Consider the following 57,671-nt stretch of genomic DNA (forward strand, 5'->3'; position numbering starts at 1 on the left):
TGGAGTGAGATTTATCCTCAACTTTGTATATTTTTCAGTGAAATTATGGAAAAATACACAAAGTAAGAAAATGGGTTAAAGGTGGTTTACACAGTTTAATTTATGGTCCCAATTTAAATAAAATAGTTGGGATTTCTCTAGCTCTTTTTGGGCTTTATATAAAAAAAGAGTTTAGTTCATATACCAATATAAAATCAAAGGTATATAAAATAGAGAAATAACAGTTGAGATAAATAGTGCAACACTCATCACTTGTGGTTTTACATTTAGCAAAGTTGCTACTGTTACAGTATTTCCTGCAAGTGGCACAATAGAAAACAAAAACATAACAGTATAAAGCCCATCATTTAAAAAGCCAATATAGTTTTTGTCTATAAAAATAAAAGCCAAAATAACAACTGGCCATAAAATAAATTTTATAAACATAGCATAAGAGATAAATTTTATATCAAAAGCTCCATTTGTTCGCATATGTTCAAGTCCCATTCCAACTATCATCATACCTAAAACTGTATATGCTCCTTTTAGATATTCATTGTAGTTTGCAAAAACTTCTGGAAGTTTAATTTCAAGTAAATTGCAGATAATTCCTAAGATAAAAGCATATAAAACTGGAAGTTTTAGCACTTTTTTAAGGCTTTGTTTTGCACTAAAATTCCCTTTTGCTGTTATATAATAACCAACAGAGTTTTGATATAAAAGTGAAGCTAAAACAGTGAAGATAAAAACATCTACCATACTTTGCTCTAAAAATAAAATTGCTAGAGGAATACCTATATTTCCAGTATTTCCTGTTGAAGTGCTAAAAGCCAAAAGATTTGCCGTGTTATCGCTATAAATTTTTTTGAAATATGCCAAAAGTATGAAGCTCAAAATTGAGCTAAACAAAAAGAAAAATATAGGTAAAAAAAGTATTGAAGCAGTAAGTTTTACATTTAGTGCAGCATTAAAAATGATTAAAGGAGATAGAAGATATAGCAAGATTTTTGCTACTGTTTCTTTGTCGCATTTTAAAAAATAAGTGCTTAGAAATCCTAAAATAATACTTATATATAAAGGTATTATTTTTCCTAAAAGTGTAAAAAAGATAGACACAAAAAACCTTTAAAAATTTTAAATATGGAAAGGATTATAACTATTTTAAGAGCAATAAGCCCTTAAAATTAGTGTCTTGTTTGAATGTTTTTTGAGTTAATAGTAGCAATTAATTTTTTTAAGTTTTCTACTTTTTCTTCTTCTTCGTGGATATTATCCTGACTATGTAAAGTAAAAATATCCATTTTTGTATCAAGATAGTTTGTAGTAAAAATACCGTCTTTGAAATCTTGATCTCTTACAATTTCTCTATGAAGTGGGATATTTGTAGGGAAACCTTCGATATAGAACTCATCTAAAGCTCTTTTTGCTTTTTTAACAGCTCCTTCCCAGTCAATTGCCCAAACAATTAGTTTTCCTACCATTGAATCATAATTTGGTGGAACTTTGTATCCTGTATAAAGTGCAGAGTCAAGTCTAACACCTGGACCTCCTGGAGTTAAGTATTTTTCAACTGTTCCTACAGATGGCATAAATCCTTTTAGTGGATTTTCAGCATTTATTCTAAACTCAATTGAGTAACCTCTAAAGTTTATCTCTTCTTGTAAGAAAATCATCTTGCTACCCTCAGCAATTTGAATCATTCTTTGGATAATATCAACTCCCGTGATAGTTTCAGTTACAGGATGCTCAACTTGAACTCTTGTATTCATCTCGATAAAATAGATGTTATCATCTGGATCAAGTAAAAATTCAACTGTTCCTACACTTTCATAACCTAGTTTGAACATAGCTTTTGTAGCAATTCTATATAGCTCTTTTCTAGCTTCATTGTTTAAAAGTGGAGATGGTGCAATTTCGATAACTTTTTGGTGTCTTCTTTGAATAGAACAATCTCTTTCACCTAAATGTAGAACATTTCCATATTTATCAGCAATAATTTGAATTTCAATATGTCTTGGATTTTCAACATATTTTTCAATAAATGCTTCACCTCTTCCAAAATATTTTTTAGCTTCATTTGAGGCACTTTCAAATAGTTCTTTGAAGTCTTTCTCTTCTCTTACTATTCTCATTCCTCTTCCACCACCACCAAATGCAGCTTTGATAATTACAGGAAAACCAATCTCACGAGCTATTTTTGCACCCTCTTCAATATCAATAATTGGCTCATCAGTACCCTCAAGAACAGGAACTCCAACTTTTTTCATAGCTACTTTACTAGCCATTTTATCACCAAAAAGTTCTATATGCTCTGGTTTTGGACCAATAAAAATAATACCATTTTCTTCACAAGCTCTTGCAAAATCAGCATTTTCACTTAAAAAACCATATCCTGGGTGAATTGCATCACAATCAGATTTTTTTGCAATAGAGATGATTTTTTCATAATCTAGGTATGCTTGAACAACATCTCCTAAAATAGGGTAGCACTCATCTGCTTTTTTTACCCAAATACCATCTACATCAACTTCAGAGAAAATAGCAACACTTTGAATTTCAAGCTCTTTACAAGCTCTTATAATTCTTAGTGCAATCTCTCCTCTATTTGCAATAAGTACTTTATTAATCTTTTTCATATACTCACCTTTTAAAAAATTATTATCGAAATTTTAGAGTATTTTTTAGATTTATTCTTCTTAATTATTGTTAATTTTATAGTTGGATATTGCTAAAAATATTATTGTTAATATTAAATAATAATAAAGTTTAGAAAAGCCTACAAATATATAATTTTGAAGAAGATTAGATAAATTAGAAAAGTATCAAAAAGTATTGGTGGAGATGTGCGGGATCGAACCGCAGTCTTAAAACAGATCATAGAAGCGTCTACATGTTTAGCAAAGTTGAAAAATTTCGCTTAATACCAACTCAACTTCCAAAGGCAAGTAAAAAGCTAAGATTTGAAAATTTCTCTTTAAAATCAAATCAACCTTTTAAAGATAATCTATCTGTTGTGAACCTACATTTGTCTACCTAGATAGAATTAGTAGTGTAAGTCTCCGTTAGACTCAAGCCCTAGAGCGAGTCAAAAGTAAGTTAAACTTACGCAGCTTTAGCGTAAGCTGGAGCGTAATTTGTGTTATTTGCGTCTAAAAAAAATGAACCGCGTAACGGCATGTTCAGGCCGACATGCAACTAAAACTCACTGCTCTAATCGATACCAAGTCATCCCCATGAATTGTAGTGCAATGATATATGAAAAATTATTAAAAGAAACTTCAATCATTTATTTTATATATTAAAGTGTATAATATAGAAATAATTATTTATGGAGAAGATTTATGGCTAAAAAGGGTATTTTAATTATTGGTGCTGGTGGAGTAAGTAGGGTTGCTACGACAAAATGTGCAATGAATATTGATACTTTTGAAAAAATTACTTTGGCATCAAGAACATTAAGTAGATGTGATGAAATTGCAAATGATATTTTAAAAAATCAAGGTGTAAAAATAGATACAGCTCATGTAGATGCAGATAGTGTTGATGAGCTTGTTAAATTAATAGAAAAAGTAAATCCAAAAATGGTTTTAAATGTTGCTTTGCCTTATCAAGATTTGACAATTATGGATGCTTGTACAAAATGTAAAGTTGATTATGTGGATACTGCAAATTATGAGCACCCAGATGAAGCAAAATTTGAGTATAAAGAGCAGTGGGCAAGAGATAACCAGTTTAAAGAAGCAGGTGTTATGGCACTTCTTGGAAGTGGATTTGACCCAGGTGTAACAGGTGTATTTTGTGCTTATGCACAGCAAAATCTTTTTGATGAGATTCACTATATAGATATTATGGATTGTAATGCTGGAGATCATGGATACGCTTTTGCTACAAATTTTAATCCAGAAATAAATCTTAGAGAAGTAAGTGCAAATGGAAGATATTGGCAAAGAGATGATAAAGGTGTTGGGCAATGGATAGAGACAAAACCACTAGAAATAAGAGTTGATCATGATTATCCAGAAATTGGTGTAAAAGCATCATATTTACTATATCACGAAGAGCTAGAGAGCTTATCAAAAAATATCAAAGGCTTAAAAAGAATTAGATTTTTTATGACTTTTGGAGATAGCTATATACAACATATGAACTGCTTACAAAATGTTGGAATGCTAGGAATTGAACCAGTAATGCATAAAGGAGTTGAGATTATTCCAATAGAGTTTCTAAAAACTCTACTTCCAGATCCTGCAAGTTTAGGACCAAGAACAGTTGGTAAAACAAATATTGGTTGTATAATTGAGGGAATTAAAGATGGAAAACCAAGAAAAGTATATATCTATAATATTTGTGATCACCAAGAAGCATATAAAGAAACAGGTGCACAAGCAGTAAGTTATACAACAGGAGTTCCAGCGATGATTGGAAGTAAGTTGTTATACAAAGGTATCTGGAAAAACACAGGTGTATTTAATATAGAAGAGTTTGATGCACAACCGTTTATGGATGAACTTAACACTCAAGGTTTACCTTGGAAAATCCTTGAACTATAAAATAAAAGTAAAAGATTAATTCTTTTTTCCAAAAACTTCGTTTACAAAAAGACAAGAATTTAGTCATTTACTATTAGTAAACTCCTAAATTCTTACTTTTCAAGCCTTGTTTTTGAAAAAAATCTCTTAATCTTTTTAAGAATAAAATTTTTTTATTTTAAATTCTTAATTTTGAAAAAACATTTTAAACTTTCTATCTGTTTTTATTGAAAAATAGATAAAAACTTTAAATATTTAGGAAAAAATATGGAAAATAAAATATATAAAACTCTTGAAGAGCTTCCAAGTCCAGCATTTGTTTGTGAAGAAGAGCTGCTTGAAAAAAATTTGAAACTTCTAAAATATGTGCAAGATGAAGCAGGAGTTAAAATTCTTTTAGCCCTAAAAGGTTTTGCTATGCACTCAACTTTTGATTTATGCAAAAAATATTTACAAGGGTGTTGTGCTTCTGGACTTCACGAAGCTATTTTAGCTAAAGAAAAGTTTGGAAAAGAGGTACACACTTATAGTCCAGCTTTTAAAGATGAAGAGATAGATGAAATTATAAATCTTTCTCACCACTTAGTTTTTAACTCAATAAACCAAGTAAATAGATACAAAGATAAAGCTTTTGGAAAAGTTTCAATGGGACTTAGAATAAATCCAGAATATTCAAGTGTTGAGGTTGATTTGTATAATCCTTGTGCACCATTTTCAAGAATGGGAACAACAAAAGCAAACTTCGATGAGAGTGTATTACAATATTTAGAAGGTTTACATTTTCATGCACTTTGTGAGCAAAATGTAGATGCACTTGAGGGTGCTTTGAGTAAATTTGAAGAGAATTTTTCAAAATATTTTTCAAAATTAAAATGGGTTAATTTTGGTGGTGGACATCATATAACAAGAGCTGATTATGATGTAGAAGGTTTAATAAAACTTTTAAAAGCTTTTAAATCTAGGTATCCACATTTGGAGGTTTATATGGAACCAGGTGAAGCTATTGGATGGCAAACTGGTTTTTTAACAGCAACAGTTTTAGATGTTTTTGAAAATGGTATGAATTTAGCAATTTTAGATACAAGTGCAGAAGCACATATGCCAGATACTCTTGCAATGCCTTATCGTGCAGCAATTAGAGGTGCTGGAATGCCAAATGAGAAAAAATATACATATAGATTGGGTGGAAACACTTGTTTATCAGGTGATATAATAGGTGATTACTCTTTTAATGAGCCACTAAAAGTAGGGGATAAAATCATCTTAGAAGATATGATTCACTATACAATGGTAAAAACAACAACATTTAACGGGATTAAATTACCAGCAATTGTTTTAAAAACAAAGGAAAATAGTTATAAAATAGTTAAAGAATTTGGTTATAATGATTACCAAATGAGACTTTCATAAATATTAGGAGATAAAAATGGGGCACGATAGAAGTTTATTAAAGCATACTTTTGAAGATAAAGTTGTAATAGATACTGAAGAAAATATAGAGCATGGAAAGGACAAAAAGAGAAAAAGAAAAGATTTAGAAGAGAAAATAGAAGATGGAGAACAAAAAGTTCAAGTTTGGGTTAAAAAAGATACTTTGGAGTATCAAAAGGAACTAACTCTTTTACAAATTGAACTTTTAAAACTTCAAAATTATGTAAAAGAGAAAGGTTTAAAAGTTTTAATAATTTTTGAAGGAAGAGATGCTGCTGGAAAAGGTGGAACTATAAAAAGAGTAACAGAACATCTAAACCCAAGGGGAGCTAGAATTGTTGCTTTAGAAAAACCAAATGAAGATGAGAGAACACAATGGTATTTTCAAAGATATATTAACCATTTACCAAGTGCAGGAGAGATGGTTTTATTTGATAGATCTTGGTACAATAGAGGTGGAGTTGAGCCTGTTATGGGCTTTTGTACAAAAGAACAACATATGCAATTTTTAAGAGATGTTCCTAATTTTGAAAAAATGTTGGTTGAAGCAGGAATTATTTTATTTAAATTTTATTTTTCTGTTTCAAAAAAAGAGCAAGAAAAAAGATTTAAAAAAAGAGAGACGGATTTATTAAAACAGTACAAACTTTCTCCAATAGATCAAGAATCACAAAAAATGTGGGATCAATATACAGCAGCTAAATACTCTATGCTAATGGCTTCTCACACACCAACAGCTCCTTGGACAATTGTAAAAAGTGATAATAAGAAAAAAGCTAGATTAAATTGTATGAAATACATTTTAAATAGTATTAATTATAGTAAAAAATCAAAAGATGAGTCTTTGTTTAAAATAGATAAAAAAATAATTATAAATGGTTCTGTTGAGATTGAGAATATGGAACAAAAACATCAAGCCTCAAGGGTAGAAAAAGGCGACATATGAATTTGAATGAGTTTGATAAAACAGCTACAGTTGGGCTTTATGTTTCAAGAGAAGAACACTCAACTTTTGGTAAAAAGTTTATTGCAAGATTTCAACATGATAAAAAAAGATATGTTAAAGTTTTGGGATACTCAAAAAAAGATAATTTGACTTTACAAAAAGCTGTTAAATTATTTGAGGATTTTAAAACAAAAGTTACAAATGTATCTGAAAATAATTTTGTAAAAGAAGAAGTAAAAGCTCAAAATACAAAAATAATTCATAAAAATAATTTAAAATTAGATGAAAATTTAAAAGCATTGCAAGATGAAAATTTGTATTTAAAAACTCTTTTAAAAGATTACAAAAAACTAAGCCAAGATGTTTTAGAAGAGGGAATTCAAAAAATATATGATTTACAAAGTTTAAAACCTTATCAAATAGAGCTTATTAAACTTCAAGATTGGTTGGAAAAAGAGAATAAAAGAATGATTATTATCTTTGAAGGAAGAGATGCTTCAGGAAAAGGTGGAGCTATTAGAAGAATTACAAGATATATGAATAATAAGCATTATAGAGTTGTAGCTCTTGGAAAACCTACTGAAACTCAAAGAAATCAGTGGTTTTTACAAAGATATATAGAACATTTTCCAACAGGTGGAGAAGTAGTTTTATTTGATAGAAGCTGGTATAATCGTGCTATGGTTGAGCCAATTTTTGGTTTTTGTACACCAGAAGAGCATGAAATTTTTATGGAAGATATTGTAAATTTTGAACAAGATTTAGTAAGACAAGGAATGATTTTAATTAAACTATATTTTTCTGTTTCAAAAGAGGAGCAAAAAAGAAGATTTGATAGAAGAATTCACGACCCTTTAAGACAATGGAAATTTTCAGAAGTTGATATGCAAGCTCAAGATTTATGGGATGAATTTTCTGAGAAAAAATATGAGATGTTAAGAAGAACAACTTCAAGATCTGCTCCTTGGCATATAATAAGAAGTGATGATAAACATCTAGCAAGATTAGAAGCTTTAAAAATCATTTTAAATTCTGTTGATTATGATGGAAGAAATTATAGTTTAAATTTTGAAGCAAATGAAAGTATAAATATCTCTGTTCAAAGGGAACTTCTACAAATGAGAAAAACAAAAGATTATTAATCTTTTGTTTTTTATTTTAAATCTACAAAAAACACTTTAAAGAAAAGCCTTATTAAAATTTAGATAAAATATTTGCTAAAATTAAAAATCGGAGTAAATTTGATGGAATTTAAAGCAAATAGAGTTGATGAAGCAAATGTTGAGATAAAAGCAACACTTTCAAAAGAGTTAATAGAAAAAAACTTAGATAAAGTTGCAACACAAGCAGCTAAAACTATGAATGTTCAAGGGTTTAGAAAAGGAAAAGTTCCTGTTGCAGTTGTAAAACAGAGATATGCAGATAAGTTACTTGAGGATGCACAAGGTGAAGCTATTAGAAAAGTTTTAAATGAAGGTTTAAAATTACTTGAACTTAAAAATGAGGATTTAATAGGAGAGCCTAGTATCTCTAAATTCGATAAAAAAGAAGATGGAAGTGTAGAGTTAGAAATTTCAGTTGCTTGTAAACCAAGTATTGAATTAGGTGATTATAAAGCACTAGTTCCTGAAGTAAAAACTATTGAAGTGGGAATTGAAAAAATAGATGCAAGATTAACTGAAATTGCAAGTCAATCAGCACCATTAGAAAAAATTGCTAGAAAAAGAGCTGCAAAAGATGGTGATTATGCTGTAATTGATTTTGAAGGTTTTGTTGATGGTGTGGCATTTGAGGGTGGAAAAGCTGAAAAATATCCATTACAATTAGGTTCAAACTCTTTTATTCCAGGATTTGAAGAGCAAGTTATTGGTATGAAATACGAAGAGCAAAAAGATGTTGTTGTTACTTTTCCAAAAGAGTACCAAGCAAAAGATTTAGCTGGTAAAGAGGCTGTATTTAAAGTAACTTTACACGAAATTCAAGAAAGAGTTGCAGCTGAATTAAATGATGAGTTTGCACAAAAAATGTTACCAAATGAAAAAGATGTAACTTTAGATACTTTAAGGGAAAAAATTAAAGAGCAAATGATAGCAGGTGAAAAAGCTACTTATTATAGAGATGAGCTAAAACCAGTTTTCTTAGAAACTTTAGTTGAAAAAATAAACTTTGCTTTACCAAAAACTGTAGTTGAACAAGAAGTTAATTTTGCATTAAATAATAAAATCAGATCTATGAGTGAAGATGAAATTAATGAGTTAAAAAATGATGCTTCTAAAGTTGAATCTATTAGAGAAGAGTTAAAAACAGATGCCACAAACTCTGTAAAAGCTACATTTATTATTGATGCTTTAGCAAAAGCTGAAAGTGTAGAAGTAAGCGATCAAGAAGTTTCTCAATTATTATATTTTGAAGCACTTCAAATGGGACAAAATCCACAAAATGTATTAAAACAATATCAAGAAGCTGGATATTTACCTGCAATTAAAATGTCAATTATTGAAGAGAAAGTTATCTCTAAACTATTTGATGAGAAATTAGCAAAATAATTTTAGGAAAAATAATATGAGTTATATACCATATGTAGTTGAAAAAACTGGTCGAGGAGAGAGAAGTTACGATATTTATTCAAGACTTCTAAAAGATAGAATTATCATGTTAAGTGGTGAAATCAATGATGCTGTTGCTTCAACTGTAGTTGCTCAGCTTCTATTTTTAGAAGCTGAAGATCCTGAAAAAGATATATATTTATATATAAACTCTCCAGGTGGAGTTGTAACTTCTGGTATGTCAATTTTTGATACTATGAACTATATTAAACCTGATGTTTGCACTATTTGTATCGGTCAAGCTGCTTCTATGGGTGCATTTTTGTTAAGTTCTGGAGCAAAAGGTAAGAGATACTCACTTCCAAACTCAAGAATTATGATTCACCAACCTTTAGGTGGTGCTAGAGGACAAGCAACAGATATTCAAATTCAAGCTAAAGAGATTCAAAGATTAAAAGATACTTTAAATAGTATTTTAGCTTCTCAAACTGGACAAAAATTTGAAACTATTGAGAAAGATACAGATAGAGATAATTTTATGAGTGCAGATGAAGCTTGTAAATATGGTCTTATTGATGAAGTGATTGTAAAACACAAATAAAGAATAGAAGATGATTAGAGAAATAATTACATATCCAAATAAATTGCTTAGAACAAAATCAAGTGATGTTGAAAAGTTTGATATTGAACTTCATACTTTACTTGATGATATGTATGAAACTATGATTGAAGCAAAAGGAGTTGGACTTGCAGCTATTCAAGTTGCAATTCCACTTAATATTTTAATTATAAATATTCCAAATGAAGAAGATATTCAAGATAAGAATGAGTTAATTGAGGCAATAAATCCAAAAATAACTCATAAAGATGGAGTTCAAGTTTATCAAGAAGGGTGTTTAAGTGTACCTGGATATTATGAAGATGTAACTAGAGCAAATCATATTATTGTTGAATATTATAATAGATTTGGAGAGAAACAAACTATGGAAACAGAAGGCTTTTTAGCTGTTGCTTGGCAACATGAAATGGAACATTTAGAAGGTCATGTTTTTATAGAAAATCTATCTTTTACAAAAAGACAAAAGTTTGAAAAAGAGTGGAAAAGAAAATTAAAAGAGAAAAAATAATTTCTCTTTTAAATACCTTTTTTCAATATATTTATTATTAAAATAAGTAAAAAACTATTTACAAATCCCCAAACTATCCAAAAAAACAGCTTTTCAAATTTAGTTCCAAAAATCTCTTTGAAATTATAAGGACAAGCTTTTATTGCAAGATAAAAAAATATTGCAATAGATACTAAAAAACTATAAATATTTACTTGAGCAAAAAGAAGAGTTACAAATGAGAAAAAAGGTGCAAAAACAGTAAGTGCAAAAAATTTACCATATTTTTTTCTTTTTGTTGTTCCATTAAAATATCCTACTGTAAAGCCACAATTAGGGCAAATAGTTCCCATTCTTGATAATATTTCAGCTTCACAATCAGGACAATTCATAAGTTCTGACATATAAAAATCCTATTTTTATTTTATTATATCAACTAATCTTTTAAATAAATGAAATTAAAAGTGCAATTTTTTATAAATAATTATATATAATTAAATAAATTATTTAGGTCTTATATGAAAATAATAAAATCAGCAGTTCAAGATTTAATAGATGCAACAGTTGTTGAAGTAGAAGCTAGTTTTACAAAAGGGATGCCAAGTTTTACAATTGTTGGCTTAATAAGTACGAGTATTACTGAATCCAAAGATAGAGTCAAATCAGCTCTTCTAATAAATGACTTTAAATTCCCTCCATTAAAAATAACGATAAATTTATCACCTTCTGAAATAAATAAAAAAGGAACACATTTTGATTTAGCAATAGCACTTCAAATAGCACTTTTTGATGAAAAGAAAGTTGATTTTTCTGATTATTTCTTTTTTGGAGAGTTGGCTTTGGATGGAACAATAAAAGATACAAGTCATATTTTTGCAATTGTTTTATCTCTAGCAAAGAAAAATTTGTTAAAAAAAGTTGTAGTTTGTAAAGATAGTGCTGAAAAATTGGTAAATATTCCAAATATTGAAGTATTTGTTGTAAATAGTTTAAATAGTGCAATGGAGTTTGTAAAAAGCTCTGAGAAAGAGAAGTTTTTATATAAAAAAGAGCAGAAAAAATATAAAGAGCTAGAGATAAATGGTGAAAAATATTTTTATGATACAAACTATATTGATGATTTTAAGGATGTTTTAGGTCAAGATATGGCTAAGTTTGCAGCATTAATTAGTGCTGCAGGAAACCATAATTTAATTATGGAAGGAAGCCCTGGATGCGGAAAATCTATGATAGCAAAAAGATTGCAATATATTTTAGCTCCTATGAGTTTGGATGAAATTTTAGAAAAAGCTAAACTTCAAGCACTTGATTTTAAAGAAGTAGATTTTTCGCCAATAAGAGCTTTTAGAAATCCTCACCATTCAAGTACAAAATCATCTATTTTTGGTGGAGGAAGTTCAAATGCAAAAATGGGAGAAGTTGCTTTATCTAATAGTGGAATTCTGTTTTTTGATGAATTACCACATTTCCCTTCTAATATTTTGGAAGCTTTAAGAGAACCTCTTGAAGATTATAAAATCTTAATTTCAAGGGTAAATAGTAAAGTTTTGTATAGTACAAAGTTTATTTTTGTTGCTGCTATGAACCCTTGTCCTTGTGGAAATAAGCTATCAAGTATGAAAGAGTGTAGATGTAATGAGATGGAGATACAAAGATATAAAAATCGTTTAAGTGAACCATTTTTGGACAGAATTGATCTGTATTTAGTAATGAATGATAGTTTTAATGACAATAAAAATATTGTAAATTCAGCTGAACTACATAAAAGTGTAATTGAAGCATTTATTAGGCAAAAGCAAAGAGGTCAAGTAGAATTAAATGGAAAATTAAGTGATGAAGATATAAAAAAATATTGCATACTTGATGATGAAAGTAGAGATATTTTGGAAAAAGCTAGAGTAAATTATGCTCTATCTTTTAGAAGTATAAATAAGGTTTTAAAAGTCGCAAGGACAATTGCTGATATAAATGGCAATGAACTAATCACAAAAAGTGATTTATTAAAAAGTTTAAATTTTAGAAGAAGATAAAAATTATCCTTGACAAATATAAAAAAAATAAATATACTTACAATCTAATTACAAAAAAGGAGAGTCATATGAAAATATTTGATATTTTTAAACACAATTTCATTAAAAGTGTAAACTCTCTTCTTCTCTTAAAAAAAACACTCTAATTATAAATTTATAATTAAATAAAATTCCAACAAATCTGTTTTTCTTTTTTTATATAAAAAAAGATATAATCAATTAAGAAATGAAAAGGTAAATATTATGGATAAAAATAAAATTATTGTATTTGATACTACTTTAAGAGATGGAGAACAAAGCCCAGGTTGTTCTATGAATACAGAAGAGAAATTAAGAGTTGCTTTACAGTTAGAAAAATTAGGAGTTGATGTTATAGAAGCTGGTTTTGCAGCTGCAAGTCCTGGGGATTTTGATGCAGTTAGTCAAATAGCAAAAATTATAAAAAATGCAAGTATTTGTTCATTAAGTCGTGCTATAGAAAATGATATAAAACAAGCAGGATTAGCAGTTTCTCATGCTCCAAAACATAGAATTCATACATTTATAGCAACAAGTCCAATTCATATGAAATATAAATTAAAAATGTCTCCAGATGAAGTTATAAAAAGAGCAGTTCACGCAGTGCAATATGCTAGAACTTTTGTAGATGATGTTGAGTTTTCTTTGGAAGATGCTGGAAGAAGTGAAATTCCTTTTATGAAAGAGGTTATGGACGCAGTTATAAGTGCTGGTGCAAAAACTATAAATTTACCTGATACTGTTGGATATAGATTACCAACAGAATTAGGTGCAATGGTAAAAGAGTTAAGCACTTATGCAGGTGAAAGAGCAATAATTTCAGTTCACAATCACAACGATTTAGGTTTGGCTACGGCAAATACTTTAGCTGCTGTTGTAAATGGTGCTAGACAAATAGAAGTTACAATAAATGGTTTGGGTGAGAGAGCTGGGAACTCTGCATTAGAAGAGGCTGTTATGGCTATAAAAGTGCGAAAAGATGTTTTTGGAGATTTATATACGGGTATAAATACACCAGAAATTTATGCAACTTCAAGATTGGTTGCCACAATTACAGGGGTTGAGCCACAACAAAATAAAGCAATAGTTGGTAAAAATGCCTTTGCACACGAAAGTGGAATTCACCAAGATGGTGTTTTAAAACATCAAGAAACATATGAAATTATGAGACCAGAAGATGTTGGAGTTATCAAAGATAGCACTTTAATTTTAGGAAAACATAGTGGAAGAGCAGCATTTAAAGATAAAATTGCACAATTAGGTTTTGATAGTGTAAGTGATGAGGAGTTAAATGCAGCATTTGAAAGATTTAAAGTTTTAGCCGATAAGAAAAAAGATATAACAGATGATGATGTAAGAATGTTAATCACTGATGAAGCTTTAAATCATGATAAAATTTTTGAATTAGTTGGTTTACAAATAAGTGACTGTTCAAGCGGTATGCCAATGGCAGCTGTTTCAATTAAATATAAAGATGAAGTTTTAAAAGATGCTGGTTTAGGTGATGGAACTATGGATGCAATTTTTAAAACAATCGATAGAATGACAGGATATAGTGGAGAGCTAAAAGATTATAAAGTAATATCAGTTAGCGAAGGAAAAGATGCACTAGCAAAAGTTACAACAAGAGTAAGTTTTGATGATACAACACCAGCATTTGTGGGACATGGTTTAAGTATTGATACTATGTTAGCAACTGCAAAGGCATATCTAGGTGCTTTAAACTCATATTTAGCTCAAAAAGATAGACTTACAAAAAACTGTGGACATCAGGTATAAAAAGATAGGTTTTCCTATCTTTTTATAGAATATTATGCAAAAAATAGATAACAAAGAAGAGTTAAACACTGTTTTAAAAACAAATAGTGCAGTTTTACTATATTTTAGTGGAAAATCATGCTCTGTTTGCCATGTTTTAAGACCAAAAATAGAAGATAGTTTACAAAAGAATTTCCCTTTAATAAAGCCTATTTTAGTAGAAGATAGTTTAGAAATAAGCACACATTTTACAGTTTTTTCAAACCCAACAATAATAGTTTTTTTTGAAGGTAAAGAGTTTAAAAGATATGGAAGAAATATTAGTTTAGATATTTTTAATAGTGAAATAAATAGAATTTATAAGATGGTATTTTAAGATGAAATTGGCACTTTTGATTATAGCTTTGGTTTTTGTACTTATGCAGTTTATAAGACCCGATAAAATAGAGTATATAGAAAATAGCCCAGCTGAGATAAAAGCTGATGAAAATATAAAAATTATACTAAGAAAAGCTTGTTATGATTGCCATTCAAATGAGATTAAATATCCTTGGTACTCAAATGTTGCTCCTTTTTCTTGGGTTGTTATAAATCACACAAAAGAGGGTGTTAGAGCTTTGAACTTTTCAGATTGGGAAAATTATAATTATGTACAAAAAAATGAAAAATTAAAAGCAATTTATAGGACAGCTCATTCATCTATGCCCCTTCCTGCATATACTTTAGTTCATAAAGATGCAAATATTTCAAAAGATGAGCGAAAAATGATTAGAGATTGGACTGGAGTGCGACAATAGTGAGAGAAGAGGTTGCTTTTTTACTTGAAAATAGAAGTGAACTTCTAACAACTACTTATTTTAAATTACAAGAACTTTTTGAACAAAAATATGGACAAAATGCCCTTGTTCTTATGGAAATAGGAACTTTTTTTGAAGTTTATGAAGTAAACAACGAAAAAGAGAAAATTGGAAAAGCAAAAGAAATAGCTGAACTTTTAAATATCCAACTTACAAGAAAAAATAAATCAATACTTGAAAACTCTAAAGAAAATCCAATAATGGCTGGAGTTCCAGCAATATCTTTTGAAAAACATTTAGCTAGGATTATTGCTGAACAAAAATATACTATTGCAATTATACGGCAAAAAGGTATTCCTCCCAATGTAAGTAGATATTTAGATGTTGTTGTAAGTCCTGGAACTAACTTTGATTTTATTGTAGATCAAGATGACAATTTTATAACTTCAATAGTAATTGATCAAATAAGAGGAAATTATTTAATAGGTTATAGTGCAATAGATGTAACAACTGCAAAGTGTTATTACAATGAAGTTTTTGGAACGGCTGAAGATAAATTTTTTGCTCTTGATGAAGTTTTTAATTATATGAATATGCATAAAACTAGCGAAGTAATTGTTACAATTGCTGATAAAAATATAAATTCTAAAGAGATTATAGATTATTTAGAGCTAAATTTAAAAAGCTATCATTTAAGAAACTTTAGACCAAAAATTTCATATCAAAATGAACTTTTTAAAAATGTTTTTAATATAGAATCACTTTTAACCTCAATTGAGCATTTAGATATGGAAAGAACTCCACTATCTAGCGAATCTTTGGCAATTTTAATTGATTTTGTAATAGCTCATGATAGTGCAATTATTCAAAAATTATCAAATCCAATAAAACTAGATGTTAGCAGATATATCTATTTAGGTAATAATGCACTAGAACAACTAAATATAATCGACACAACTCACAACCCAAGTTTGATAAAATTAGTAAATAATACTTCAACAGCTATGGGAAAAAGGCTTTTAAAAGAGAGATTAACAAACCCAATTAAAGATACAAAAGAGCTAAGTAGAAGATATAATTTATCACTTGAACTTTATGATTATCACACTCCAATAGAAGGTGAATTAGCAAATATTTATGATATAGAAAGACTTACAAGAAGAATAAAACTAAGTAGGCTTCACCCTTTTGAGTTGAACTATCTTTATGACTCTTTAATAAGTATAAAAGAGATTGTTAAATTTATGGAAAACTATAAATTTATAACTCCACCATGTAGCAGTGCTGAAATAGATAGCTTTATAAAATCAATAAATAGTACTTTTGACTTAAGTATAAGTGGAAGATTTATGCTAAAAGATGTCGATACAAATATGATAACAAGTGGAATAAATCTTCAAATTGATGAGTTAAATGAAGAAAATGATAGGCTTATATCAAAATTGGAGCTTATAAAAGAGCATATTTTAGGTTTTATAAAAAGTGATGATAGCAATTTTGTAAGTATAAATAGACTTGATAAAGAGGGCTTTTTTCTATCTTTGACAAAAAATAGATACAACTTAATAAAAGATGAACTTCTAAAATCTCATATAATAATAGATAATGAACTACTACTTTTTAAAGATTTTTCTATAAAAACTCAAACAAATTCTGTAAAAATTTCTTGTAGATTAAGTGATGAAATTTCAGATAAATATGTTCATAATCTTAGAAAAATTGTAGAGATAAATAAGCTAGTTTTCAAAGAGAAACTTATTGAGCTTGAGAAAAAGTTTGCCATACTTTTAGAAGAGTTAGTTCAATTTATAGCTGAAACAGATTTAACAATTTCAAATATAAAAACAGCAAAAAAATATAATTATACTTGCCCAAAAATAGTAAAAACAAAAGAAGATGAGAATTTTTTAGAACTTATAGATTTGCGACATCCAATAATTGAGAGCAATGAAGAGCAAGGAATTTATGTTCCAAATGATATTATTTTAGGGGAATTATCTTATGTTTCAAAAGAGAATAAAGATAATTTAATAGTAAAAAATTCAAATCCTATAAATCTTACAAGCAATAAAATGCACGGAATTTTACTTTTTGGTATAAACTCTTCTGGAAAATCATCTTTAATGAAAGCTATTGGAATAAGTGTTATTTTAGCACAAGCTGGATTTTTTGTGCCTTGTAAATCTATGAGATTTTCAATATTTGACTCAATCTTTACAAGAATTAGCGGAGCTGATAACATTGCAAAAGGCTTATCTAGTTTTGCAGTTGAGATGATGGATTTAAAAAATATTTTTAATCGTGCAAATAAAAAATCTTTGATTTTAGGAGATGAGATAAGTCATAGTACTGAAACTTTAAGTGGGCTTAGTATTGTTGCAAGTGCTATTTTAAAACTGTCAAAACTTGAAGCACTTTTTGTATTTGCTACACATTTACATCAACTTCCACAAATTCCGCAAATTGAGAATCTAAAAAATATTATTTGTCTTCATTTGGCTGTTATGTACGAAGATAGCGAAGATAAGTTGATTTTTAATAGAAAATTATCTTATGGAAGTGGTTCATCTATATATGGATTGGAGTTTGCAAAATCACTTCATATGGATAGAGAGTTTTTAAATACTGCAAATGAGATTAGAAAGAAATTAGCAGATGATTACACAAAAATTGAGCGAATTTCGCAAAAACAATCTTCAAAATATAATAACAATTTATATACAAGTACTTGTGTGATTTGCGGTCGTGCTTGTGAAGAAGTTCATCATATAATTGAGCAGTCAAAAGCTGATGAAAAAGGTTTTATTGGGCATATAAATGCAAACCATAAATACAATTTAATTCCACTTTGTAAAACACACCATAAAATGGTTCATGATGGAAAAATCAATATAAATGGCTTTGTAGCAACATCAAAAGGTTTGGAGTTGCATTATACAAGTTTGGAAAATGAGTAATATCTTATATAAAAGTAGAAATAATATTCTTTTTAACCATATATTTATAAAAAAAATATAAAAATAATAAAATTAATTTACGAAAAAGTGGGCTTTATGATTAAAAATCTTATAAAAAATATCTTTATTTTCTTCTTATTTATAATTTTTTTAGTAGTAATCTTTTTTATAGTTGAATTTATTTTTGCAAGAGTTACAAATGAGTATAAAACCTATTCAAATTTAGAATATGAGATGTATTTAAAATCAAATGGTGTTCATACAGATATTATTTTACCACTTGATAATAATATTATCTATTGGGCAAAGCTTTTCCCATTTGAAAATACTCTTAGCAAAAGTAAAGATTTTAACTATATCTCTATAGGTTGGGGCGATAAAGGCTTTTATTTAGATACTCCTACTTGGAGTGAACTAAAAGTTAGTACAGCCTTGGTTGCAGGTCTTGGAATTGGCTCAACTGCTTTTCATATCACATATTATAAGGATATAGAAGAAGATGATTTGACTATAAAAGTACCAATTTCAAAAGAGCAGTATGCTTCAATAGTTTCAACTGTAAAGAAAAATTTACAATATGAAAATGGAAATGCTATAAATATCAAAACAAAAGCTCAATATGGAGAAAATGATGCTTTTTATGAGGCAACTGGAAGTTATAGTATTTTTCACACTTGTAATACTTGGACAAATAATACTTTAAAAGAAGCAGAGCTTCCATCTTCAAAATGGCTAGTTTTTGACAAAGGAATTTTGTATCAGTATAAAAAGTTTAGATAGATATGGCTATTTTATAAAACAAAAAAGCAACCCTTGACCAAAGAGTTGCTTTAAGCCCGTATTGTATTCAAAAAAACTTTACTATACTCTTAATCAAAGTTTGATTTATATTCAAGTGAATAAAGTTTATTACTAAATTTAGATATATTTTGATTTCTTATATCTTTTATGAAATTTTTACTATCAAAAGGAGTTTTGATTTTTATAATTTCATTACTATTTAAAATTAGTTTTGATTTTATATCAAATTTTGTAGAGATATTATCTAACTCTTTTAAACTCTCTTTTGAAGCTTCAATATGTATAAAATCTATATTTTCTAAATTTATACTATTTAAAATATCTTCAAAAAATAAAGCTTCATTATCTTTGATAACTAATTTTTTATCTTTATTTAAACTTAGTTTTAAGCCAAAAGATTTAAATCCAAACTCTATAATATCGTTTAATTTACCTAAACTATTAATACTATTTATAATAAATTTATCATTTATACTATTTTCTAAAAGATAATCAAAATTCTTTCCTTGCCAATAGATAAAATTATCATTTTGTGCAAATTTTATTTTTCCATGAAGTGTTGAAGCCTCTTTTTCATTTATAAAATATTTATTTGAACTTAAATCAAAATCAGCTTTGTATAAAGGAGTTTTTATATCTGTAATACCTATTAAAGTATCATATAATCTATCATTTGAGAAATATCTATTTTTATTTTCTAAAATATTTTCATATTTTTCAAAATATTTATCTTTATAATCTTGTGAAAACCAGATAATAAGAGGAATTTGTGTCATATTAAAAGTGAATTTTCCAGGGTCATGAGCATAGGCTTTAAAAACCTCTTCAGCATGATCTGGCATATAAATCAAGGCATTAACACCTTCTTGTTTTTTTATACTTTCAATCATAGAAGATACTACAAAATCGTTATATAAAACACTATTATCATAGCAATTTACAAAGTTTTTAATATCTTTTTTTGAAGCTAAATTTTTTCCAAAAGTTTTATCATCTAAATCATCATTATAAACTCTATACTCTTTTGGAAATCTTTGGCAATAGGCAAGATGACTGCCCATTAGATGTATGAAAATTGCTCTATTTTTTGAGCTTTTTGTCTCTAAAAATTTATCTAAATATTTTATTAGTTCCCCGTCATAGTTTTGTGTTCTAGTTGTTGTTCCTATTGAGTTATTTATACTTATTGTTTCATCTGTATTTGAAGCAATTATTGATACAAGATTATCCCAAGCTCCTAATAGATTTTGATTTGTTAGCCAAATTGTCTCAAAATTTGCTTTTTTCAATATATCAACAATCGAAGCTGAATCAAAATATTTTTTACTACTTCCAATATAAGCTTCAGTTAGAGCTAAAGATAGAGTACTCATAGTTAAAACATGATTTGAAAAAACATTATTAAATTTTAAAATTTCACTATTTTCATATAGTTTTTGTAAATTTGGAGTAGTTTGTCTAGGATAACCATATAGTTGCATATGTCTTTTATTTAAAGACTCCCCAATTACAAAAATATATGTCTCTCCAATTTTCTCTTTTGAAGCTTCAAAGTTTTCATTAAAATTCTTTTTATTTTGAATATCTTTAAATGTCTCAAGCTCCTTTATATAAGTATTATAATGCTCTTGTATAAAATTAGGAAGCTTCATATTATCTATATATGAAATTGCTATTATTGAAGTGCTTACTATTAAAATAAAAAGTGTTGTAAAATCAAAGCTTCTAACTTTACTATTTCTATGCCACCAAGATATATAAAATAAAAATATTAAAGAAAAAATAATAAATAAAATAGAACCAATAGGAACAAAACTAGTTATAAACTCCATACTTTCACTTGTATTTGATTGGAAAATTGAATAAAGAGCCTCTTTTTCTAGTGGAATATTAAATGCCAATTTATAAGAGATAAACATCAAAGGAACAAAAGCTAAAACAAAAAATATTAAAGCTGTAAAAATAGCAATTATACTTGCAATTTTTATATTTTTTGAGAAGTTGAAAATTAGAGCTAAAAGTAGGGCTATTGCTATTAAAATCCCACTATTTGCCAAAAGTGATTTTATATCTATTTGATTAAAAGTAGTGTATTCAGCATAAATTGCTAATAAAAATATTGTATAAATCCCTAAAGTTATAGCAGCTTGATTTTTCCTAAATGTTAAAAATAGAACCAAAAGCCATAAAAAAAGTGAAGAAATTAACAAAAAAATATCACTAATTGCTATTTTTTTTATATTTAATTTTGCCCAAGTTTGGTTATCTGCATTTATTGATGCTACAAGTTTTATTTTATCGTTTGGTGTTAAATAATCTTTTATAATTAATGATTTATCACCAGTTTTAACAATATCTTTTTCTAAAAGCTTATCATTTTTAAAAATCTCAAATAATATATCTCCATCAATATAATCTTCTTGAGCATAAATTTCAAGCTTTACAAAAGAGCTTTTTAAAAAATTTATATTTAAAATTACAGACTCTTTTTCTCCAGCTTTAATATTAAAAAGTTCATCTTTTACCTGAGAAATATTTGAATTTGGATTATTTTCATTTACTCCTAAAATTTCAAAATTTATATCATTTTTTTCAATAGTTTTAAAATTTGTAGGATTTGTAACGAAAATAAAGGTAAAAAAAACAAAAAAACTCCAAAATCCTATCCATCTTTTTGAGTATTTTTTCCCTCTAGGAATATTCATATTAACTATCAAAAATTCTCCTAATTTAAAAGTTCAGGTCTATATTCAAAGTGCATAGTATCATAGTGATACCAGTTCCCACCCCAAATAAAGCCATATTTTTCAAAAATTTTTACAATCTCTTTTGGGATTTGATTTTTGTAACTTGCAATTTTATCACTTTTTTTCTCCCAAAGCCAATAATTTGAATATTTTGTATTTAAATCTATTGATATTCCAAAACTATGACTACTTAACCTTTTTGTTTTACTAATTGTTCTATATTTATAAGTTCCTGCAATATTTGTAAGATATTTTTTATACTCTTTTGGAAGAACATCCAGTTCTTTACTGATATTTGCTAGTTTTTTATCAATATTATTTATTTTTGTAACAAGAATAGTTTTATTTTCACTTTTTTCAAGCCATTTTATTTTTACGAGATTTTTTTCTATCTCTTTTTTATTTTGTCCATACATTTTTTTAAAAAATTCTTCATTTCTAAATCTTCCTGCATCATCATTTTGTGTTGGAATAAAGTTTATATCATCTTCAACTTTTACATATTTCATACTCATTTGCTCTTTCAAAGAGGAGTTATTTAATCTATCCTCATAGTTTGAATATGTTTTATCGTCAGAAAATAAGAGTTTTGAACCATCTTTAAAAAATATAAAATTATCTTCATATTTTTCCAAAAAATCTGGATAAGCAAGGATTAATCTCTTTGCTAAATCTTCAGATGCAAAGAGATTTAAAGAGAAAAACAGTAAAAATATAAACCTACTTAGCATATATTTTTTTAATATTTTCAACTTTTGATGACATATTTAAAAGTAGTAAATCAGCAAGAACTATTGCCATCATAGATTCAGCAACCACACTTCCTCTTACAGCCACACAAGGATCGTGTCTTCCTTTTAGCTTACAAGCTACTTCATTTCCATAAATATCAACTGTATCTTGCTCTATAAATATTGATGGAGTTGCTTTGAAATATACTTTTACATTTATATCATCTCCATTTGAAATTCCACCTAAGATTCCGCCACTATGATTTGTTTTAAATCCAGTTTTTCTTATTTGGTCGTTGTTATCATAACCTTTTACTTTAGAAGCTAATATTCCATCACCAATTTCAACTGCTTTTACAGCATTTATTCCCATCATAGCATTTGCTATTTGAGAATCAAGTTTATAGTAAATTGGTTCACCCAATCCAATAGGGCAATTTTTTACATTTATAAGTGCAACTCCACCCACACTATTGTGAGAGTTCTTAGCATCTAAAATAGCTTTTTTTTGCAACTCTTCAACACTCTTATCAAGTGCATATATTGGGCTATTTGCCACTTGTGAAAAATCAAAGCTATTTGCTTCTATTCCATCAATTGCACAAATTCCACTTTGCACTTTTATATCAAGTTCATTTAAAAGTAGTTTTGCAATAGCACCTGCAGCAACTCTTGCACTTGTTTCTCTAGCACTACTTCTTCCACCACCTCTATAATCTCTTATTCCATATTTATTAAAGTATGTAAAATCAGCATGTCCTGGACGAAATAAATCTTTTACATTTGAGTAATCGCTAGATTTTTGATTTTCATTATAAATAATCATAGCAATACTTGTACCTGTTGATAAACCTTCAAAAACTCCACTTAAAATCTCTACCTTGTCGCCTTCATTTCTTTTTGTAGCAAACTCATTTTGTCCTGGTTTTCTTCTATTCATTTCATTTTGAATAAAATCTAAATCGATTTTAAGTCCAGCTGGAACTCCATCAACTATGCAACCAAGTGCAACACCGTGAGATTCTCCAAAAGTTGAAAATCTAAATCTATGTCCAAAACTATTCAATTCTCTTCCTCTCTTAGCTTTTCAATAGCAATTTTTGCAACTGCTTGTTGTGCTAATTTTTTACTTTTTCCACTAGCTTTTCCATAAGTTTTTCCATCAATTTTTATAGATACCTCAAACTCTTTTTTGTGATCAGGTCCATAAGATCCTTCAATAATATACTCAGGTATAGAGGCAAATCTAGCTTGAGTTATCTCTTGAAGAGCTGTTTTATAATCGCTAAAAAGTACATCAAGGTTTATTTTGTCGTAAGATTCTTCAAGAAGTTTTAGAATAATTGGTTTTAAAGTTTCTAAACCACTTTCAAGGTATATAGCTCCCATAATTGCTTCAAAAGCATCAGATAAAATAGATGATTTTGTTCTTCCTTTGTTTCTCTCTTCGGCATTTGAAATATAGATATAATCACCAAGTTTTATCTCATTTGCAAGTTTTGTAAATCCTGTTTCATTTACCAAACTAGCTCTTATTTTAGATAGTTCACCCTCATTTGATTTTGGAAATTTTGTATATAAATACTCTCCAACAATTAAGTTTAAAACAGCATCTCCTAAGAACTCTAATCTTTCGTTGTTGTATGGTTTTTTGAAACTTTTATGTGTAAGTGCTTCGATTATCAGATTTTTATTTTTAAACTGATAATCCAAACACTTTTCTAGCTTTGAATAATCACTCAATTTTGATCCTTTATTATTTTTTTTAAGATTATAACACAAAATATATTTTATCTTATTGTAAAGAGTTATTTGAAAGTTCAAAACCTTTTGTTAGATGATGTTTTACTTCAAGGCTTAAAACCGTATGACAACTAGGACATCTTGCTTCAAAAAAAGGATGAGAATGTTTGCAAGAGTTACAAATAAATTCAAAATTTAAATTTGTTTTTATCTCTTTTTTATGGTTATTTATTAAAATTAAAATATTTAAATCAAAATCACTACTCTCATTTACACTATTTATATAGCCTTTTGCACAGTAGAGTTCATTTAAAAATTCGCTATTTTTTATTTTATTAAAATCTATATCTTCTTTTCTTTGATACCATAAAATATCAATTAATTTTTTACAATCAAAAATATCTATGTTATTAAATAGAAACTCTTTATTAAACTGAATTAAAAATGTTGCAAAAATTCTTTGTATAATCTCATTTTTTTTAAAAATTTCAAATAAAAGTTCTGTTCTTTTTTCATTTGATAAAATAGAATCATTTAGGATTAAAAGAGTTTCATAATAAACCCTATCAATTTTCACATCAACATTTAGCTCACCTAAAGCTTCAGTTATCTCTTTTGCTTTTTTATAATCTTTTAATTTTTCACACACAAGCATAAGACTTTTTAGAACATTTTTATTTCTTGGAGAGAATTTTAGTATTTTTAAAAAAATCTCTTTTGATCTTTGTAAAAAACCACCTTTTAAGTAAGTATTTCCTAAAAGCTCAAGAAGTTCCTCTTTTTTTACTCTATCTTGGACAACTTCAAGCAAAGATAAATATACATTAGTTGCTCTATTATAATCACCTTTATGCAAAAATGTAGATGCCAAAAGTAAAATAGAGTCAAAAGGAAGATTGTAAGTTTTGTATAAATTTATATAGTCGGTCTCTTTTAATTTTCCTAATTCAAATCTCTTTGATAGTTTCCTATAATCTTTTCTTGCTGTTTTTTCTTTGTATATACTGTATGAATATGTAATAAAAGAGATGAAAAATACGAGAAAAACAACTAAAATAACCCCCAAAAGTGGGTCCCTATACTCCAAAACCAAATTATCCAAGAGAAACCTTTTTAATTTAATAATAAAATATGATGCTAACATAAAAGTTCATATAAAATAATAAAATAGTATAATCAAACTATGATAAAAAAAGAGTCAATTGAAAATTTAAAAAACTATTTAGATGTTGTAGATGTAATTTCACAATTTTTGGATTTAAAAAAAGCTGGTGCAAATTTTAAAGCTTGTTGTCCATTTCACGGTGAAGATACACCATCTTTTGTTGTAAGTCCAGCAAAACAAATATATCACTGCTTTGGTTGTGGTGTTGGTGGAGATAGTATTAAATTTTTGATGGAGTATGAAAAACTTTCATATCCAGAAAGTATTGAAAAACTAGCAAGTATGTATAACTTTAGTTTGGATTATGAAACTTCTAGCGAAAAAGTAAGAGATACAAAAGTTTTAGAAGATATAAAAAAATTTTATCAAAATATCTTTTTCTCAAATAACTCTATGAAAGAGTATGTTAAAAATAGGGGAATTTCTGATTTTTCAGCTGAAAAATTTGAAATAGGATATGCAAGTAGTTCAACTGACACAATTAATTTTATAAAATCAAATCACCATAATATAAACGATGCAATAGAATTTGGAATTATAGATAAAGGTGAAAATGGACTTTATTCAAGATTTATAGATAGAATAATTTTCCCTATATACTCAATTACTGGAAAACTTGTTGGTTTTGGTGGAAGAACGACAACAAACCATAGTGCAAAATATATAAACTCCCCACAAACTCCAATTTTCAATAAATCAAAGCTTTTATATGGTTATCATTTGGCAAAAGAAAAAATTTATAAGTCAAAACAGATAATTGTTTGTGAAGGTTATTTAGATGTAATAATGCTTCATCAAGCAAGATTTAATAATGCTGTTGCAACTTTAGGAACAGCTTTAACAAAAGAGCATTTGCCACTTTTAAGAAGAGGAGAACCAAAGGTTATTTTAGCTTATGATGGCGATAAAGCAGGGCAAAATGCTGCTTTTAAAGCTTCTGTAATGTTAAGTCAAAGTGAATTTGATGGTGGAGTTGTTATTTTCAAAAATGGGCTTGATCCTGCTGATATGGTAAAAGAACAAAGAATTGAAGAGTTAAATAATATGTTTTTAGAACCAATTGCTTTTATACCTTTTGCAATAGATTATATAGTTGATAAATATGATATAAATGAACCAATTCAAAAACAAAAAGCATTAAATGAGACAAATGAGTATTTGCAAAGTCTCTCTTTACTGAATCAAGATGAGTACAAAAGATACATTGCTCAAAAATTAAATATTCGAGAGAATTTAGTAAAAATAGTAAATTCAAAAAATAGAGTAAATGAAAAAAATACAATAAAAATTGATATAGCAGAACTTTGCATAATAAAATCTATTTTAGAAAATCCCAAAAGATTGGATATGGTTTTAGATATTGTTGATGCTTCAATGTTTGAATATCATAAAGATGAGTTTATGTTACTTTTAACAGATATAAACGATATAAAACTAAATCAAATCTCTTTAAATGATAAGTTAGAAAATTATGATGATGAGAGACTAAACCAAGAGCTTTTAATTTTACTTCATAAATTTTATTCAAATAAGTTAATTTTTGTAACACACGATAAAAATTTAGATTTTAACCAAAAAATTATGAAGATAAAAATCATAAAAGATAACCTAAAACAGTTAAAAGATGGAAAACTTGTAAGTTATAATCTTGGGCTTAAAGAAAGTTTAATAAAATCTTAGATATTATTCCCGTTCGAAAAATGCAAATTAGTATAAAAACCAAGCCTAGTTATGCTTATAAATAAGAAGAGGATATGAAGATGTACGCAATTATCAAATGTGGTGGGAAACAATATAAAGTATCAGAAGGTGATATTATAGATATTGATTACACTGGTAAGGCTGCTAAAGAGACTTTAGAAATTACTGATGTACTAGCAGTTAATAATGGTGAATTAAAAACTGGAACTGCTGTATCAGGTGCAAAAGTTGAAGCAGTTGTAGTTTTAGATGGAACAGGTGTAAATAGAGATAGAAAAGTTGTTATTTACAAAAAAAGAAGAAGAAAAGATTCTAAATTAAAAAGAGGTTTCAGAAAAAGCTTCACAAAAATTAGAATTACAAAAATTGCTGCTTAAGCATTAAAAAAATTTAAGGAGAAAAATTATGGCTCACAAAAAAGGTCAGGGTAGTACTCAGAATAATAGAGATTCAGCTGGTAGAAGACTTGGTGTTAAAAAATATGGTGGTGAAGTTGTAAGTGCTGGAAATATCATTATTAGACAAAGAGGAACTAAAGTTCACTTAGGAAATAATGTTGGTATGGGAAAAGATCATACAATCTACTCTTTAATTGATGGTGTTGTTAAATTTGAAATTAAAGATAAAAAAAGAAAAAAAGTTTCTGTTTACGCAGCATCGTAAATTAGAGATTTAGTTTTTTTATAAAGGGTGTATGCTTTGCCATACACCCTTTTTTTATTTGTAAAGGAAAACTATGTTTATAGATAGTGCAAGATTTAGTGTAAGTAGTGGAAAAGGTGGGCAAGGTTGTGCATCTTTTAGAAGAGAGAAATTTGTTGTTCAAGGTGGTCCTGATGGTGGAGATGGAGGGAAAGGTGGAGATGTTTACTTTGTTGTAGATAGCAATACTGATACTTTATCTTTTTATAAAGGAAAAAGAGTTTTTAAAGCTGATAAAGGTCAACCAGGAATGGGAAGACAAAAAACAGGAAAAAGTGGTGAACATCTTGTTTTGATTGTACCACCAGGGACTCAAATAATAGATGATGAAACGAATGAGATTTTATATGACCTTTTAGAAGATGGTGAAAAATTCTTGTTTATTGAAGGTGGGAAAGGTGGACTTGGAAATGTTCACTTTAAAAACTCAAGAAATCAAAGACCTACTTATTTTCAACCAGGACTTCCAGGGATTACAAAAAGCATAAGATTAGAACTTAAACTTATTGCTGATGTTGGCCTTGTAGGTTATCCAAATGTTGGAAAATCTACTTTAATTTCTGTAACATCAAATGCAAGTCCAGAAATAGCAAACTATGAGTTTACAACTTTAACTCCAAAACTAGGAGTTGTAAATGTTGGAGATTATAACTCTTTTGTGATGGCTGATATTCCAGGAATTATTGATGGTGCAAGTGATGGAAGAGGGCTTGGGTTAGAGTTTTTAAAACATATTGAAAGAACAAAAACTTTACTTTTTACTATTGATGTTGCAAATTATAGAACTATGATTGACCAATACAATGTTTTAAAAGAGGAACTTTTAAAATTTTCTACAGAGTTGGCAAAAAGAGATTTCGCAATAGTTTTAACAAAAATAGATGCATATTATGGAGAGGATTTACAAGCTGATATAAATGAGTTCTTAAAAGCTTTAAATCTTGAAGTTTCTAAAACAAATGAGTATAAATTTGATGAGAACTTACCATATTTTGTTCAAGATTTAATATTTAATAAAAAAGATAGTACAAAACCATATTTTGTTTTACCAATATCTTCACTAAATAAGACAAATATTGCACCATTAAAATTTGCACTTTATACAATGCTAGGAAAATAGAGAAGGTAAGTTATGAAAAGATTAGTTATAAAAGTAGGAACTGCTGTTTTAACTCAAGGTGAGGAGTTGGCTTTTCAAAGAATGAAAAATCTTGTAAAGCTAATTTCTACACTAAAAAATGAGAAAAATATTGATGTTATTTTAGTAAGCTCTGGTGCTGTTGGAGCTGGATATACATCTTTAAAACTTGATAAAACTATTTTAGCAAACAAACAAACTCTTGCAGCTATTGGGCAACCAAAACTTATGAGAACTTATCAAGAGATGTTTGAAGAATACGATATAACAGTTGCTCAAATGCTTTTTATTGCAGATGATTTTGATTCAAGAAAAAGGTCAAAAAATGCAAAAAATGTTATGGAAATTTTGCTAGAAAACAAAGTTTTACCAATTATAAATGAAAATGATGTAATAGCAACAGAAGAGTTAATAGGTGATAATGACCAATTAGCAGCCTTTATAACACACTATTTTAAAGCAGATATGCTTGCAATTTTAACAGATATTGATGGATATTATAATAAAAATCCAAGAGAGTTTAGTGATGCTAACTTGCAAAAAATTGTAAGTGAAATAAGCGAAGAAGAGTTAAATAAAAAACCTAGTGCAAATTCACAATTTGCAACAGGAGGAATAGTAACAAAACTAAAGGCAGCTGATTTTTTAATGCAAAAAAATATTCCAATGTACTTAAGTAGTGGTTTTGATTTGACAAATGCTTATGATTTTTTAGTAAACAATAACCATAATAGTGGAACAATTTTTAAAAAATAAGGAGAATATTTTGAGTAAAAAAGTTTTATTTATGGGAACACCATCTTATGCAACAGAAATTTTAAAAGAGCTATTAAATAGCTCTTATGAAGTTGTTGGAGTTTTTACACAAGAGGATAAACCAGTTGGTAGAAAACAGCTTTTAACTCCACCAGATATAAAGCAATATTGCCTTGATAATAATCTTGATTTTCCAATACTACAACCAAAAAAACTAAAAGATAATCTAGCAGCTTATATTGCTATAAGAGAGTTAAATCCTGATTTTATAGTTGTTGCTGCTTACGGTCAAATTTTGCCAAAAGAGATTTTAAGCCTTGCTCCTTGTATAAATCTTCATGCTTCAATATTGCCATCTTACAGAGGGGCTAGTCCTATTCAAGAGGGGATTTTAAATGATGATGAGTATCTGGGAGTTACTTCTATGTTTATGGAAGAAGGGCTTGATTGTGGCGATATTTTGGGATATTCATATTTGAAAAATGATAAAAATATGCTTGTAAGTGAAGCATTTGAAAAGTTATCAAATCTTGCAGCAAAACTTACAATCACAACTTTAGATAATTTTGAAAATTTAAAGGCGATAAAACAAAATAATAATAGTGCAAGTTTTTGTAAAAAGATAAAAAAAGAGGATGGTGAAGTTGATTTCTCTAATGCAAAGAAACTATTTTTAAAATACAAAGCATACTCATTTTGGCCAGGAGTTTTCCTAAAATCCGAGCTTAAACTAAAAGATATAGAGTTATTAGAAGATAGTTCAAAAAATATTGCTGGAGAGATTTTAAGTATAGAGAAAGATTTTATCGTTGTTGCTTGTGAGATAGGAAGTTTAAAGATAAAAACTCTACAAGCACCATCTAAAAAAGAGATAAAAGCTACTGAATACTTAAAAGGTCAAAGATTAAATATAAAAGATATTTTAGAATAAGATTATAAGTTTTATATAAATGGTGCGGCTGACGAGACTTGAACTCGTACAGCTGTTGCCACTACCACCTCAAGATAGCGTGTCTACCGTTCCACCACAGCCGCATTTATGAATAAGAAAAGAAAAAAGGTCAAGAAGAAAACTTCCTGACCTAAGATTTATTAAATCTGTTGTGATTTAACTATTATAGGAATGGGTTTGCATATAATGCAATCATAGCAATAACAAGTGCATAAATAACTTGTGCTTCGATCATCGCTAATGCAATGAACATTGTTGTCATTAATTTTCCACCTAAACCTGGGTTTCTTGCAGTTCCAGCAATAGTTGCAGCTGCAGTATTACCCATACCAATAGCACCACCAAGAGCAGCTAGACCTAATCCGATACCAGCAGCTACTACAGAGTAAGCTTTTAAAGTTTCATTAACAACTGCTTCATCAGCAGCAAATGCAAAACCAGCGATAGCTAGCATTAAAAGAACGATTTTTTTCATTTCTTTTCCTTTTATAAAAATATTTCAAAGTAAATTCGGCTTGCGTATCCCTACTAAGTACTTTGACGGCTATGATTATAAAAAAATATTGCTAAATATTAGCTAAAACAGAAAAATATTATTATTTCTTTGTTATAATTTTCAATATTATTAAAAAAGGCTTTTTTATGAAGAAAATTTTTATATCACTTATTATTATAATATTATTAATTATTTTGGCAATTTTTGGCTTATTTTTTACAAAATATGGAAATTCCTTTATATCTACATATATAGAAAATAGGGTAAATAGTGAACAAGATAAAGTAAAATTAAAGGTAGAAAAATTAAATTTTACATTTAAAACCTTTGATTTTAATGCAAGTATTGATGATAATTCTTATATTAATATAAATGGTGGCTTTGAAATCTTAAAAAAAAGAGTTGATTTAAAATATGATATAAAAATAAATGATTTAGAAAATATAAAAAATTTAATTAATATTGATTTAAAAGGAGCTTTTTTTACAAATGGAACTTTTATAGGGGATAAAAATAGTTCAATAATAAATGGAGTTTCAAATTTTGCAAGTGGAGAGACAGTTTATAATATAAATTTAGTTGATTTTGAACTAGATAAAATTTTAATAAATTCTAAAAATTTAAAAGTTGAAGAGTTATTGGAACTTTTAAAAGAACCTATATATTCTAAAGGTATTTTAAATATTGATGCAAATATTAATAATTTTAAAACAAAAAATCTAAGTGGTAATTTAAAAGGAAATATAGAAAAAGGTATTTTAAATAATGAAGTTATAAATAAAGAGTTAAATCAAACTTTATCATCAAATATCTCTTTTGATGCAAATATAAATAGTGATTTTTCGCAAAATAAAGTAATTTCAAATATTGACTTTAAAAGTTCTTTATTAAATTTGATATTTGAAAAATTTGAATTAGACTTAACAAATAAAAACTATTTTGGTAATTTTCAACTTTTGGTTAAAAACCTTGAAAGATTAGAGGGGTTTACTGGTAAGAAATTAAAAGGAGAGCTTGAAAGTCAAGGAATTTTAAAATCTGAAAATAAAAATATTAATATTTCTGGATCTTCAAATATAATTGAAAGTAAGATAAATTATAATCTTGATATGAAAAATAGTTCATTAAGTAATCTTACATTTAATATTGAAGGTGCAAAGATTGAAAAACTTTTAAAACTTTTGGATGAACCAGTTTATGCTGTTGGGCATTTTGATGCCAAAGGTAATATTAAAAATATTAAGGATTTAAGTGGAAATACCTTTGTTAAATTTAATAATGTAAAGATAATAAATGAAGTTGTAAATGCAGTTTATAATCAAAATATAAAAGAGCAAATTGTATTAAATAGTAAAATTGATACAAAATTTGAGGATAATAAAGCAATTTCAAAAATTGAAGCAATATCAAATGTTGGGAATTTGAATATTGATGAGTTGGTTTATAATTTAAAAGATGAAAACTTATTTGGTAAATATATTTTTGTAACTAGTGATTTATCAAAATTAAAAGATTTCACAAAGATGGAATTAAGAGGAGATATTAAATTAAATGGAGATATAAAAACTGACAAAGGTAGGCTATTTTTGGATGGAAAATCTACACTAGCAGGTGGTAACTTTGATTTTATTTTAAATGATAATCTTTTAAATGCAAATTTAAGAAATTCAAATATGAAGAGTATTATGTATTTAATAAAACAAAAAGAGAAATTTGATTCAAATGTAGATTTAAGTTTAAACTACAACCTTTTGACAAAAAAAGGTGATTTACTTGGTAATTTTTTAAATGGCCATTTTCTTGAAAATGATTTTACAAAACTTGTAGGTCAATTTACAAAAGTTGATTTGACAAAAGAGATTTATGAAAATTCAAAATTAACTACAAAAATTGATGACAAACTTCTAACTTCAAACCTTATAATGCAAAGTCCAAAAAGTAAATTAGAGATATATAATTCAAAAATTGACTTAGAAAAAAATACTATATATGCAAGAATTGATACTCAAATTAAAGATAATAAATTTGCAGTTATTTTGGAGAATGATTTAAATAATCCAACTTTATCTTTTGATGTTAAAGATATTTTAGAAAAAAAATTAGATAAAAATATAGATAAATTGGGTGAAAAGTTAAATAAAGTTTTAGGTAAAGATAAATCTGATGAGAGTGGAAAAGAGATTTTAAAAGGGCTAAAAGGTTTATTTTAAAACATCTTGATAATTGTTATCATTTTAAGTAAAGTCAAAGTTTTTTTTTGATTTAATTTCCAAATCAAAAATAAAGGAATTTTTATGAAGTTTGGAAAAAAAATATTAGTAAGTTTATCACTTTCTGCTGCTTTAGCTTTAAGTGCATCAGCTAATCAAAAAAGTGAAAATAGTTCTACAATTCAAGTAAAAAGTAACTCATCATTTCTTGAAAGTTATGCAAATATTGCATTAGACAACTATAGTAATGCTTTAAAAGATGCAAAAGCTCTTCAAGTTGCTATTGATAGTTTTGTAGCTAATCCTACTCAAGAAGGTTTAGACAATGCTAAAAAAGCTTGGTTACAATCAAGAGAATCTTATGGAAGTACAGAAATATTTAGACTTTCAAATGGTCCAATTGATGCAGAAGAGGGATGGATTGCAAGTTCTTATGGAAGCTTAGAAGGGCAAATTAATGCTTGGCCATTAGATGAAAATATGATTGACTATACAATTGATGCAGATGGAAAAAGAACAAGTGGAAATATTATTGATACTGTTGGAAAATTTAATCCTGGTGGTGAAGAGTCAAAAGAGGTTGATGTTACAAAAATCACTGTTGAAGCTTTAACTGATTTAAATGAAAATGGTGGAGAAGCAAATGTAAGTACAGGTTACCATGCAATTGAGTTTTTACTTTGGGGACAAGATCAAGATTATAACAACTTCTTAGAAGATAAAGTTACAAATGGAGCAATGACAGCAGGTCTTAGACCTCTTAGCGATTTTACAACAGATGCAAATAAAGATAGAAGATTAGATTACTTAAAGGTTGTAACAGAAAAATTAGTTCAAGATTTAGAAACTGTTAAAAGTGCTTGGGAAAAAGATATAAAAGGTGATGCAGGACTTTATAGAGCTGCACTTTTAGGAAAAATCAAAGGTAAAAATAAAGATAGAAATCTTTCAAAAAAAGAGGCTATGCAACAAATCATTGCTGGAATGGGTGTATTTATAAAATCTGAATTAGCAAATGAAAGAATTGCTGTTGCAGTTTTAACTCCTAGTGAAGAAGATGAACACTCTTGCTTCTCTGATAATACTCATAGAGATTTAGTAAAAAATTATGAAGGTTTCAAAAATATTTTAACTTCTACTTATAATGGAAAAAAATATGGTGAATCTTTACTTGACTCTTTAAATAAAGATGATAAAGATAGAGTTTTAAAATTAATGTCTGATATTGAAGAAAAAATTGCAAGTGTAGATAAAGTTGCAAAAACTGAAGCTCACTTTGATTATCAAATTAGACCAGAAAATCCTCAATCAAAAGTTTTAGTAAAACTTAAAAATGAGCTTAGAAAACTAGGTGATGAGATGGTAACAGTTGCAAAAGCAAATAATATCAAATTAACTGAAGATGATGTTACGGATCCTGAAGAGACAAAACTATAAAGATGTCTAAAAGTTTAATCATAAAAGCCCTTGCAATATTATCTTGCACAGGGCTTTTTGCTTTTAACAACAGTGAAAAATATATATCAAATAATAAAGATTCAAAACTATTATTAAAACAAATTGATGGCTTAAATGATGAAGAGAAAGATACTTTTATGCTTGGTAGAAGTTTTTTTAATATTCCTTGGGTAAAAGCTCCTAGTGTTACAACAGCACGAGATGGTTTAGGTCCACTTTTTAATGCAAATTCCTGTATCTCTTGCCATCCAAATAATGGTAAAGGCAAACTCCTCAATAAAGATTTCACAGTTTCAAGAGCATTGGTTGCTAGATTATCAACAAACAATAAAGTAGAAAATCAAGAAGATATTTTGTTTAAAAAAGGTTTTGTTCCACATGAAGTTTATGGGGAGCAACTTTCGATTAATGGTATTTTTGGAGTTCCTTTTGAAGGAAATATAAAAGTAGAGTTTGAAGATAAAATTGAGCTTTTAGATGATGGAGAAAAGGTTATTTTACAAAAACCAAAGTACTCTTTGGAAAATCTAAATTATGGATCTTTGGATGAAAATTCAGTAGTTTCATATAGAATGGCTCAAAGTTTAAATGGAATGGCTTTAATTGACTTAATAGCTGATAGTGATATTTTAAAAAATGAAGATGAAAATGATAAAGATGGTGATGGAATAAGTGGAAAAGCAAATTTTGTATATTCACCACTTACAAAAAAATATGAATTAGGAAAATATACTTGGAAAGCTAGTGTTTCAAAACTAAAAGAGCAAGTTGCCTTTGCTACTTCAAATGATATAGGGCTTACAACTTCTATTGTTGTAGATGAAAAATGTACAAAATTTCAAAAAGAGTGCCTAGAAGCTCCAAAACCAAAAGATAAAATAGATTTACCAGATAATAGACTTGATGCTATGAGTTTTTATCTAAAAAATCTAAAAACTTATAGTGCAAATAAAGATACAAAAGAGTATAAAGATGGCTTTATTATATTTGAGAGTTTAGCCTGTAGCAAGTGCCATATAAGTAGTTTTCAAACAAAATTAGGTTTTGAAGTATCTCCTTATTCTGATTTTTTACTCCATGATATGGGAGAAGATTTAGCTGATAATAGAGTTGAATTTAAAGCAAATAAAAGAGAGTGGCGAACAGCTCCACTTTGGGGAAATGCACTATTTGAGAAGATAAATGGTGAGAAACCTAGACTTTTACATGACGGACGAGCTAGAAGCTTTGAAGAGGCAATTCTTTGGCATGGTGGAGAAGCAAATAATAGTAAACTTGCTTACAAATCTCTATCAAAAGAAGATAGAGAAAAATTAATTAAATTTTTAGAGGAGTTATAATGAAGAGAATAGTCGCTCTTTTTTTACTATTTGCTGTAAGTTTATATGCAAATAGTTCAATTTTCCAAAATATAGTGGAAAAAGTTTCAATAGTTGATACACAAAAAGCTATAGATGATGCAAAGATTTTACAAAAAGATATAAATGATAAGAATTTTAAAAATTTTATACAATCTTGGAAAAAAGTTGAAGCAAATTATCTTGCAGGTGAAATAGATAGTGATTTTTTAGATATGCCAAGATTTATAGATGTTTTTAATAATCTAAAAGAGGATTTAAACTCTCAAATGAAAAGAGCAATTGAAAGTAGTAGTGATATAAAAGTAGCCCTATTTAAAAACTCTTTTAAAACAGTAAATGCTTTAGAGTATGTTTTATATTCAAATAAAGATTTAAGTCAAAGAGAGAAAGATATGGCTGTTGAGATTTTAAACTCAATTGTATCTTATCTTGAAAAGATAAAAAAAGCCTATGAAAATTATCTTGCAAATCCTACAAAAGAAGCGTCTGAAGAGAATGCAATAATAATAAACTCTTTGATAGCATCTTCATATAGATTAAAAGAGTGGAGAGTTGGAAATCCTGCAGGTCTTTCAGCAAAATATAAAAATGATGCAAAAAATAATCGTGCTGAATATTTTTTAAGTCAAAGCTCATTTGATGCAATAATAGCAATTTTAGAGGCTCAAAAAGAGTTAATAGAAGAGAAAAGTTATAAAAACTTAAATACTTTGGCAAAAGAGAAAAATGCTTTAAATGATTTAAATTTAGTTTTAGAAAATATTGAATTAGCTAAAAAAGAGTTAAAAACTCTACCAAAAGATGATTTTACAAATGCTTTAAAACTTTTTGAGATTATTTCAAAAATTCATGATTTGTATTATGTAACAATTATTGAAAAATTAGGACTTAAACCTGAAATTTTAGATGCTGATGGTGATTGATTTTGGAGCTTCTTGCACTTGATTTTTTAACAAACCCAAATAAAAGAGTATATTGGCTCTATTTGTTGAGTTGCTTTTTTTTAGCTATCTTGTACTTTTATTTCACAAAAAAAAGTACAAGAGTAATAAGCTCTTCAAAACTTTGGCTACATCCTAGTGCAAAGCTAGATTATATTTACTTTTTTTTATCAAATTTGGTAAATATTTTACTTATAATACCTTTTGTTTTAAGTGCAAAAAGTGTTGCTTTATTTATAAATAAGAGTTTATATAGCTATTTTGGGTTTTTTGAAACTTTTAGTTTCTCTTATTTTCAAATTACAGTTTTATATACTATTGCTATTTTTGTTTTTAGTGATTTTACAAGATATTGGCTTCATAGATTTTTGCATACAATCCCTATTTTATGGGAATTTCACAAGGTTCATCATAGTGCAAAAGTTTTAACACCTATTACTTTTTATAGAGTTCATTTTGTTGAAAACTTTTTATTTGGGCTTAGATATGCTCTTAGTATTGGTTTTGTAACAGGAGTTTTTATCTATATTTTTGGTGCAAAAATAAATATATATATGGTTTTTGGAGTAAATATTTTAGTCTTTATAACTTCAATTTTTGGTTCAAATTTAAGACATTCTCATGTGCCATTTGCATATTTTTCTTTTATAGAAAAGTGGTTTTTATCTCCAAAACAGCACCAAATACATCACGATAAAAAACATTTTAATAAAAATTATGGTGGTTATATTGCTATTTGGGATAGAGTTTTTGGAACTTTAGCTTTATCAAAAGATGTAAAAGTTTTAAAATTTGGAATAAGAAAAAATCAGATGAGTGAGTATAAAAGCATAAAAGATTTATATTTTAGACCATTTGTAAATCTATATAAAAAAGGAGTTTCTAGTGAAAAATTTAAAATTGGGTTTAGGAATAATAGTATTAAGTCAAATACTTAATGCAAATGATATTTCAAAAGAGGAGCTAGGTCGTACACTATTTTTTGATGTAAACTTATCAAAAAATAGAACTCAAAGCTGTGCAACCTGTCACAATCCACAAGCTGGATTTATAGATGATAGAGATAATGGTGTAAAACAAATGGCATCTTTGGGAGATGATCTGAAATCTTTGGGAGATAGACAAGCTCCAACAGCTTCTTATGCAAAGTTTTCTCCAAATTTTCATTTTGATGAGAAAAAAGGCTTCTATAAAGGTGGGCAATTTTGGGATGGAAGAGCAGCTACTTTAGAAGAACAAGCAGGTGGTCCACCACTAAATCCTATTGAAATGGGAATGAAAGATGAAAAAGAGGTAGTAAGTAGATTAAAAGAGAACTCTTTTTATGTAGAAAACTTCAAAAAACTTTTTGGAGATGATATTTTTAAAGATGATTTAAAAGCTTATGAAGCTATGACAATTCTTATTGGAAGTTTTGAGAGAACTGATGAATTTTCTCCATTTGATTCAAAATATGATAGATATTTAAAAGGCGAATATGACTTAACTCCTCTTGAAGATTTAGGAATGTCTATTTTCTTTTCAAATAACAATAACTCATGCGCAACTTGTCATATTTTAAAAGGCGAGGGAAAAGCTGGAGAGACTTTTACAAATTATGAGTTTCATAATATTGGAGTTCCTGTAAATCATGAACTTAGAGAAATAAATGGTGTAAAAGAGAAAGATTTAGGGCTTTTAGCAAATGAAAAAATAAAAAATGAAAAAAATAAAAATGAGCAAATAGGAAAATATAAGACTCCAAGTTTAAGAAATGTAGCTGTAACTGCTCCATATATGCACAATGGAGTTTTTAAAGATTTAAGAACTGTTGTAGAGTTTTATGATAAATACAATAACAAAGATAGAGTTCTAAACCCTGAGACAAAACAGCCTTGGGATGAACCAGAACACAAAGATACAGTTGCACTAAAAGAGCTAAAAGCAAATGCTCAAAATGATAGAAAAGTTGATGCTTTGGTTGCTTTTATGAAGCTTTTAACTGATAAAAAATATGAGCATTTGCTAGAAAAATAGAGATTAAAAAAAGAGCTTAGGCTCTTTTTTTAACTAAAAGAATAAGAATAACACCAATTATAGCAGCTGTAATTGAACTAGCAAAAATTCCTAATTTTACAGCACTTACGATACTTTCATCACTAAATGCTAAATGAGAGATAAATATTGACATTGTAAATCCAATACCACCTAAGAAACCAGCTGCTATAACTTCAGCCCAAGATACAGTTACAGGTTTTATAGCTATTTTTAGTTTTGTTGCTAAATATGTAAATGTAAATATTCCAATAGGCTTTCCAATTATAAGCCCTAAAGCAACTCCTAATACAATATATTTATGTGTTAAAACACTTGAAAAATCTATTATAACTCCAGCATTTGCAAAAGCAAAAAGTGGCATTATTAAAAAGGCACTAAAATTGTGTAAAGCTAAAGATAATTTATCAAGAGGAGAGTTTTCAAATTCGTAATTTTTATCAAAGTTTTTTGTTTTTAAAGGAATTGTAAATGCTAATAAAACACCAGCAATAGTTGAGTGAATTCCAGAACTATGTACACAAAACCATAAAATAATACCTAGAACTATATATGGCAAAATTCTTCTAACTCCAATATAATTTAAAAATATTAAAGCACCATAAACTATTGCACTATATAAAAAGAAAATATAGTTTAATTCACTTGTATAAAATATTGCTACAACAATAATTGCACCCAAATCATCAACTACGGCAAGAGTTACTAAAAATAGTTTTAAAGAGATATTTACTCTTTTCCCAAGTAACATTAAAATTCCTAAAGCAAATGCTATATCTGTTGCCATAGGAACTCCAAATCCAGTTGGGTGTTCTTTATTTAAACTAAGATAAATAATAGCTGGTATTATCATTCCTCCAATAGCTGCAATTATAGGAAAAGATGCTTGTTTTACACTTGAAAGTTCACCTACAAGCATATCTTTTTTTATCTCCATTCCTACAACTAAAAAGAAAATTGCCATTAAAACATCATTTACCCAGTGAAGAATACTCATAGAAAAACTGTGATTTGCAAAGCTAATAGAAAGATATGAAGAGAAAAACTCAAAATAAGCACTTGAATGGCTTGAATTTGCAATATAAACTGCAAAAACTGTAACCAAAAATAGGATTAATCCACTTAAAGTCTCTATTGATACGAAATTTTTTATAAAATCATATCTAGTTTTTAATTTTGCAATCTGTCTTAATTGTACTCTTGTAAAAATACTATTTTTCATTTTTATTACACTCCTTACATTTACCTTTTAGAATTATATTATCGATTTTATAGTCATTTAGTGAGAAATTAGGTTTATCATATATACATTCAATTATAGAACAATTTGAACAAATAAAATGAATATGCTCTTTGTCTTTTATCTCAAAATATCTTTTTTTATCATTTGACTCAAAAGAGTTTATAAGATTTTCTTCTTCGAAATAAGTTATATTTCTATAAAAAGTTGCTTTATCCATAAAAATTTTATCTTTTAAATCCTCATAGCAAAGAGGTTTATGTGAGTTTACTAATATATCTAATATAGATTTTCTAGCAGTAGTTAGCTTGATATTTGAAAAGTTATTTTTTTGTATTGAATTATCCATAAATTTAGTTTATCAAAAAAAGCATTAAAAATGCCACTAAGTTGCATTAAAGTTTAAAATGATTAAAATTCTAAGAAAATCTTGCAACCTAGTTGCATATTAGGAAAATTATGAAAAAAATATTATTAATCTTATCTCTATCAATCTCTAGTTTATTTGCAACTGTACAAGAAATTACAGTTACAATTTTGCCACAAAAATATTTTGTAGAAAAAATTGTAAAAGATAAATTTAAGATAAATGTAATGGTTCCACCTGGAAGTTCTCCTCACAATTTTGAGCCAAAACCATCACAAATGAAAGCTTTGTTTAACTCAAAATTATATTTTACAATTGGAGAGCCTAGCGAAAAAGTTTGGATAGATAAATTTAAACAAAATGCAAAAAGTACTATTTTTGTTGATACTACAAAGGGTATTGAAAAAATTGAAATGCTTGAGCACTCTCACGATGATCACGATCATGATGAAGACAATCCACATCATGAACACCATGAACACGATGAAGATGCTTTAGACCCACATATTTGGCTTGAGCCTAGTTTGGTAAAAACTCAAGCAAAAAATATTTATGAATCTATTGTTTTGGCTGATAAAGAAAATGGTGATTTTTATAAAACAAATTATGAAGAGTTTATAAAAGAGCTTCAGATTTTGGATGAGAGTATAAAAAATATTTTAGAAGCTCATAAAAATAGGGCTTTTATGGTATTTCATCCATCTTGGGGATATTTTGCAAAAAAATACAATTTGGAGCAAATTGCAGTTGAAAATATGGGTAAAGAGCCAAAACCAAATGAACTTGTAAAGCTAATAACTGAAGCAAAAGAGCATAATATAAAAATAGTTTTTACCTCTCCACAATTTTCAAAAAAATCATCTGAAATTTTAGCAAAACAGATAAATGGAACTGTTGTTACAATCGATACTTTGAGTGAAAATTGGAGTGAAAATTTGCTTAATACTGCAAAAAGTATAGCTAAAAGTTATGAGTAGTAGGATAATTATACTTTGTAATAAGCAAAATATGATATGCTATATCCAAATAGTGGCGATTTTTTGGTAGATGATAAGTTTATTTTTGAAATTGGTGGAAAAAATAAAAGCTTTTCCCAAATTAAAGATATAGAAAATTCTTTTGTGGTTTCTGATGATATAGAAATAGGCTCAAATGGGAAAATCCCACTTTGGCTTTTTGTATTAAATTTTGGCTTCTGCGGAACTAAGAATTTATTCTCAGCTCTTCAAAAAATAAATCTTCACTAACAAGCTTTTGGCTAAGGATAAATCCTTAGTTCCAAAAATTTTAAAGTATATTTTTCATCATACTACTGAATAACTTACAATCATTCGGTAGTGTAGTACCGAATAAATCAAATCTCTTTTATCATATGATGAAACTTTGTTCCTGATACTTCCAAAGTGTCATTTATACAAAAGCCCATTTTTTCATACAAATTTCTAGCTTTCTCTTTTTTGTAATCTACTAAAAGTGAAGTTTTTTTAAAGCCTTTTTCTTTTGCTAAATCAAAGAAATAGGCAAAAAACTCTTTTGCTATCCCTTGCCCTTGAAAGTTTTCATCTACACTTATAGTATCAAGATAAAATTCATCAGGAAAACACTCTTTTTCAAATGAATTTAAAAAAATATTTTTTGTTTTTAAGTGTTCTAGCATTGGTTTATCCAAGATTTCAACATCATTTGAAGAGTAGGCTATTAAGATTCCTACTATTTTTTGCTCTTTTGTATAAGTGTAAATATTGTTGTATGAAAGCCTACAAATATCCATTTTTATATATTTTTCCAAAGTCTCTTTTACTTTTTCTGGCTCTTTTTCACCTGTTAGTGTGTTTGCAATATCATCAATTGCATTTACTATTAGTTTTGAGATATTTTCTATATTTTGTTTATTCGCTTTTTCTATCATAAATATCTAAAATCCTTAAAAACTCATTTTTTATCTCATCAATATTTTCAACTCCAACAGAAATTCTTATAAGATTTTTTGGAAGTTCGATTTTTTTTAGAAACTCTTTCCCCTTTTGGCTTGTTATTAAGTCATAATGTGCCAAATATGTGTAAGGCATAAGTAGAGTAAATTCAGTTCCAAGGCTGGGACCTTTTGCTAAGTTTAGGCTATTGTAAATTTTTTCAAAATCATTTTCTATATAAATTGATACTATTCCACAAAGGCTATTTTCATCAATCATTAGTTTTTGATAATTCTCGAAATTCTCTTCATCTAAACATGAATAAACCTTTGAAATATATGGTAAAGTATGTAAAAACTCGATAAGCTCTTTTGTATTTTGAGATATTTTTTTCACTCTTTTTTCATAATTTACAATCTCTTTTGCCATTCTTTGCATATCTTTTATATATGGCTCATCGCTTTGTTTAAAGAGTTCATTTTTGATATGTGAGATTTTAAAATTGCTATTTAAAATTATAGCACCCATTAAAACATCGGCATTTCCACAGGCAAATTTTGTCAAACTCTCTACAAAAATATCAGCATAAGGTTTCAAATTTAGATTATAAGGAGTTGCAAAAGTTGAATCAATTACCAAAACAATATTGTATCTATCGCAAAGCTCTCGCAGTTTTTCTAAATTTGCAGTTTTTACAAGAGGATTTGTAGGAACTTCTGTGATTATACAAGAGACTCTATTTCCTTGTTCTTTTAGATAAAGTTCAAGTTCATTTAAATTTGTAACATCATAAAAAACTTTGCTCTCTTCAAAATAGTGATTTACAATATTTGTAGTATCCAAATATAGCCATCCAAACTGGATTAAAACAGATTTTCCATTTCTTGCTTGGATGTTTTTTACACCTTTTAAAACACTATAAACTGCATTCATTCCAGATGGGCTTAAACAGATATTCTCTTCTTTCTCTTTGTAGCCATCTGCTAAAGTTTTTAAGATAATATCTTTTGAAATTTCACTATTTTCAAGCTCTTCATTTTGTTTTTTATCTATTAATTTTAAATCATACAAATAATCTTCAGCAAGTCTTGAACTTAAGTTATATCCAACATATTGAATAAATTTTAAAACCTTTTGGTGTTGTCTTCCTTTTAATACTTTTATCACTCCAAAAGGCTCAAAAAACTCAAATTTATTATGAATAAAATATCTACTACTTACAACTTCTACTGCTTTTTTGCTACTTAATAGCACCAATTCATATTCATTTGATACTTCATATTTCTCTTTTAAATAAGTTGCCAATTTTTTCAAATATGGATGTATTACAAATCTAGGATATGCAACAGTTATTTTTTCTAAAATCTCTGGTGTTTGCTCTTCATAATCAATTACATCTTGTAAAGTTGGCATTGAAGTTGAAACGGCATGAATATTTTTTTGTGGAAGAGTCTCTCCACATTCTATTGGTTTAAAATTTGAACTATCTTTCATTTTAGTGCTTGTAAAATATCCGCTTTTAAATCTTCAATATCTTCAAAACCAATAGCAAAACGAACTGTACTATCACTTATTCCAATAGCTTTTAACTCCTCTTTTGAGAAACTTGCATGAGAGATTTTGCTAGGAATTTCAACTCTACTATCAGGACTGCCAAAAGAGCATTTTTCTCCAAATATTTTGCTATTTGCAATAAATTTTTCTGCTAATTCAACACTTTTAAAATCTGCACAAAATAATCCAGGGATTATACTCATCTGTTTTTTTGCTAAATTTTTGTCTGGATGAGATTTTAAAGCTGGATGAGTAACTTTTTCTATAAATTCTTGTTTTTCTAGGAATTTTGCAAGTTTTATAGAGTTTTTACTACTTGCTTTCGCTCTTATTTTAAGGCTTGGAATTCCCAAAGATATAAGATGCACATCTAGTGGATTTTGATTATGTCCATTTGCATTTGAGTAGTAGTGAAGTTTTTGCACATTCTCTTTTGTTTTTGCAACAATTGCTCCTGCAATTACTCCACCGTGTCCACTTATATATTTTGTAGTTGAAAATAAGCTAAAATCAGCTCCAAAATCAAGTGGTTTTTGGCTAATAAATGTGGCTAGTGAGTTATCAACTGCAAAAAGTGAGTTATATTTTTTACAAAGTTTTGAAACTCTTTCTAAATCAATTATTTTTAATCCTGGATTTGTCGGACTTTCACAAAGAGCCAAATCTACACTAGAAGTTTTTAAGATATGTTCAAGCATTGAAAAATCGTGGAAATCTGCTTTTATTACTTCAATATTGTATTTTTCTTTATAGATTTTTAGTAATCTATTTGTTCCTCCATAACAATCAGCTTCAACTAATATTGTAGAGTTTGCTTTTAAAACTGTTTCAAAAAGCAAGGCAACACTTGCAATTCCAGTATGTGTACAAACTGCTCCAGAGCCATTTTCAGCATAGGCAAAGAAATTTTCTAAAGCTTCTCTTGTAGGATTATCACTTCTTGTATAGTCGTAAATTTTTTCACCTTTTTGTTTCTTTAAATCAAAAGTTGCAGTGTTGTATATTGGAAAATGTGAAGAACCTGTAGTATCTTCAAAAGGTGCAAATTTTGTAAGGTGGCAAAGTGTTGTTTCTAATTTTTCTTTCATATTTTTTCCAGATTTTTCTATAATTTTTGGCAAATTGTACCTAAAAATTGTTAATCTAATTTGATAGTAAATTTTGGTATAAATCTACTTTAGTTTAGTCAAATTAAGGAATATAAGTATTGTTTAGAGTTTTATTATTAGTTTTTCTTATTTTTTCTTTCTCTTTTTCAAAAGAGAGCAAAGAGTCGTTAATCAAAATTGATGAATTTATAGAGAAATTCTCAAAAATAAATGTTTTTGATGAAGATAAATTTGTAGAAGATTTTTCACAAATAGGAACAAAAATAATAGATAAATATACTCCAAAACTATCAACTTTTAAAAAAGTTGATAATATTTTGAGTGAAACAGGCTCTTATGATAAGATAATAATCGATGTTGATTCATCAAAAAATATTTTAAGCGTAAATGCAAAAGTTGATAAAAAATCTAAACTTTTAAAAACCTACAAAGTTTCAACAGCCAGAAAAGATATAAAAAAGCCTTTAGGAACTGGAAATATTACACAAATTACACTAAATCCTGTTTGGTATCCAACACAAGATACAATAGAGAGTTTTAGAAAAAAAGGTATAGTTTTGCCAAAAGTTGTAAAAGGTGGAGATAAGTTAAACTATATGGGAAGTGCAAAAATAAATCTAACTCATAGAGTTGATGGAAAGGATACTTTTAGAATTCACGGAACTTTAAGTGAAAAAACTATTGGTTCTTATGAATCAAGCGGTTGTATTAGGATGAAAAATAGCGAAGTTGTGGAGCTAGTAGGACTTTTAAAAGAGTTTATTGAGTTTAAAAGTATAAATGATATACAAGTTGTATTAAGATAATGGAGAAAAAATGAATAAAATAGAGATAAATGTAGATGATATTGGCGGAAATTTCAAGCTTTTTTGCCCTTTTACAAATGAAAAATTAGATCACGATAGTGGCTCTTTGGAGATTTTAGAAGGAGCAGGAGAGTATATATTTTCTATGTGTGATGATTGTATGTTTTTTGATGTTGGAAACAATAGTGAAATTGAGAAATATTGGAAAAATAGCCCTTTAGAAGCTATTACAAAATTTGTAGAAAATCATAAAGATAAAAATATTTTGGTAATTGAAGCAAACTATAAAGATGAAAAATACTATTTTGGTTTCTTAAATGAAAAAAATATAGAACTAAATTCTAGTGAAATTACAAAAAGATTTATAAAGTCATAAAAAATAGTAATAGTAAAATTATGGTAATATAAATTATAAAATTAAAAAAAGGCAAAAATATGACAAAATGCGGATATGTTTCAGTTGTTGGTCGTCCAAATGCAGGTAAAAGTTCACTTTTAAACTGGCTTGTTGGTGAGAAAATAGCAATGGTTTCACACAAAGCAAATGCAACAAGAAAAAGGTCAAATATTATAGTTATGCACGAAGATGACCAAGTTATTTTTGTGGATACTCCAGGAATTCATGAAACAGAAAAGCTTCTAAACCAATTTATGCTAGAAGAGGCTTTAAGAGCTATGGGAGATTGTGATTTAATACTTTTTTTAGCTCCAGTTACAGATAGTTTAAAATATTATGAAGATTTTTTAGAGAAAAATAAGAAAAATACAAAACATATTTTACTTCTTACAAAAATAGATTTTGTAAACAATGATGAGCTAATGGCAAAGTTACAAGAGTATGAAAAATATAGTCAAAATTACGAAGCTATTATTCCAATTTCTATAAAAAGAGCTACAAAAAAAGCTGATATTTTAGATGAGGTTGTAAAATATTTGCCAGAACATCCATATTTGTTTGATCCAGAAATTATGACTACAGAGCATTTAAGAGATATTTACAAAGAGTTTATACGAGAGTCAATTTTTGAAAATATTAGTGATGAAATTCCTTACGAAACAGATGTAATTGTAAATAAAGTTGAAGAAAAGCCAAATGTTGATGTGATAAAAGCCACAATAATTGTACAAAAAGATACTCAAAAAGGTATGATAATAGGGCAAAATGCAACAGCAATCAAAAGAATTGGAAAAGCTGCAAGAATAAAAATAGAGAAACTAAGTGGTAAAAAGTGCTATTTGGAACTTTTTGTAAGCATTAAAAAGAATTGGACAAAAAACAAAGATGCCCTAAAATCAATGGGTTATGATATGGAAATCCAATAATATAATTTTATATATTATTTTAAGCTAATATTTTATAAACTCATTTTTAAATAATTTTTTAAAAATGAGTCTAAAATGGGTAAATTTTATAGTTTAGAAAATATCGAAATTATCGACATTGAAGCTAGTGAAGAGATAGAAAAGAAAAACTTAAAAAGTTTTATTTCTACCTTTTTTGAACTCAAAAATATAAATCTTTCCTCAAACTCAAAAATTGTTTTAAACTATATAAAAGAGCTAAAAATCTATCAAATTCTTTTAATAAAAGAGAAATTTAATAATTTAGAAATAGAGTTATTTTATAAATTATTAGAAAATAATGAAAAAGAGTTTATCTCTTTTATTTATGAAAAATATTTCTTAATTTTTAAAAATAACAAAATCTACTATATTCAAAATATTGATGAAAATATAGACAATCGTGAGCTTTTAAGCTATCTAAACAAAAATTTTAAAATTACTTTTGATACTTTTATAACAATTAACAAAGATGAACTTTATAAAAATGAGATTGTAAAAAAGACTAATATTAAATTTTTTGACATAAAAAAGGATTATTCATTTTACTTTTTTCTTTTATATATGTTTTGTTTAGCTTTTTTTTGTTTACTTTTTTTTATGCAAGAAAATTATAAAAGCCAAGAAAGTTATGAAAAAGAAAATAATCTTGATATTAAAATTTTAGAAAATGCATATAAATTTGATAGTTTTGAACAATGGCTAAAAAAAATATTTTATAAACTAGAGCAAGAAAATCTTAAAGTAGAAAAATTTTCTTTTATTGAAGATATATTAAATCTTGAAATATCTTCTTCAAATAAAGATGATATTTATAAATTTTTGGAAGATAAGGATTTTGTTTTTTTATCTTCAAAGATTGATTTTATTGAGAATAAAAATATTTATAAGGCAAAAATAGATGTTCAAATATATAAATGATAAGTTTGTAAATAGCTCAAAAAAGACAAAAATAGAGCTTTATCTTTTGCCAATTTTACTATTTTTGAGTGTTTATATATTTTTAGAAAATAGTAAAAATAGTGAAGATTCTATAAAGGCAAAATTTGAATCTAATATACTTGAAAATAAAAAAATGTCAGAAAATATCCTTGAAATATCTTTAAAATTGGAAATTATTGCAAAAGAGAATGAGATATTTATAAGAAAGAGTGAAAAAAAAGATGAAGAGATTTTTCTTGAATTTAGTGGAAGCTTGAATAATATTTTCCTATTTTTAGAAAATATTGAGAAGTTAAATAATTTTAGCAGAATTAAAAAGATGATTTTTAAAAAAGAAGAGGATAAAAATATTGTCTATTTAAATATAGATTTTAGAAATTTTTATATAAAAAAGTTTGAAGATAATGAAAAAATAATATTAAAAGAAGATATAAAAGAGATAGGAGAAATAGATAATAATGAATATAAGGAAGATGAAAAAGAGATTATTGAGTATGAAATTATAAATTTTGAGATAAATGCAATAGTTTCAGATTTTGCCTTTATAAATGGAGTTTGGCTTAAAAAAAATGATGAGATAAATGGTTTTAAACTAATAAAAATTTTTAAAGATTATGTTATTTTGAAAAACGAAAATGAAGAGATAAAATTGGAGCTATCGTATGCAAAATATCCTAAAAAGTTTGATTAATTATTCACTGTTTGAGAAGTATGAAAAAGATTATTTTATAAAAAATAAAATAATTCCTATTTTTGAAGACAATATAATTCTAAAAGTTGCTGTTTGTAAAAACTCAAATTTGGAAAATATAAAAAATAATTTTACAAAAATTTTAAGTTTTATTGAAGTTGATGAGATGGATATTCTATTTTTACTTTCAAATTTGGATTTTAAAATAGAGCTTTTTTCTATCTTACAAAAGTTAAATAGTAGTAGTTCAGATAGCTATATAAAGGAGTTCTTAGAAAAAATCTTATTTTTTGCAATAGAAAAAAGAGCTAGTGATATTCATATTGAAAAGTTTGAAAATAGGGCATTGTTTAAATTTAGAGTTGATGGAAAATTAAAGATATTTTTTGTTTTGGATTTTCTGTTTTTTACACAAATTTCATCATATTTGAAACTTCTTTCAAATTTGGATATTACTCAAGTAAGGCTTCCTATGGATGGAAGATTTTCGCTAACTTTAATGGATAAAAAATATGATTTTAGATTCTCTTCAATGCCAACAATTGAAGCTGAATCCTTGGTTTTAAGGGTTTTGGATACAAAAAATATAGATAAAAATCTACAAACTTTAGGTTTAAGCAAAAATATCTATGAGTTTTTATTAGAAAATTTGCAATTGAGTTCAGGATTAGTGCTAATTAGTGGACCAACAGGAAGCGGAAAAACTACCACTTTGTATTCAATTTTAAAAGAGTTAAATAGTGAAGATAAGAAGATAATAACTATTGAAGATCCAGTTGAGTATAAAATATCTTCAATAAACCAAATTCCAGTAAACAGCAAAGTTGGACTTAGTTTTGAACTTGCATTAAAAAATATTTTAAGACAAGATCCAGATATTATTTTTATTGGTGAAATTAGAGATAAATTTTCACTAGATATTGCTCTTCAAGCTTCATTAACTGGGCATTTAGTACTTGCAAGTATTCATGCTTCAAGCTCTTTGGAGACGATTACTAGATTGCTGGATTTAAAAGCCGATCCTTTTTTAATAGCAACAAGTTTAAAACTAGTAATGGCTCAAAGATTGGTTTTAAATTATTGTACAAAGTGTGATTTTAAAGGTTGTGAACTTTGTAATTTTACAAAATTTTATGAAAGAAGTTCAATTGCAGAAATTTTAAAAGTAGATGATGAAATATCTAGTTTGATAGCTCAAAAATCTACTAAACAAGAGTTTGAAAAGTATCTAAAAAGCATAAATTTTAAAACCTTAAAAGATAATGGATTAGAAAAGGTAGAAGAAAAAATAACTTCTATTGAAGAGGTTTTAAAAGTTGTAAATATATGAAAAAATATAAAATAATTTATCAAGAAAATCAGAAAATAAATGAGCTTATTTTAGAAACAGATAATATAAATAGTTCTAAAAAACCAAAAAATATCCTAAAAATTGTTGAATTAAAAAAGGATTTGGAGTTTTCATTTTTTAAAAGAAGAAAAATTGATAATAAAAGTTTAAATCTTATTTTTTATGAGCTAAATTTAATGCTAAATTCAAATATAAATATAGCAGATGCTATTGATATTTTAATCAAAAATAAAAAAGATAAGAATATCTTACTATTTTTATCTAGCTTAAAGAATAGTTTTATAGAACAAAATAGTTCAAAAAATAATTTTGACTCTTTTAGTATAAATCCTTTATTTAAACAGTTTTCAAAAATACTTTTTGAAGGAGGTGATATTTCTTTAAATATTTCTGCAATTTCAAAACTTTTAAGAGAAATAGAAGATATTAAGAAGGCATTTTATAAGGCAATTTCATATCCAATATTCTTATTAATAAGTTTTATTTTATCTTTGTTTTCAATATTTATTTTTGTAGTTCCAAATTTTAAAACAATTTTTATGCAAAGCCAAACAAAACTTCCCTTTGCCACAGAAATTTTGCTTAAAGTTGAGTATATTTTTACAAATTATTATCTTTTTATTGCTCTTTCTTTTTTATTTATTCCTCTATTTTTTTATATTTTTTATAAAAATAGTGATAAATTTCAATATTTTCTTGATAAAATTTTTATAAATAATATTTTTATAATAAAAGATATAATCTTAAGTTTGGAGTTGTATAAGTTTTTTTTGCTTATAGAAATAATGCAAAAATCACAATTTGAATTCCATAAATGCTTTAAAAGTGCAAAGGTTTTATTGAAAAACAAATATCTATTAGATAGAATAGCTATTATTGATAATTTTTTAGAAAATGGAAAATCTATAAATATCTCTTTTTGCGAATCAAAAATATTTGACGATATAGTTTTAAATCTAATAAACACAGGAGAAGTTTCAAACTCTTTACCTTTGGTTATTGGTGAAATTAAAATGATTTACAAAAGTAGATTTAATGATAAAATAAATTTTCTAATATCACTAATACAACCTCTGTTTCTCGTATTTATTATGCTATTAATACTTTGGATAGTAATAGCAATTTTTGTTCCAATTTGGGATATGGGAAATATTATAAAATAGTTTAAAGGAGTAAGTTTGATTAGTTGCTATGTAAAAAAAGGGAATAGACTTACTGTTATGGAAGGTGTTGAGTATCTAAAGGATATTGAAGATAGAAAAAGTGTTATTTGGGTTGATATGCTTTTTCCTACAAATGATGAAGTAAAAGCTATTGAAGCTATTTTTGATATAGAGTTTCCAACAAAGCAAGAGAGTGAAGAGATTGAGCTAAGTTCGAGATATTGGGAAGAAGCAAATAGAATTGAAATAAATAGTTATTTCTTAATAAATGACAATAAAGACCCTGTAAATGAGACAGTTTCTTTTATTTTGCAAGGTGATTTATTAATTTCAATTAGATATAAAAAACTAGCGAGTTTTAATACATCTATTAAAAAATTGTTGGCAACTCCAAGAGAGTATAAAACTGGTTATTCTATTTTTTCTCAAATTATTGATATAAGAATTGATGCAGATGCTGATATTATCGAAAATTTAGGAAGAGATATAGCAGCTATTAGAAAACAAGCTTTTGATGATGATGTTGATAATGAAGATTTGTTAGAAAAAATGTCTATTTTTGAAAACTTAAATATGAAAATAAGAGAAAATCTTACAGATAAACAAAGAATATTAAACTCTTTGCTAAAATCTCAAAGAGTAACAGACGATAAGAGCGAACTTCCTATTATGTTAAAAGATATTAGGTCTTTGATTGATCATACAAATTTTAATTTTGAAAGACTTGATTACTTGCAAAATATCTTTGTTGGGCTTTTAAGTGTGGAGCAAAATAAGGTTATTAAAATTTTTACAATTGTAAATGTTATTTTCCTTCCACCAACATTGGTTGCTAGTATTTATGGGATGAACTTCCATATGATGCCAGAACTTGATTGGCAATATGGATATTTGTTTTCAATTGGTGTTATGATTTTATCTGCTATTACACCTTTGGTTATTTTTAGAAAAAAAGGTTGGATATAAAATATTAAATAAGATTTTATTTTTTAGAATACTAAATTATAGAAATCTTAATAAAAAAGGCTGAGAATAAATTCTTAGTTCCAAAAAAAGGAGTTATACATTATGAATAAAGAGTTAGAGTTTGAAAATTCAATAAAGAATATTTTAGAATATATAGGTGAAGATACACAAAGAGAAGGGCTTTTGGATACTCCAAAAAGAGTTAGAAAAGCTTTTGATTTTATGTGTAGTGGATATAATCAATGCCCAAAAGAGATAATACAAAAAGCACTATTTACTTCAACAAATGATGAAATGGTTGTTGTAAAAGATATAGAGTTTTACTCTTTTTGTGAGCATCATATGCTGCCAATAATTGGAAAAGCACATGTTGCTTATATTCCAAATGGAAAAGTTGTTGGTTTGTCAAAAATTCCTAGAGTTGTAGATGTATTTGCAAGAAGATTACAAATTCAAGAGCAAATGACAGAGCAAATTTGTGATGCTTTAAATGAACACTTAAAACCAAAAGGTGTTGCTGTTATAGTTGATGCAAGGCATATGTGTATGGAAATGAGGGGAGTTGAGAAAATTTGTTCTACAACTATTACTTCATCTTTAAGAGGATTATTTAAAAGTGATAAAAAAACTAAAGATGAGTTTTTATCTATAGTTTCTGCATCTTTTCAAAAATAAATTATTTGTAAAATAGGAATTATTTCTCTATTTTACAAAATATTAATCTCACTTCTATCTTTTGTTCTTTCAAACTTATTTGGTATAGTTCTATTTTCATTTGCTATTTCTTTTTCAAATCTTTTAATCAAATTTTGAGTATTTGCCAAAAATGAAGCTCTCTCTTTTGCTTCAAGACCATCTTTTTGAGGTTTTTTGATAACATTTAAAGGATCAATAGCAACTCCATTTTTATACATACCTAGATGTAAATGAGGACCAGAACTAAGACCTGTTGAACCAACATAACCTATATGTTCCCCTTTTTTGATGGATTTACCCTTTGATATACCTTTTGCAAATCCATTTTGATGTGCATATAGTGTTTTATATCCATTTTGGTGATTTATAATTATTGTTTTTCCATAACCACCTTGAGTTCCTACAAATTCAATTTTTCCATCACCAGCAGCATAGATATTTCTTCCTGTTGGTGCTGCTAAGTCTGTTCCTAAGTGTGCTCTATATCTTTTTAAAACAGGGTGGTATCTTTTGTTTGTAAAAGCACTAGAAATTCTTGTATATGCTAAAGGAATTTGGAAAAAGAAAGTTTGAGTAAAACCTATACCCTTTTCATCATAAAATTTATCATCTTTTAAGTTCTTAAATCTGTAATAAGGTTTTTTATTTATTTGTACCATTGCAGAGTTAATTTCAGGCATTCCAAAAGGTTTTCCTAAATACGATTTTTGAGTATATTGAATCGCTATAAAATCGCCTTTTTGCATTTTCCTAAAATTTGCATCACTATTTTTAAAAAGAGATTGAACAATTGCTGATAAAGTATTATTTCCTGTTGTTTTTAAAATATCATTTGATATTGATTCATTTATCTCTATAGCAACAAGCTCAGAATTTTCAATATAATCAATTGGAAGAGTTTGAAATTTATAATTATTTGAGCTATCTTTATAGATATGTAATTGAATATCAGTAGATACAGGAATTAAAACTTGATTTAAACTTCCATCATCATCCGTGTATAAGTAATATGTATTTTCAGCTTGAATCTCACTACAAAGCTCTTTATCCTCTTTTTCAAGTTCATAATATAAACTCAAAGGAACTTTAAATCTCTCTAGAAATGTTAAGAAAGTTTCTCCTCTTGACCAATTAAGCTCTTCAATTTGAGCAGAAAATAGTATGTTAATAAATAAAATAGTGCATATAATAATTTTTTTCATAATTTATCTCTTTGTTTTATCAAAAAATTAGGGTATTGATTATACAATTCCACAACTTAAAGAACAAATGGAGAAGGAATTGTTAAAGATTGTCATTTTTTTATTTATCGCACTTAGCTTAAATGCCAAAGACTTGATGGATATTTATAGAGCAGAAGGTATTAAATCTGTAGAGCAAGAGCTTGAAAGAAATTTAAGAGATATAAATTTTTGGAGACAATATTTAAATAATAAAAATGTTGATTATGGATATTATGAATATAATAAGTATGTAATTGTTGCTCAAAAAAATGGGAAAGAATTAAGTTTATTTGAAAAAACAGAGGATAACTATAAATTAATCTCTAAAGAAAATATGATTATTGGTGAAAATAGTGGAGATAAATTTTTAGAAGGTGATAAAAAAACTCCAGAAGGTGCTTATGATTTAGTTCAAAAAAGAACAGGATTAGATCAGTTTTATGGACCATTTGCACTTGTAACTTCATATCCAAACACTTTTGATCAAAGTTTAAATAAAAAAGGTCACGGAATTTGGATTCATGGTATGCCTTTAAATGGAGATAGAGAAAATTTCACTCAAGGTTGTTTAGCTTTAGATAATGAAAAGCTAAAGTCATTAGATAAAAATATAAATCTTAAAAAAACAGTTTTAATCACAAGTCATAATGAGCTTCAAAAAGCAAAAAAGGATGATATAGCATTAATTCTTAGCTCTATTTATAAATGGAAAGATGCTTGGAAATATTCAAATATAAATGAATATTTATCTTTTTATTCAAAAGAGTTTAAAAGAGCAGATAAAAGTGATTTTAGCACATTCTCAAATCAAAAAAGACAAGTATTTGCAAAAAATGAGAATAAAACTATAAATTTATTTAATATAGATATTTCTCCATATCCAAATTCGCTTGGTAAAACAATGTATAGAGCTATTATGGATGAAGAGTATGTAAGTCCTAGTGTTCAATTTTACGGAAAAAAAGAACTCTTTATAGAAATAGCAAATAACAAAGTACAAATTTTAACTGAAGATTAAAAACTTTTTCAACACTTTTTAGATACAATCGCCTTAAATTTCAAAAATATTTAAGGTGAAAAATGCAAAACAAAGAACTGAATATTGAAGAGATAGCATTAGCACACTCTTTAACTAAAGATGAATTTGAACATATAAAAAAAATCTTAGGAAGAGAGCCAAACTATGTGGAAATTGGTATCTTCTCTGCTATGTGGTCTGAGCATTGCTCATATAAATCAAGTAAAAAATATTTAAGTGGTTTTCCAACATCTGCTCCTTGGGTTATTCAAGGACCTGGAGAAAATGCTGGAGTTATAGATATTGGAGATGGATATGCAGCTGTATTTAAAATGGAATCTCACAATCACCCTAGCTTTATAGAACCTTATCAAGGAGCAGCAACTGGAGTTGGTGGAATTATGAGAGATGTATTTACAATGGGTGCAAGACCAGTTGCAAGTATGAACTCTATTAGATTTGCTTCAATAGAAGGAAACAGTGAAACTGCGAAAAAACATAGATATTTATTAAAAGGTGTAGTTGCTGGAATTGGTGGATATGGAAACTGTATGGGTGTTCCAACTATTGGTGGAGAGACAACTTTTGAAGAGTGTTATGCTGGAAATAACCTTGTAAATGCCTTTACTTTAGGACTTGCAAAAGCTGATGAGATTTTTTATGGACGAGCAGAGGGAATTGGAAATCCAGTTATTTATGTAGGAAGTAAAACAGGACGAGATGGGCTTGGTGGAGCTGTAATGTCTAGTGCTGCTTTTACAGAAGATAGTGAGAGCAAAAGACCAACAGTTCAAGTTGGAGATCCATTTACTGAAAAACTACTACTTGAAGCTTGTTTAGAGTTATTTAAAGCTGATTTAATTGTTGGTATTCAAGATATGGGAGCAGCTGGGCTTACTTCATCTTCATTTGAGATGGCTGGACGAAGTGGAAGTGGTATGATAATGCACTTAGACAGAGTTCCAGCAAGAGAAGAGGGAATGACTCCTTATGATTTTATGCTAAGCGAATCACAAGAGAGAATGCTAATTTGTGCAAAAAAAGGTTGTGAGCAAAAAATTATTGATATTTTTGAAAAATGGGAACTAGATGTTGCTGTTATTGGAGAAGTTACAAATAGTGGAAATATGGAACTATTTTGGCATGGGGAAAAAGTTGCAGATATTCCAGTGCAACCAGTATCAGAAGAAGCACCAGTTTTAGATAGACCAGTTGCAAAACCAAAATATTTAGAAACTATTGCAAATATAAGTTTAGATAAACAAATTTCAAACCAAATAGCTTATGATGATTTAATAAGTGATATGGAAATTGTTGATAAATCTTGGATTTATACTCAATTTGATTCAATGGTACAAACAAATACTATAAAAGGTCCAGGAAGTTTAGACGGTTCAACTATTAGAATAAAAGAGACTGGAAAAGCTTTAACTATGAGTGCTGATTGTAACACTAGATTTTGTTATATAAATCCAGAACTAGGAGCTGCTGCAGCTGTTATGGAAAGTGGAAGAAATGTAGCTATGAGTGGAGCTGTTCCAAAAGCTGTTACAGATTGTTTAAACTTTGGTAACCCAACAAATCCAGAAGTTATGTGGCAATTTAAAGAGTCTTGTGAAGGTATTAAACAAGCTTGTCGAGCTTTAAATACTCCTGTTATTGGTGGAAATGTTTCACTATACAATGAAACAAATGGTGTAGGAGTTTTCCCAACACCATCTATTGCAATAGTAGGTGTAAATGAAGATGCACAAAATGTACTTCCAGCTAAACTTCAAGCAAATGGAAATATTTTATATCTTTTAGGAGAGACAAAATCAGAGTTTGGTGGAAGCTTATATCTTAAAAAAATGTATGGAAAAGTTGCAGGAGTTCACCCTGAAGTAAACTTTGAAAAAGAGTTAGCTTTATGGAATACAGTAATTGAAGCAAACAAAGCAAAACTTTTAAAATCTGCAAAAGATGTAAATCTTGGTGGAATTGCTATATCTTTATCTAAAATGGCTGTTGTTGGAAATATTGGAGTTGAAGCAAATATATCTTTAAATGATAGTAGAGATATTTTTTCTGAGAGCCTAAGTAGAGCAATAGTTGAAGTTGAGCCAAAAAATTGTGAAGCATTTGAAAAATTGGCTTCTAAATTTGGTATTGAGTGTGTAAGTATAGGAAAAACTGGTGGAGATAAAATCATCATAAATGATATTTACAAAGAGTTAGATAAAGTAAGCCATATCTATTTTAATAGATTTAAAGAGGTA

At 27.4% G+C, this 57,671-nt stretch carries 52 protein-coding genes, 1 tRNA gene, 1 other RNA gene and 1 pseudogene (1 of these 55 running past the window's edge); 38 read left to right on the forward strand and 17 right to left on the reverse strand.

Annotation, left to right across the window (positions count from 1 at the left end; translation table 11 throughout):
- Nucleotides 1-171: 171 nt before the first annotated feature.
- From IQC44_RS11765 to ssrA, 3 genes are all read right to left on the reverse strand, one after another.
- Complete coding sequence (locus IQC44_RS11765; RefSeq protein WP_198305571.1) at nucleotides 172-1,095, reverse strand: AEC family transporter; 924 nt, start codon at nucleotides 1,093-1,095, stop codon at nucleotides 172-174.
- Nucleotides 1,096-1,163: 68 nt separating this feature from the next.
- Entirely contained in the window at nucleotides 1,164-2,615 is a 1,452-nt protein-coding gene (locus IQC44_RS06670) for an acetyl-CoA carboxylase biotin carboxylase subunit (protein ID WP_198305572.1), read from the reverse strand.
- 197 nt (nucleotides 2,616-2,812) lie between these two features.
- Nucleotides 2,813-3,212: a transfer-messenger RNA gene (ssrA, locus tag IQC44_RS06675) on the reverse strand.
- Between the two features lie 108 nt (nucleotides 3,213-3,320).
- Here ssrA and IQC44_RS06680 point away from each other — a divergent pair.
- The 7 genes from IQC44_RS06680 (at nucleotide 3,321) to def (ending at nucleotide 10,558) form a co-directional block, all read left to right on the forward strand.
- Nucleotides 3,321-4,529 carry a saccharopine dehydrogenase family protein gene (locus IQC44_RS06680; protein WP_198305573.1) on the forward strand — a complete coding sequence of 403 codons (1,209 nt, stop codon included), beginning with the start codon at nucleotides 3,321-3,323 and terminating at the stop codon, nucleotides 4,527-4,529.
- Nucleotides 4,530-4,775: 246 nt separating this feature from the next.
- Nucleotides 4,776-5,918 carry a carboxynorspermidine decarboxylase gene (gene nspC, locus IQC44_RS06685; protein ID WP_198305574.1) on the forward strand — a complete coding sequence of 381 codons (1,143 nt, stop codon included), beginning with the start codon at nucleotides 4,776-4,778 and terminating at the stop codon, nucleotides 5,916-5,918.
- Between the two features lie 16 nt (nucleotides 5,919-5,934).
- Nucleotides 5,935-6,885: a polyphosphate kinase 2 gene (gene ppk2 / locus IQC44_RS06690; protein WP_198305575.1), complete on the forward strand. Its 951-nt coding sequence runs from the start codon at nucleotides 5,935-5,937 to the stop codon at nucleotides 6,883-6,885.
- The gene (gene ppk2, locus IQC44_RS06695; protein WP_198305576.1) at nucleotides 6,882-8,027 is read left to right on the forward strand and encodes a polyphosphate kinase 2; all 1,146 of its coding nucleotides are present in this window, start codon (nucleotides 6,882-6,884) and stop codon (nucleotides 8,025-8,027) included. The genes ppk2 (IQC44_RS06690) and ppk2 (IQC44_RS06695) overlap by 4 nt, the downstream gene beginning before the upstream one ends.
- A gap of 102 nt (nucleotides 8,028-8,129) precedes the next feature.
- Nucleotides 8,130-9,431 (forward strand): trigger factor, encoded by a 1,302-nt coding sequence (gene tig / locus IQC44_RS06700; RefSeq protein ID WP_198305655.1) that lies wholly within the window; start codon nucleotides 8,130-8,132, stop codon nucleotides 9,429-9,431.
- 16 nt (nucleotides 9,432-9,447) lie between these two features.
- The gene (gene clpP, locus IQC44_RS06705) at nucleotides 9,448-10,032 is read left to right on the forward strand and encodes an ATP-dependent Clp endopeptidase proteolytic subunit ClpP (RefSeq protein ID WP_198305577.1); all 585 of its coding nucleotides are present in this window, start codon (nucleotides 9,448-9,450) and stop codon (nucleotides 10,030-10,032) included.
- Nucleotides 10,033-10,042: 10 nt separating this feature from the next.
- Nucleotides 10,043-10,558 (forward strand): peptide deformylase, encoded by a 516-nt coding sequence (def, locus tag IQC44_RS06710; protein ID WP_198305578.1) that lies wholly within the window; start codon nucleotides 10,043-10,045, stop codon nucleotides 10,556-10,558.
- A gap of 8 nt (nucleotides 10,559-10,566) precedes the next feature.
- On the opposite strand, the gene IQC44_RS06715 is transcribed toward def, so the two are convergent.
- Nucleotides 10,567-10,941 (reverse strand): hypothetical protein, encoded by a 375-nt coding sequence (locus IQC44_RS06715; protein ID WP_198305579.1) that lies wholly within the window; start codon nucleotides 10,939-10,941, stop codon nucleotides 10,567-10,569.
- A gap of 114 nt (nucleotides 10,942-11,055) precedes the next feature.
- Between IQC44_RS06715 and IQC44_RS06720 the strand changes: the two genes are divergently transcribed.
- The 6 genes from IQC44_RS06720 to IQC44_RS06745 all read left to right on the forward strand — a co-directional run bounded on the left by IQC44_RS06720 (nucleotide 11,056) and on the right by IQC44_RS06745 (nucleotide 18,877).
- Nucleotides 11,056-12,567 carry a YifB family Mg chelatase-like AAA ATPase gene (locus IQC44_RS06720; protein WP_198305580.1) on the forward strand — a complete coding sequence of 504 codons (1,512 nt, stop codon included), beginning with the start codon at nucleotides 11,056-11,058 and terminating at the stop codon, nucleotides 12,565-12,567.
- A 243-nt stretch (nucleotides 12,568-12,810) separates the two neighbouring features.
- Nucleotides 12,811-14,364 (forward strand): 2-isopropylmalate synthase, encoded by a 1,554-nt coding sequence (locus IQC44_RS06725; RefSeq protein WP_198305581.1) that lies wholly within the window; start codon nucleotides 12,811-12,813, stop codon nucleotides 14,362-14,364.
- 34 nt (nucleotides 14,365-14,398) lie between these two features.
- Nucleotides 14,399-14,719 (forward strand): thioredoxin family protein, encoded by a 321-nt coding sequence (locus IQC44_RS06730; protein WP_198305582.1) that lies wholly within the window; start codon nucleotides 14,399-14,401, stop codon nucleotides 14,717-14,719.
- A gap of 1 nt (nucleotide 14,720) precedes the next feature.
- The gene (locus tag IQC44_RS06735; RefSeq protein WP_198305583.1) at nucleotides 14,721-15,140 is read left to right on the forward strand and encodes a heme-binding domain-containing protein; all 420 of its coding nucleotides are present in this window, start codon (nucleotides 14,721-14,723) and stop codon (nucleotides 15,138-15,140) included.
- Nucleotides 15,140-18,097: a MutS-related protein gene (locus tag IQC44_RS06740; RefSeq protein ID WP_198305584.1), complete on the forward strand. Its 2,958-nt coding sequence runs from the start codon at nucleotides 15,140-15,142 to the stop codon at nucleotides 18,095-18,097. The genes IQC44_RS06735 and IQC44_RS06740 overlap by 1 nt, the downstream gene beginning before the upstream one ends.
- A 96-nt stretch (nucleotides 18,098-18,193) precedes the next feature.
- The gene (locus tag IQC44_RS06745; RefSeq protein ID WP_198305585.1) at nucleotides 18,194-18,877 is read left to right on the forward strand and encodes a TIGR02117 family protein; all 684 of its coding nucleotides are present in this window, start codon (nucleotides 18,194-18,196) and stop codon (nucleotides 18,875-18,877) included.
- An 89-nt stretch (nucleotides 18,878-18,966) separates the two neighbouring features.
- On the opposite strand, the gene IQC44_RS06750 is transcribed toward IQC44_RS06745, so the two are convergent.
- The 5 genes from IQC44_RS06750 to IQC44_RS06770 are packed head-to-tail and all read right to left on the reverse strand — an operon-like array spanning nucleotide 18,967 to nucleotide 25,221.
- Nucleotides 18,967-21,615 carry a phosphoethanolamine transferase gene (locus IQC44_RS06750; RefSeq protein ID WP_198305586.1) on the reverse strand — a complete coding sequence of 883 codons (2,649 nt, stop codon included), beginning with the start codon at nucleotides 21,613-21,615 and terminating at the stop codon, nucleotides 18,967-18,969.
- 8 nt (nucleotides 21,616-21,623) lie between these two features.
- On the reverse strand, nucleotides 21,624-22,376 hold the full coding sequence (locus tag IQC44_RS06755; RefSeq protein ID WP_198305587.1) for a M15 family metallopeptidase: 753 nt from the start codon (nucleotides 22,374-22,376) through the stop codon (nucleotides 21,624-21,626).
- Complete coding sequence (aroC, locus tag IQC44_RS06760) at nucleotides 22,366-23,442, reverse strand: chorismate synthase (protein ID WP_198305588.1); 1,077 nt, start codon at nucleotides 23,440-23,442, stop codon at nucleotides 22,366-22,368. The genes IQC44_RS06755 and aroC overlap by 11 nt, the downstream gene beginning before the upstream one ends.
- Nucleotides 23,439-24,119 carry a ribonuclease III gene (gene rnc / locus IQC44_RS06765; RefSeq protein ID WP_198305589.1) on the reverse strand — a complete coding sequence of 227 codons (681 nt, stop codon included), beginning with the start codon at nucleotides 24,117-24,119 and terminating at the stop codon, nucleotides 23,439-23,441. The genes aroC and rnc overlap by 4 nt, the downstream gene beginning before the upstream one ends.
- Nucleotides 24,120-24,171: 52 nt before the next feature.
- A complete protein-coding gene (locus tag IQC44_RS06770; protein WP_198305590.1) occupies nucleotides 24,172-25,221 on the reverse strand; it encodes a tetratricopeptide repeat protein in 1,050 nt (349 codons plus the stop codon).
- 81 nt (nucleotides 25,222-25,302) lie between these two features.
- On the opposite strand from IQC44_RS06770, the gene dnaG reads away from it, so the two are divergent.
- The 6 genes from dnaG to fmt all read left to right on the forward strand — a co-directional run bounded on the left by dnaG (nucleotide 25,303) and on the right by fmt (nucleotide 30,512).
- Nucleotides 25,303-26,964 (forward strand): DNA primase, encoded by a 1,662-nt coding sequence (dnaG, locus tag IQC44_RS06775; protein WP_198305591.1) that lies wholly within the window; start codon nucleotides 25,303-25,305, stop codon nucleotides 26,962-26,964.
- Between the two features lie 80 nt (nucleotides 26,965-27,044).
- Nucleotides 27,045-27,362, forward strand: a complete 318-nt coding sequence (gene rplU, locus IQC44_RS06780) for a 50S ribosomal protein L21 (RefSeq protein ID WP_198305592.1) — start codon at nucleotides 27,045-27,047, stop codon at nucleotides 27,360-27,362.
- Between the two features lie 28 nt (nucleotides 27,363-27,390).
- Nucleotides 27,391-27,648, forward strand: a complete 258-nt coding sequence (rpmA, locus tag IQC44_RS06785) for a 50S ribosomal protein L27 (RefSeq protein ID WP_066159888.1) — start codon at nucleotides 27,391-27,393, stop codon at nucleotides 27,646-27,648.
- Between the two features lie 73 nt (nucleotides 27,649-27,721).
- Complete coding sequence (gene obgE, locus IQC44_RS06790; protein WP_198305593.1) at nucleotides 27,722-28,807, forward strand: GTPase ObgE; 1,086 nt, start codon at nucleotides 27,722-27,724, stop codon at nucleotides 28,805-28,807.
- Nucleotides 28,808-28,819: 12 nt separating this feature from the next.
- Nucleotides 28,820-29,581 (forward strand): glutamate 5-kinase, encoded by a 762-nt coding sequence (proB, locus tag IQC44_RS06795; RefSeq protein WP_198305594.1) that lies wholly within the window; start codon nucleotides 28,820-28,822, stop codon nucleotides 29,579-29,581.
- A gap of 31 nt (nucleotides 29,582-29,612) precedes the next feature.
- The gene (gene fmt, locus IQC44_RS06800) at nucleotides 29,613-30,512 is read left to right on the forward strand and encodes a methionyl-tRNA formyltransferase (protein WP_228286282.1); all 900 of its coding nucleotides are present in this window, start codon (nucleotides 29,613-29,615) and stop codon (nucleotides 30,510-30,512) included.
- A gap of 20 nt (nucleotides 30,513-30,532) precedes the next feature.
- Here the strand turns inward: fmt and IQC44_RS06805 are convergent.
- Nucleotides 30,533-30,616 (reverse strand) — tRNA-Leu (locus IQC44_RS06805).
- Between the two features lie 80 nt (nucleotides 30,617-30,696).
- Nucleotides 30,697-31,008, reverse strand: coding sequence for a F0F1 ATP synthase subunit C (locus tag IQC44_RS06810; RefSeq protein WP_198305596.1), 312 nt, complete (start codon nucleotides 31,006-31,008; stop codon nucleotides 30,697-30,699).
- Nucleotides 31,009-31,175: 167 nt separating this feature from the next.
- Between IQC44_RS06810 and IQC44_RS06815 the strand changes: the two genes are divergently transcribed.
- The 6 genes from IQC44_RS06815 (at nucleotide 31,176) to IQC44_RS06840 (ending at nucleotide 39,015) form a co-directional block, all read left to right on the forward strand.
- Complete coding sequence (locus tag IQC44_RS06815; protein WP_198305597.1) at nucleotides 31,176-33,239, forward strand: hypothetical protein; 2,064 nt, start codon at nucleotides 31,176-31,178, stop codon at nucleotides 33,237-33,239.
- Nucleotides 33,240-33,323: 84 nt separating this feature from the next.
- Nucleotides 33,324-34,676, forward strand: coding sequence for an imelysin family protein (locus IQC44_RS06820; RefSeq protein ID WP_198305598.1), 1,353 nt, complete (start codon nucleotides 33,324-33,326; stop codon nucleotides 34,674-34,676).
- A gap of 2 nt (nucleotides 34,677-34,678) precedes the next feature.
- The gene (locus IQC44_RS06825; protein ID WP_198305599.1) at nucleotides 34,679-36,037 is read left to right on the forward strand and encodes a di-heme oxidoredictase family protein; all 1,359 of its coding nucleotides are present in this window, start codon (nucleotides 34,679-34,681) and stop codon (nucleotides 36,035-36,037) included.
- On the forward strand, nucleotides 36,037-36,981 hold the full coding sequence (locus IQC44_RS06830) for an imelysin family protein (RefSeq protein WP_228286276.1): 945 nt from the start codon (nucleotides 36,037-36,039) through the stop codon (nucleotides 36,979-36,981). Before IQC44_RS06825 ends, IQC44_RS06830 begins: the two co-directional genes overlap by 1 nt.
- 65 nt (nucleotides 36,982-37,046) lie before the next feature.
- Nucleotides 37,047-37,937 (forward strand): sterol desaturase family protein, encoded by an 891-nt coding sequence (locus IQC44_RS06835; protein ID WP_228286277.1) that lies wholly within the window; start codon nucleotides 37,047-37,049, stop codon nucleotides 37,935-37,937.
- On the forward strand, nucleotides 37,885-39,015 hold the full coding sequence (locus IQC44_RS06840; protein ID WP_198305600.1) for a cytochrome c peroxidase: 1,131 nt from the start codon (nucleotides 37,885-37,887) through the stop codon (nucleotides 39,013-39,015). Before IQC44_RS06835 ends, IQC44_RS06840 begins: the two co-directional genes overlap by 53 nt.
- A gap of 16 nt (nucleotides 39,016-39,031) precedes the next feature.
- Here the strand turns inward: IQC44_RS06840 and nhaA are convergent, their stop codons facing one another.
- Together nhaA and IQC44_RS06850 are read right to left on the reverse strand one after the other, a co-directional pair.
- On the reverse strand, nucleotides 39,032-40,255 hold the full coding sequence (nhaA, locus tag IQC44_RS06845; protein ID WP_198305601.1) for a Na+/H+ antiporter NhaA: 1,224 nt from the start codon (nucleotides 40,253-40,255) through the stop codon (nucleotides 39,032-39,034).
- Nucleotides 40,245-40,622: a Fur family transcriptional regulator gene (locus tag IQC44_RS06850; protein ID WP_228286278.1), complete on the reverse strand. Its 378-nt coding sequence runs from the start codon at nucleotides 40,620-40,622 to the stop codon at nucleotides 40,245-40,247. Before IQC44_RS06850 ends, nhaA begins: the two co-directional genes overlap by 11 nt.
- A 110-nt stretch (nucleotides 40,623-40,732) precedes the next feature.
- On the opposite strand from IQC44_RS06850, the gene IQC44_RS06855 reads away from it, so the two are divergent.
- Nucleotides 40,733-41,617, forward strand: coding sequence for a metal ABC transporter solute-binding protein, Zn/Mn family (locus IQC44_RS06855; RefSeq protein ID WP_198305602.1), 885 nt, complete (start codon nucleotides 40,733-40,735; stop codon nucleotides 41,615-41,617).
- A gap of 51 nt (nucleotides 41,618-41,668) precedes the next feature.
- Nucleotides 41,669-41,887, forward strand: a pseudogene (locus IQC44_RS06860) (hypothetical protein); the annotation flags it as partial.
- Nucleotides 41,888-41,994: 107 nt separating this feature from the next.
- On the opposite strand, the gene IQC44_RS06865 reads toward IQC44_RS06860, so the two are convergent.
- The 3 genes from IQC44_RS06865 to IQC44_RS06875 are packed head-to-tail and all read right to left on the reverse strand — an operon-like array spanning nucleotide 41,995 to nucleotide 45,228.
- The gene (locus IQC44_RS06865; protein WP_198305603.1) at nucleotides 41,995-42,549 is read right to left on the reverse strand and encodes a GNAT family N-acetyltransferase; all 555 of its coding nucleotides are present in this window, start codon (nucleotides 42,547-42,549) and stop codon (nucleotides 41,995-41,997) included.
- Nucleotides 42,530-44,047, reverse strand: a complete 1,518-nt coding sequence (locus IQC44_RS06870) for an aminotransferase class I/II-fold pyridoxal phosphate-dependent enzyme (protein WP_198305604.1) — start codon at nucleotides 44,045-44,047, stop codon at nucleotides 42,530-42,532. The genes IQC44_RS06865 and IQC44_RS06870 overlap by 20 nt, the downstream gene beginning before the upstream one ends.
- On the reverse strand, nucleotides 44,044-45,228 hold the full coding sequence (locus tag IQC44_RS06875; RefSeq protein WP_228286279.1) for a trans-sulfuration enzyme family protein: 1,185 nt from the start codon (nucleotides 45,226-45,228) through the stop codon (nucleotides 44,044-44,046). The genes IQC44_RS06870 and IQC44_RS06875 overlap by 4 nt, the downstream gene beginning before the upstream one ends.
- Nucleotides 45,229-45,314: 86 nt before the next feature.
- Between IQC44_RS06875 and IQC44_RS06880 the strand changes: the two genes are divergently transcribed.
- The 9 genes from IQC44_RS06880 to folE all read left to right on the forward strand — a co-directional run bounded on the left by IQC44_RS06880 (nucleotide 45,315) and on the right by folE (nucleotide 53,151).
- The gene (locus IQC44_RS06880) at nucleotides 45,315-46,022 is read left to right on the forward strand and encodes a L,D-transpeptidase (protein WP_198305605.1); all 708 of its coding nucleotides are present in this window, start codon (nucleotides 45,315-45,317) and stop codon (nucleotides 46,020-46,022) included.
- A 10-nt stretch (nucleotides 46,023-46,032) separates the two neighbouring features.
- Complete coding sequence (locus IQC44_RS06885) at nucleotides 46,033-46,398, forward strand: hypothetical protein (protein WP_198305606.1); 366 nt, start codon at nucleotides 46,033-46,035, stop codon at nucleotides 46,396-46,398.
- Between the two features lie 59 nt (nucleotides 46,399-46,457).
- Entirely contained in the window at nucleotides 46,458-47,345 is an 888-nt protein-coding gene (gene era, locus IQC44_RS06890; RefSeq protein WP_198305607.1) for a GTPase Era, read from the forward strand.
- A gap of 75 nt (nucleotides 47,346-47,420) precedes the next feature.
- The gene (locus IQC44_RS06895) at nucleotides 47,421-48,284 is read left to right on the forward strand and encodes a hypothetical protein (RefSeq protein ID WP_198305608.1); all 864 of its coding nucleotides are present in this window, start codon (nucleotides 47,421-47,423) and stop codon (nucleotides 48,282-48,284) included.
- Nucleotides 48,265-48,996 (forward strand): hypothetical protein, encoded by a 732-nt coding sequence (locus tag IQC44_RS06900; protein ID WP_198305609.1) that lies wholly within the window; start codon nucleotides 48,265-48,267, stop codon nucleotides 48,994-48,996. The genes IQC44_RS06895 and IQC44_RS06900 overlap by 20 nt, the downstream gene beginning before the upstream one ends.
- Nucleotides 48,968-50,326: a GspE/PulE family protein gene (locus IQC44_RS06905; protein ID WP_198305610.1), complete on the forward strand. Its 1,359-nt coding sequence runs from the start codon at nucleotides 48,968-48,970 to the stop codon at nucleotides 50,324-50,326. Before IQC44_RS06900 ends, IQC44_RS06905 begins: the two co-directional genes overlap by 29 nt.
- On the forward strand, nucleotides 50,323-51,510 hold the full coding sequence (locus IQC44_RS06910; protein WP_198305611.1) for a type II secretion system F family protein: 1,188 nt from the start codon (nucleotides 50,323-50,325) through the stop codon (nucleotides 51,508-51,510). The genes IQC44_RS06905 and IQC44_RS06910 overlap by 4 nt, the downstream gene beginning before the upstream one ends.
- A gap of 15 nt (nucleotides 51,511-51,525) precedes the next feature.
- Complete coding sequence (gene corA / locus IQC44_RS06915) at nucleotides 51,526-52,476, forward strand: magnesium/cobalt transporter CorA (RefSeq protein WP_198305612.1); 951 nt, start codon at nucleotides 51,526-51,528, stop codon at nucleotides 52,474-52,476.
- Between the two features lie 102 nt (nucleotides 52,477-52,578).
- Nucleotides 52,579-53,151 carry a GTP cyclohydrolase I FolE gene (gene folE, locus IQC44_RS06920; RefSeq protein WP_198305613.1) on the forward strand — a complete coding sequence of 191 codons (573 nt, stop codon included), beginning with the start codon at nucleotides 52,579-52,581 and terminating at the stop codon, nucleotides 53,149-53,151.
- Between the two features lie 32 nt (nucleotides 53,152-53,183).
- Here folE and IQC44_RS06925 read toward each other — a convergent pair whose 3' ends face one another.
- Entirely contained in the window at nucleotides 53,184-54,374 is a 1,191-nt protein-coding gene (locus tag IQC44_RS06925; protein ID WP_198305614.1) for a M23 family metallopeptidase, read from the reverse strand.
- Between the two features lie 79 nt (nucleotides 54,375-54,453).
- On the opposite strand from IQC44_RS06925, the gene IQC44_RS06930 reads away from it, so the two are divergent.
- Nucleotides 54,454-55,413 (forward strand): L,D-transpeptidase family protein, encoded by a 960-nt coding sequence (locus tag IQC44_RS06930; protein ID WP_228286280.1) that lies wholly within the window; start codon nucleotides 54,454-54,456, stop codon nucleotides 55,411-55,413.
- Nucleotides 55,414-55,475: 62 nt separating this feature from the next.
- Nucleotides 55,476-57,671, forward strand: partial view of a phosphoribosylformylglycinamidine synthase subunit PurL gene (purL, locus tag IQC44_RS06935; protein ID WP_198305616.1) — the 5' portion only. Its footprint extends 18 nt past the window's final position; 2,196 of the gene's 2,214 nt are visible here — the first part of the coding sequence; it begins with the start codon at nucleotides 55,476-55,478; its stop codon lies beyond the right edge, outside the window.

This window comes from Arcobacter vandammei (genome assembly GCF_016106035.1).
Taxonomy (GTDB): Bacteria; Campylobacterota; Campylobacteria; order Campylobacterales; family Arcobacteraceae; genus Aliarcobacter; species Aliarcobacter vandammei.

Bases quoted from the DNA above. Each gene is read 5' to 3' on its own strand.
- ppk2 (WP_198305576.1), top strand. From the start codon at position 6,882: ATGAATTTGAATGAGTTTGATAAAACAGCTACAGTTGGGCTTTATGTT.
- IQC44_RS06830 (WP_228286276.1), top strand. From the start codon at position 36,037: ATGAAGAGAATAGTCGCTCTTTTTTTACTATTTGCTGTAAGTTTATAT.
- tig (WP_198305655.1), top strand. From the start codon at position 8,130: ATGGAATTTAAAGCAAATAGAGTTGATGAAGCAAATGTTGAGATAAAA.
- IQC44_RS06735 (WP_198305583.1), top strand. From the start codon at position 14,721: ATGAAATTGGCACTTTTGATTATAGCTTTGGTTTTTGTACTTATGCAG.
- ppk2 (WP_198305575.1), top strand. From the start codon at position 5,935: ATGGGGCACGATAGAAGTTTATTAAAGCATACTTTTGAAGATAAAGTT.
- IQC44_RS06905 (WP_198305610.1), top strand. From the start codon at position 48,968: ATGCAAAATATCCTAAAAAGTTTGATTAATTATTCACTGTTTGAGAAG.
- dnaG (WP_198305591.1), top strand. From the start codon at position 25,303: ATGATAAAAAAAGAGTCAATTGAAAATTTAAAAAACTATTTAGATGTT.
- nspC (WP_198305574.1), top strand. From the start codon at position 4,776: ATGGAAAATAAAATATATAAAACTCTTGAAGAGCTTCCAAGTCCAGCA.
- IQC44_RS06895 (WP_198305608.1), top strand. From the start codon at position 47,421: ATGGGTAAATTTTATAGTTTAGAAAATATCGAAATTATCGACATTGAA.
- IQC44_RS06730 (WP_198305582.1), top strand. From the start codon at position 14,399: ATGCAAAAAATAGATAACAAAGAAGAGTTAAACACTGTTTTAAAAACA.
- obgE (WP_198305593.1), top strand. From the start codon at position 27,722: ATGTTTATAGATAGTGCAAGATTTAGTGTAAGTAGTGGAAAAGGTGGG.
- IQC44_RS06755 (WP_198305587.1), bottom strand. From the start codon at position 22,376: ATGCTAAGTAGGTTTATATTTTTACTGTTTTTCTCTTTAAATCTCTTT.
- IQC44_RS06745 (WP_198305585.1), top strand. From the start codon at position 18,194: ATGATTAAAAATCTTATAAAAAATATCTTTATTTTCTTCTTATTTATA.
- rplU (WP_198305592.1), top strand. From the start codon at position 27,045: ATGTACGCAATTATCAAATGTGGTGGGAAACAATATAAAGTATCAGAA.
- IQC44_RS06670 (WP_198305572.1), bottom strand. From the start codon at position 2,615: ATGAAAAAGATTAATAAAGTACTTATTGCAAATAGAGGAGAGATTGCA.
- IQC44_RS06910 (WP_198305611.1), top strand. From the start codon at position 50,323: ATGAAAAAATATAAAATAATTTATCAAGAAAATCAGAAAATAAATGAG.
- proB (WP_198305594.1), top strand. From the start codon at position 28,820: ATGAAAAGATTAGTTATAAAAGTAGGAACTGCTGTTTTAACTCAAGGT.
- IQC44_RS06715 (WP_198305579.1), bottom strand. From the start codon at position 10,941: ATGTCAGAACTTATGAATTGTCCTGATTGTGAAGCTGAAATATTATCA.
- IQC44_RS06925 (WP_198305614.1), bottom strand. From the start codon at position 54,374: ATGAAAAAAATTATTATATGCACTATTTTATTTATTAACATACTATTT.
- nhaA (WP_198305601.1), bottom strand. From the start codon at position 40,255: ATGAAAAATAGTATTTTTACAAGAGTACAATTAAGACAGATTGCAAAA.
- def (WP_198305578.1), top strand. From the start codon at position 10,043: ATGATTAGAGAAATAATTACATATCCAAATAAATTGCTTAGAACAAAA.
- era (WP_198305607.1), top strand. From the start codon at position 46,458: ATGACAAAATGCGGATATGTTTCAGTTGTTGGTCGTCCAAATGCAGGT.
- clpP (WP_198305577.1), top strand. From the start codon at position 9,448: ATGAGTTATATACCATATGTAGTTGAAAAAACTGGTCGAGGAGAGAGA.
- IQC44_RS06810 (WP_198305596.1), bottom strand. From the start codon at position 31,008: ATGAAAAAAATCGTTCTTTTAATGCTAGCTATCGCTGGTTTTGCATTT.
- IQC44_RS06815 (WP_198305597.1), top strand. From the start codon at position 31,176: ATGAAGAAAATTTTTATATCACTTATTATTATAATATTATTAATTATT.
- IQC44_RS06820 (WP_198305598.1), top strand. From the start codon at position 33,324: ATGAAGTTTGGAAAAAAAATATTAGTAAGTTTATCACTTTCTGCTGCT.
- IQC44_RS06850 (WP_228286278.1), bottom strand. From the start codon at position 40,622: ATGGATAATTCAATACAAAAAAATAACTTTTCAAATATCAAGCTAACT.
- IQC44_RS06885 (WP_198305606.1), top strand. From the start codon at position 46,033: ATGAATAAAATAGAGATAAATGTAGATGATATTGGCGGAAATTTCAAG.
- IQC44_RS06900 (WP_198305609.1), top strand. From the start codon at position 48,265: ATGTTCAAATATATAAATGATAAGTTTGTAAATAGCTCAAAAAAGACA.
- IQC44_RS06720 (WP_198305580.1), top strand. From the start codon at position 11,056: ATGAAAATAATAAAATCAGCAGTTCAAGATTTAATAGATGCAACAGTT.
- IQC44_RS06870 (WP_198305604.1), bottom strand. From the start codon at position 44,047: ATGAAAGATAGTTCAAATTTTAAACCAATAGAATGTGGAGAGACTCTT.
- fmt (WP_228286282.1), top strand. From the start codon at position 29,613: ATGGGAACACCATCTTATGCAACAGAAATTTTAAAAGAGCTATTAAAT.
- IQC44_RS06725 (WP_198305581.1), top strand. From the start codon at position 12,811: ATGGATAAAAATAAAATTATTGTATTTGATACTACTTTAAGAGATGGA.
- folE (WP_198305613.1), top strand. From the start codon at position 52,579: ATGAATAAAGAGTTAGAGTTTGAAAATTCAATAAAGAATATTTTAGAA.
- rpmA (WP_066159888.1), top strand. From the start codon at position 27,391: ATGGCTCACAAAAAAGGTCAGGGTAGTACTCAGAATAATAGAGATTCA.
- IQC44_RS06680 (WP_198305573.1), top strand. From the start codon at position 3,321: ATGGCTAAAAAGGGTATTTTAATTATTGGTGCTGGTGGAGTAAGTAGG.
- IQC44_RS06865 (WP_198305603.1), bottom strand. From the start codon at position 42,549: ATGATAGAAAAAGCGAATAAACAAAATATAGAAAATATCTCAAAACTA.
- IQC44_RS06825 (WP_198305599.1), top strand. From the start codon at position 34,679: ATGTCTAAAAGTTTAATCATAAAAGCCCTTGCAATATTATCTTGCACA.
- IQC44_RS06855 (WP_198305602.1), top strand. From the start codon at position 40,733: ATGAAAAAAATATTATTAATCTTATCTCTATCAATCTCTAGTTTATTT.